General features: G+C 72.7%; 32 protein-coding genes and 1 other RNA gene. 13 read left to right on the forward strand and 20 right to left on the reverse strand.

Going from position 1 to position 41,562, the window contains the following annotated elements; genetic code table 11:
* Positions 1–103 precede the first annotated feature (103 nt).
* Positions 104–5,605, reverse strand: a complete 5,502-nt coding sequence (pulA, locus tag AB0O91_RS37705) for a pullulanase-type alpha-1,6-glucosidase (RefSeq protein WP_363443070.1) — start codon at positions 5,603–5,605, stop codon at positions 104–106.
* A 316-nt stretch (positions 5,606–5,921) separates the two neighbouring features.
* Here pulA and AB0O91_RS37710 point away from each other — a divergent pair, with 316 nt between their 5' ends.
* The gene (locus tag AB0O91_RS37710; protein WP_363443072.1) at positions 5,922–6,887 is read left to right on the forward strand and encodes a phosphatase PAP2 family protein; all 966 of its coding nucleotides are present in this window, start codon (positions 5,922–5,924) and stop codon (positions 6,885–6,887) included.
* 101 nt (positions 6,888–6,988) lie between these two features.
* Here AB0O91_RS37710 and AB0O91_RS37715 read toward each other — a convergent pair whose 3' ends face one another.
* Together AB0O91_RS37715 and glnA are read right to left on the reverse strand one after the other, a co-directional pair.
* Entirely contained in the window at positions 6,989–10,015 is a 3,027-nt protein-coding gene (locus AB0O91_RS37715; RefSeq protein WP_363443074.1) for a bifunctional [glutamine synthetase] adenylyltransferase/[glutamine synthetase]-adenylyl-L-tyrosine phosphorylase, read from the reverse strand.
* Between the two features lie 404 nt (positions 10,016–10,419).
* A complete protein-coding gene (glnA, locus tag AB0O91_RS37720) occupies positions 10,420–11,781 on the reverse strand; it encodes a type I glutamate--ammonia ligase (RefSeq protein ID WP_350511192.1) in 1,362 nt (453 codons plus the stop codon).
* A 175-nt stretch (positions 11,782–11,956) separates the two neighbouring features.
* Between glnA and AB0O91_RS37725 the strand changes: the two genes are divergently transcribed.
* A complete protein-coding gene (locus AB0O91_RS37725) occupies positions 11,957–13,714 on the forward strand; it encodes an NAD+ synthase (protein ID WP_363443076.1) in 1,758 nt (585 codons plus the stop codon).
* Positions 13,715–13,726: 12 nt separating this feature from the next.
* Here the strand turns inward: AB0O91_RS37725 and AB0O91_RS37730 are convergent, their stop codons facing one another.
* The 3 genes from AB0O91_RS37730 to AB0O91_RS37740 form a co-directional block, all read right to left on the reverse strand.
* Positions 13,727–14,767, reverse strand: coding sequence for an endonuclease/exonuclease/phosphatase family protein (locus tag AB0O91_RS37730; RefSeq protein ID WP_363443078.1), 1,041 nt, complete (start codon positions 14,765–14,767; stop codon positions 13,727–13,729).
* Positions 14,768–14,962: 195 nt separating this feature from the next.
* Positions 14,963–15,595, reverse strand: coding sequence for a TetR/AcrR family transcriptional regulator (locus tag AB0O91_RS37735; protein WP_363443080.1), 633 nt, complete (start codon positions 15,593–15,595; stop codon positions 14,963–14,965).
* 144 nt (positions 15,596–15,739) lie between these two features.
* Positions 15,740–17,347 carry a DHA2 family efflux MFS transporter permease subunit gene (locus AB0O91_RS37740; protein ID WP_363443082.1) on the reverse strand — a complete coding sequence of 536 codons (1,608 nt, stop codon included), beginning with the start codon at positions 17,345–17,347 and terminating at the stop codon, positions 15,740–15,742.
* A 276-nt stretch (positions 17,348–17,623) separates the two neighbouring features.
* On the opposite strand from AB0O91_RS37740, the gene panB reads away from it, so the two are divergent.
* A complete protein-coding gene (gene panB, locus AB0O91_RS37745; protein ID WP_363443084.1) occupies positions 17,624–18,490 on the forward strand; it encodes a 3-methyl-2-oxobutanoate hydroxymethyltransferase in 867 nt (288 codons plus the stop codon).
* A gap of 62 nt (positions 18,491–18,552) precedes the next feature.
* Here the strand turns inward: panB and AB0O91_RS37750 are convergent, their stop codons facing one another.
* From AB0O91_RS37750 to AB0O91_RS37765, 4 genes are all read right to left on the reverse strand, one after another.
* Complete coding sequence (locus AB0O91_RS37750) at positions 18,553–19,377, reverse strand: GNAT family N-acetyltransferase (RefSeq protein ID WP_363443086.1); 825 nt, start codon at positions 19,375–19,377, stop codon at positions 18,553–18,555.
* Between the two features lie 105 nt (positions 19,378–19,482).
* Positions 19,483–19,680, reverse strand: a complete 198-nt coding sequence (locus tag AB0O91_RS37755; RefSeq protein WP_363443088.1) for a hypothetical protein — start codon at positions 19,678–19,680, stop codon at positions 19,483–19,485.
* Between the two features lie 2 nt (positions 19,681–19,682).
* Positions 19,683–20,801: a radical SAM protein gene (locus tag AB0O91_RS37760; protein ID WP_363443090.1), complete on the reverse strand. Its 1,119-nt coding sequence runs from the start codon at positions 20,799–20,801 to the stop codon at positions 19,683–19,685.
* A complete protein-coding gene (locus AB0O91_RS37765; RefSeq protein WP_363443092.1) occupies positions 20,743–21,396 on the reverse strand; it encodes an ATP-binding protein in 654 nt (217 codons plus the stop codon). The genes AB0O91_RS37760 and AB0O91_RS37765 overlap by 59 nt, the downstream gene beginning before the upstream one ends.
* A 354-nt stretch (positions 21,397–21,750) precedes the next feature.
* Between AB0O91_RS37765 and AB0O91_RS37770 the strand changes: the two genes are divergently transcribed.
* Positions 21,751–22,881: a hypothetical protein gene (locus tag AB0O91_RS37770; RefSeq protein ID WP_363443128.1), complete on the forward strand. Its 1,131-nt coding sequence runs from the start codon at positions 21,751–21,753 to the stop codon at positions 22,879–22,881.
* On the opposite strand, the gene AB0O91_RS37775 is transcribed toward AB0O91_RS37770, so the two are convergent.
* The gene (locus AB0O91_RS37775; RefSeq protein WP_363443094.1) at positions 22,882–23,415 is read right to left on the reverse strand and encodes an NUDIX hydrolase; all 534 of its coding nucleotides are present in this window, start codon (positions 23,413–23,415) and stop codon (positions 22,882–22,884) included.
* 565 nt (positions 23,416–23,980) lie between these two features.
* Between AB0O91_RS37775 and AB0O91_RS37780 the strand changes: the two genes are divergently transcribed.
* Positions 23,981–25,006, forward strand: coding sequence for an ATP-binding cassette domain-containing protein (locus AB0O91_RS37780; RefSeq protein WP_363443096.1), 1,026 nt, complete (start codon positions 23,981–23,983; stop codon positions 25,004–25,006).
* The gene (locus tag AB0O91_RS37785; RefSeq protein WP_363443098.1) at positions 25,003–25,833 is read left to right on the forward strand and encodes an ABC transporter permease; all 831 of its coding nucleotides are present in this window, start codon (positions 25,003–25,005) and stop codon (positions 25,831–25,833) included. The genes AB0O91_RS37780 and AB0O91_RS37785 overlap by 4 nt, the downstream gene beginning before the upstream one ends.
* Before the next feature lie 100 nt (positions 25,834–25,933).
* On the opposite strand, the gene AB0O91_RS37790 is transcribed toward AB0O91_RS37785, so the two are convergent.
* Complete coding sequence (locus AB0O91_RS37790; protein WP_363443100.1) at positions 25,934–29,362, reverse strand: BTAD domain-containing putative transcriptional regulator; 3,429 nt, start codon at positions 29,360–29,362, stop codon at positions 25,934–25,936.
* Between the two features lie 239 nt (positions 29,363–29,601).
* Between AB0O91_RS37790 and AB0O91_RS37795 the strand changes: the two genes are divergently transcribed.
* Positions 29,602–30,417 carry a site-2 protease family protein gene (locus tag AB0O91_RS37795; protein ID WP_363443102.1) on the forward strand — a complete coding sequence of 272 codons (816 nt, stop codon included), beginning with the start codon at positions 29,602–29,604 and terminating at the stop codon, positions 30,415–30,417.
* 7 nt (positions 30,418–30,424) lie between these two features.
* Here AB0O91_RS37795 and AB0O91_RS37800 read toward each other — a convergent pair whose 3' ends face one another.
* Positions 30,425–30,619 carry a hypothetical protein gene (locus AB0O91_RS37800; protein ID WP_363443104.1) on the reverse strand — a complete coding sequence of 65 codons (195 nt, stop codon included), beginning with the start codon at positions 30,617–30,619 and terminating at the stop codon, positions 30,425–30,427.
* A 111-nt stretch (positions 30,620–30,730) separates the two neighbouring features.
* Positions 30,731–31,423 carry an NADPH-dependent F420 reductase gene (gene npdG, locus AB0O91_RS37805; RefSeq protein WP_363443106.1) on the reverse strand — a complete coding sequence of 231 codons (693 nt, stop codon included), beginning with the start codon at positions 31,421–31,423 and terminating at the stop codon, positions 30,731–30,733.
* Between the two features lie 47 nt (positions 31,424–31,470).
* Between npdG and AB0O91_RS37810 the strand changes: the two genes are divergently transcribed.
* Together AB0O91_RS37810 and AB0O91_RS37815 are read left to right on the forward strand one after the other, a co-directional pair.
* On the forward strand, positions 31,471–32,070 hold the full coding sequence (locus tag AB0O91_RS37810) for a hypothetical protein (protein WP_363443108.1): 600 nt from the start codon (positions 31,471–31,473) through the stop codon (positions 32,068–32,070).
* A gap of 46 nt (positions 32,071–32,116) precedes the next feature.
* Positions 32,117–33,460, forward strand: coding sequence for an MFS transporter (locus AB0O91_RS37815; RefSeq protein WP_363443110.1), 1,344 nt, complete (start codon positions 32,117–32,119; stop codon positions 33,458–33,460).
* A 47-nt stretch (positions 33,461–33,507) separates the two neighbouring features.
* Here the strand turns inward: AB0O91_RS37815 and AB0O91_RS37820 are convergent, their stop codons facing one another.
* On the reverse strand, positions 33,508–33,738 hold the full coding sequence (locus tag AB0O91_RS37820; protein WP_363443112.1) for a hypothetical protein: 231 nt from the start codon (positions 33,736–33,738) through the stop codon (positions 33,508–33,510).
* Between the two features lie 116 nt (positions 33,739–33,854).
* Here AB0O91_RS37820 and map point away from each other — a divergent pair, with 116 nt between their 5' ends.
* Complete coding sequence (gene map, locus AB0O91_RS37825) at positions 33,855–34,700, forward strand: type I methionyl aminopeptidase (protein ID WP_363443114.1); 846 nt, start codon at positions 33,855–33,857, stop codon at positions 34,698–34,700.
* A 164-nt stretch (positions 34,701–34,864) separates the two neighbouring features.
* On the opposite strand, the gene AB0O91_RS37830 is transcribed toward map, so the two are convergent.
* The gene (locus AB0O91_RS37830; RefSeq protein ID WP_363443116.1) at positions 34,865–35,563 is read right to left on the reverse strand and encodes a bifunctional DNA primase/polymerase; all 699 of its coding nucleotides are present in this window, start codon (positions 35,561–35,563) and stop codon (positions 34,865–34,867) included.
* Positions 35,564–36,004: 441 nt separating this feature from the next.
* On the opposite strand from AB0O91_RS37830, the gene AB0O91_RS37835 reads away from it, so the two are divergent.
* Together AB0O91_RS37835 and AB0O91_RS37840 are read left to right on the forward strand one after the other, a co-directional pair.
* Positions 36,005–36,235 carry a hypothetical protein gene (locus tag AB0O91_RS37835; RefSeq protein ID WP_363443118.1) on the forward strand — a complete coding sequence of 77 codons (231 nt, stop codon included), beginning with the start codon at positions 36,005–36,007 and terminating at the stop codon, positions 36,233–36,235.
* Positions 36,236–36,271: 36 nt separating this feature from the next.
* Positions 36,272–36,481 (forward strand): hypothetical protein, encoded by a 210-nt coding sequence (locus tag AB0O91_RS37840; protein ID WP_363443120.1) that lies wholly within the window; start codon positions 36,272–36,274, stop codon positions 36,479–36,481.
* Between the two features lie 54 nt (positions 36,482–36,535).
* On the opposite strand, the gene AB0O91_RS37845 is transcribed toward AB0O91_RS37840, so the two are convergent.
* Complete coding sequence (locus tag AB0O91_RS37845; RefSeq protein ID WP_363443122.1) at positions 36,536–37,135, reverse strand: PadR family transcriptional regulator; 600 nt, start codon at positions 37,133–37,135, stop codon at positions 36,536–36,538.
* 250 nt (positions 37,136–37,385) lie between these two features.
* Between AB0O91_RS37845 and AB0O91_RS37850 the strand changes: the two genes are divergently transcribed.
* A complete protein-coding gene (locus AB0O91_RS37850; RefSeq protein WP_363443124.1) occupies positions 37,386–37,793 on the forward strand; it encodes an ACT domain-containing protein in 408 nt (135 codons plus the stop codon).
* Positions 37,794–37,888: 95 nt separating this feature from the next.
* Here AB0O91_RS37850 and rnpB read toward each other — a convergent pair.
* From rnpB to AB0O91_RS37865, 3 genes are all read right to left on the reverse strand, one after another.
* Positions 37,889–38,286, reverse strand: an RNA gene (rnpB, locus tag AB0O91_RS37855) — RNase P RNA component class A.
* A 13-nt stretch (positions 38,287–38,299) separates the two neighbouring features.
* Positions 38,300–39,745 carry an MFS transporter gene (locus AB0O91_RS37860; protein WP_363443130.1) on the reverse strand — a complete coding sequence of 482 codons (1,446 nt, stop codon included), beginning with the start codon at positions 39,743–39,745 and terminating at the stop codon, positions 38,300–38,302.
* 199 nt (positions 39,746–39,944) lie between these two features.
* Positions 39,945–41,423 (reverse strand): RNB domain-containing ribonuclease, encoded by a 1,479-nt coding sequence (locus AB0O91_RS37865; protein ID WP_363443126.1) that lies wholly within the window; start codon positions 41,421–41,423, stop codon positions 39,945–39,947.
* Positions 41,424–41,562 lie beyond the last annotated feature (139 nt).

Raw genomic sequence — 41,562 nt, forward strand, 5'->3', positions numbered from 1 at the left:
TCCACCGGCCGCCCCAAGGGCGTCTGCGTGCCGGACCGGGCCGTGCTGCGCCTGGTGCTGGACTCCGGCTTCCTCGGGGCCCGGGAGTCGGGACCGACGGGAATCAACCCTGAACGAACACCGCCACGGTACGACCCGGCACGGTGAACGTGCCGGTGGCGCCGTCGAATCCGGACCGCTTCACCACCTGGTCCACCCCGCCCGCCTGGACGGGGTGCAGCGCCTGGCTCGTCCCCTTCAGCGCGGCCACGGTCTGCGACTGGACGCCGGGCGTGGCATTGAGGACCACGGTGACGCCCTTCTCCGCCCCCGCCAGCCCGGTGCCGTCCAGGTGCAGGGTGATCACCCCGGGCGTCTCACCGGGCGTGCCGGAGAGCGGGTAGGACAGCCGCTGCTGGACGGCGGCCAGGGTGGGCAGCGAGAACAGCGGCGAGGACCGCTTGATCCGCAGGAACTCCTGGAACTGCGCCGTGGTCGCCCGGATGTCGGCCGCGCCGACCGTCAGCCCCGGGTCGGCCAGCAGCTTCCGCGCGGCCGGCCAGAGCTCCTGGTTGTCCTTCGCCATCGGCAGGCCGCGGCCCCAGCCGTTGCCCTGGGCCGGATCCCAGTGGATCGCGTTGAACCAGTCCCCCGAGTCGTAGGAGTTGGAGTCGAGCGACTTGGAGCGCAGCAGGTCGCTGCCCGCCTGGGCGAAGCCCGCGCCCTGGGTGAGCGCGGTCAGCGACAGCCCGAGCGCCTGCATCCGGGCCCGGTCGGCGGGCGCGGTGCCGGTCGGCAGCTTGTACGCGAGGGCGTCGAACAGGTCGGTGTTGTCGTGGGCGTCCACGTACTCCACCGCCTCGCCCGGCGCGGCCGCGTACCCGGTCGGGGCGCCGTTGTAGTCGACCTGGGCGCCGGTGACGGCCTTGCCGGAGCTGTCGGTGAAGGAGTAGCCGGCCAGGTTGCCGGTCAGCCCGACCTTCAGTTGGTCCATCTGGTGCAGCAGCCGGGCCTTCTGCTCCTCCGGACTGCCGTTCGCCGCCGAGCCGTTGGGGTCGGTGTACAGGCCGGAGGCGAAGCCCTGCTGCGGCGCGGAGCTCAGCATGAAGTTGCCGCCGCGGGCGGCGTCGCGGATCCGGTCGTCGAAGGTGGCGATGCCGGTGCCGGCCATGTTGGCCTGGGTGGCCTGCTCGAACCGGGCGTTGTCGGCGACGGTGCCGAAGTTCCAGCCCTCGCCGTACAGGAAGATGTTCCTGCCGTCCACGCCGTCGGAGGCCGGGGTCATCTTCCGCAGCGCGGACTGCACGTCCAGCATGGTGGACTTCGGGTCCAGGCCCATCAGGTCGAAGCGGAAGCCGTCGACCTGGTACTCCCGGGCCCACAGGCTCACCGAGTCGACCACCAGCCGGTTCATCATGGCGTGCTCGGGCGCGGTGTCGGCGCAGCAACTGTCCGCGGTCACCTTGCCGTTGGCGTCGAGCCGCTGGTAGTAACCGGGCACCACCCTGTCCAGCACCGAGTGGTCGTCCTGGCCGCTCGCGGCGGTGTGGTTGTAGACCACGTCCAGCACCACCCGCAGCCCGGCCGCGTGCAGCGCCTGGACCATCCGCCGGAACTGCACGGTGCGCGCCGTCCCGGTGGCGTCGGTGGCGTACGTCCCCTCCGGCACGTTGTAGTGCAGCGGGTCGTAGCCCCAGTTGTAGCCGTCGTCGGCGGCGACGGCGGCCACGCACTCCTGCTGCTTCGGGCCGTTCGCCGGCAGGGACTTGAGGTCGCAGGGCGGCAGCTTCCAGCCCGCCTTGTCCTTGGGGATGGAGGCGATGTCGAAGGTGGGCAGCAGGTGGACGGTGGTCACCCCGGCCGCGGCGAGGTCCCGCAGGTGCCGCATCCCGGCCGAGTCCGGCTCGGTGAAGGCCAGGTAGCTGCCGCGCTCGGCGGCCGGGACGGTGGCGTCCTCGGCCGAGAAGTCCCGGACGTGCAGCTCCTGGATCTGCTGCTGCGCGGGCGGGACGGCCGCCGGGCGGGCCTGGTCGTCCCAACCGGCCGGCTTGAGCTCCTTGGCGTCCAGGTCGGCGACCAGGCTGCGCTCGGAGTCGGCGGACAGGGCGACGGAGTACGGGTCGGTGACGGTGTTGACCACCAGCTGCTGGACGGAGGGCGCCCAGACCTTCACCTGGTACAGGTAGTACTTGCCGTCCAACTCCCGCTTGTCCCGGACGACTTCCCACACCCCGGTCTCGTCGTCCAGCTTCAGCGGCAGCGTCCTGGGGGTGCCGCCGGTGGGGCTGTCGAAGACCTGTACGGACACCTGCTGCGCGGTCGGCGCCCAGAGCGAGAGCGCCACCTTGCCGTCGTAGTGGGCCGGGCCGAAGTCCACCTTCCCGGTCCGGCGGGCGTACAGGTCGTCCAGCACGCCCGGGGTCTGCACCCCGGTGCCGGCCGCCACCGCGCCGCTGGGCAGGTGTTCGGTGAACAGCAGTTGGCTGCGCAGCGCGGCGGGGACGCGGGCGGTGTCCCGGGCGTCCACGGTGAAGGCCCGGTAGCCGCTCAGGTGCGGGTACCTGGCCTTCTGGGCGTCGGTCAGCCCGCCCGGGACGGGGGTGAGCCGGATCCAGCGGCCGGGCCCGGTCAGCACGCCCTTGTCGGCGCGGATGCCGCCCTCCGGGTCGTAGACCAGCTGGGCGCTGGTGCCGCCGGCCAGGGCCTGGTCCGTGGCGCCGTAGTTCGCCGGGACCACGACGGTCCTCGCGTCGATCCACTGGGCCTTGGCGCCGGAGAGGTCCAGCTGCGAGGAGGCGGCCGGATCCTGCGGCAGCAGGTAGCCCTCGCGGCCGCCGAGGATCCACACCTCCTTGCCGTTGACGGCGAAGTCCAGCGACTGGTCGGCGGGCAGGTCCTTGTCGTTGCCGTTGTGCAGGATGTAGCTGAGGCTGGTCGCGCCGGGGGCGAGCGGCACCTCGAAGACGGCGCCGAAGGCGTCCCGGCGCGCCGGGAGCAGCGGCTTGCCCCAGTCGGTGGGGGCGGCGGCGCCGGTCCAGTCGTGCAGGCCCCAGCCGTCGTAGGCGCCGTCGGCCCGGTTGTAGTGGATGACGGCGGTGTTCGGGGGCTGGGTGTTGGCCGGGCCGGGGTTCGCGGTGCGGACGGTCGGGTCGCCCTGCTTCAGCCAGACCTCGCCGGTGGCGCCGAGGTCGAGGTGGCGGTCGGCGTCCACGTCCTTGACGCCGTTCCGCTCCACGACGAAGCCCAGGTCCGCGGCGCCGGGCTTCAACTTGACGTAGGCGAAGGCGCCGTACGCGTCCCGCCCGGTGAAGGGGTGTCCGGCGGGCCACTGGGTGCCCTCGCCGTCGGCGAGGTCGCCCCAGGCGTAGAGGTTCCAGCCGTCGTAGTCGCCGTCCGGCCGGTTGTAGTGGACGACGGCGTACGGGCGGGCGCCAGCCGTGGGCACCGGCGCGGGCGCGGGGGTGCCGGTGGTGAAGCTCGCGGTGGCGGAGCGCAGGTGGCCGCTGGAGTCCTGGACGACGGCCTTGTAGCGCACCACCGTGCCGGGGGCGACGCCGGCGAGGTCCTGGGTCACCGCGTACTTCCCGGTGTCGGCGGTGCCCAGGGTCCGCCAGGGCCCGTTGCCGATCTGGGCGGCGAAGCCGACCCGGTTGAAGCCGCCGCCCGTCGTGGCGCCGACGGTCACGAGCCCGGTGGACCCGTCCGCGGGCGGTTGCACCGACAGCTGCGGGGCGGCGGCGACCGGCGCCAGCCGGGCACCGGCCTTGAACACCACCGAGGACAGCGCCGGGACGGTGACGGTCACCCTGCGGTCGGCGCCGCTGGTGAGCCGCTCCCCCGCCGCCGGGTAGATCCGGTCGAAGCCCATGCCCGCGGAGAAGGTGTCCAGGGTGACGGCCTTCGCCTCGGTGGCGTTGTTGACCGCCGCCAGGTACTCGACCTGCTGGCCGGCGTCGATCCGGGAGAAGGCGTACACGCCGGGGCCGTCGGCGGCGTAGCGCTCGATCTGGGCGCCGTCGGCGAGCGCCGGGTTGGCGCGGCGCAGCTCGGCCAGGCCGGCGATGCCCCGGTAGAGCTCGCCGCCCCGCCCGTAGCGGTCGGCCGGGCCGGAGGGGCCGCCGAGCACCCGGTCGCCGTTGTACGAGGCGGTCCTCGACGCGAACATGTCCTGCCGGGCGTCCTTGTCGCCGCCGGCGCCGGTGAAGCCCTGTTCGTCGCCGTAGTAGACGACGGGCTGGCCGCGGGTGAGGAACTGGAGCTCGTTCGCGAGCCGGTCCTTCTTCAGCAGGGTGGCGTCGTCGGCGCCCGGGTTGTCGGCGAGCAGGAAGGAGCCGAAGCGGCCCATGTCGTGGTTGCCGAGGAAGGTGGGCAGCTCGTAGGCGTCGGTGTCGGCGCTGGTGTAGCGGTAGTCCTGCCCGTAGACGTCGGCGAGGTTGCGCGCCGAGCCGCCCTGGGAGACGTAGGAGCGGGCCGCGCCCTGGAACGGGAAGTCCAGGGTGGCCTGCAGCTTGCCCTTGGTGACGTAGGGCGAGGTGACGGCCGGGTCGCCGGAGTAGACCTCGCCGAACATGAAGAACTTCTTGTTGCCCTGCCGGGCGGCGAAGTCCTTGAGGGCGGGCGCCCACTGCTGCCAGAAGGCCGTGTTGACGTGCTTGACGGTGTCGATCCGGAAGCCGTCGACCCCGGTGTCCTTGACCCACCGCTGGTAGACCTGCTCGAAGCCCTTCACCACCCGGGGGTTCTGGGTGTCCAGGTCGTCCAGACCGTTGAAGTCGCCCTCGGTGGCGGATTCGCCGACGAAGGTGGAGTCGCCGCGGTTGTGGTAGAGCGCCGGGTCGTTGAGCCAGGACGGCTTCTTGGCCTCGGCGTCGGCGGGGGTGCGGAAGACCGGGGTGTAGGGGAAGGAGTCCTTGGTGATCTTCGGCCAGGGCGCGCGGGCGTCGGCGATCGCGGTCTCGTCGACCGGTCGGCCGTCGGCGTCCAGGGTCGGGTAGGCGCCGGTCGAGCGGTAGCCGTGCTGCTGCTCGGCGTAGTCGATGACGTCGGCGGTGTGGTTGGTGATGACGTCGAAGAAGACCTTGATGCCGCGCGCGTGCGCCTTGGCTATCAGCTCCTTGAGCTGGGCGTTGGTGCCGAAGTGCGGGTCGACCTGGGTGAAGTCGGTGATCCAGTAGCCGTGGTAGCCGGCCGAGGCCTCGGCCCCGCTGCCCTGCACCGGCTTGTTCCGGAAGATCGGGGCCATCCAGATCGCGGTGGTGCCGAGGTCCTGGATGTAGTCGAGCTTCTGGATCAGGCCGGCCAGGTCGCCGCCGTGGTAGAAGCCCTTGTCGGTCGGGTCGAAGCCGTTGTCCAGCCGCCCGCCGGTGATGCCGCCGGTGTCGTTGGCGGTGTCGCCGTTGGCGAAGCGGTCGGGCAGGACGAAGTAGAACTGCTCGCGGGTGAGGTCGTGCCGCCCGGCGGTGGCCGCCAGCGCGGCGTCCGAGGGCGGGGCCGGCGGGGCGGCGGCGAGGGCCGCGGGGGCGCCGCCGAGGGTGGCGGCGGTCAGTGCGGCGGCCAGCAGGACGGCCGTGCGGCCGGGTCTGCGGCGGGGACGGCTCCGCCGGGGGCGGAGCGCGGCATCGGTCACGGGGGTGCTCCCTTGGGGGAAGGGCGATCGATTTCCCAGGAAGCTAGCGGTCTGCAATATGTTTCAGCAAGATGCAGAAACGGTTTCGTCCCGGGAAAATCCAGGTCGCCGGCCCCCCTGACCACCCCGGTTACGTTCGAACGGCCGAGCGCGTGACAATGGGACGTATGTCCGTCCCACCGGTAGCCCCCAGACCCGATCGCACCCCCTACCCCGGTGGGATCCGCCCCCTACCCCTGGAGGGGGACAACCGGTGAAGAATCCACTTCCAGAGGATGAGCAGACGGCTACGAGTGGTCTGGCAGACTTCTCGTCCATGGGGGAACCGACCGAGATCCAGCGAGGCGACGCACGGCGCGCCGACGCGGCCCACGGTGGCGGTTCCGGGGCAGCCACGGCCACCACGGCCGGGCCGCCCGACGGAGCCACCCGTGCCGCCCAGTCCCGTACCGCCGTCCTGCGGAACCGCATCCGCGACCAGCGCCGCTCACCGGCCCGGCCGCGGATCTGGTTCGAACTGGCGCTGATCGGGATCAGCTACTGGGTGTACTCGATCGTCCGCAACGCCGTCCCCGAGCAGGAGGCGGTGGCGCAGAAGAACGCGAGCTGGATCTGGCAGCTGGAGCACCACCTCGGCATCGCCGTCGAGCGTTCGATCAACCACGCCGTGGACAGCGTCGGGTGGCTCATCACCGGGATGAACTACTACTACGCGACGCTGCACTTCATCGTCACGATCGGCGTGCTGGTCTGGCTCTACCGCAGCCACCCCGGCCGCTACGTCGCGGCCCGCACGGTGCTGTTCGTCACCACCGGGATCGCCCTGGTCGGCTTCTACTTCTACCCGCTGGCCCCGCCGCGGCTGATGACCGGCGGCGGCTTCATCGACACCGTGGCGGTCCACCACACCTGGGGCTCGTTCGCCTCCGGCCCGGCCGCGCACGTCTCCAACCTGTACGCGGCGATGCCCTCGATGCACATCGGCTGGTCGACCTGGTGCGGCCTGACGATCTTCTTCCTGGCCCGCCGGGCGTGGGTCCGGGCGCTCGGCCTGCTCTACCCGCTGGCCACCCTGACGGTGATCATCTCCACCGCCAACCACTTCTGGATGGACGCCGTCGGCGGCCTGATCTGCCTGGCGGTCGGCTTCCTGGCCGCCCGCTGGCTCTACCACGAGTGGGTCTACCGGCTGCCGCAGGTCCCCGCCCGGGAGACCGCCGATGAGCCGGTCACCGTCCCCGAGCAGTGGAGCGAGCCGGCCGTGAGCAGCGCCCGGCGCTGAGGCCGGTACGGACGTGCGGAAGGGGCCCCCGAGCGGGCCCCTTCCGCACGTCCGCGGCTTTTCCGCGTGCGCGCGACGGGCTCAGGCCCCGTGGAACGGACTCAGGCCCCGTAGAACAGCCGGTCCACCACGGCCCGGGCCCGCCGGGTGGTGCGCCGGTAGTCGTCCACCAGCTCCCCGCTGTGCCCGGCCCCGTACCCGAGGTAGCGGGCCACCCCGGCCAGCTCCCGGGCCTCCCCCGGGAAGCTGTCCCCCGGCCGCCCGCGCACCAGCATCACCGCCGACCGCACCCGGGAGGCCAGCACCCAGGCGGCCTCCAGCACCTCCGCGTCGGCGGGCTCCACCAGCCCGGCCCCGACCGCGGCCGTCAGCGCCGCCCTGGTCCGGGTGGTCCGCAGGCCCGGCACCTCGTGCCCGTGCCGGAGCTGGAGCAGCTGCACCGTCCACTCCACGTCCGCCAGCCCGCCCCGGCCGATCTTGGTGTGGGTGGTCGGGTCGGCGCCGCGCGGCAGCCGCTCGGCCTCGATCCGGGCCTTGATCCGGCGGATCTCCACCAGGTCCCGCTCCGGCACCCCGGCGCCCGGGTAGCGCAGCGGGTCGATCAGCTGCCGGAACCGGGTGCCCAGCTCCGCGTCCCCGGCCACCGGCTCGGCCCGCAGCAGCGCCTGGCTCTCCCAGGCGTGCGACCAGCGCCGGTAGTACGCGGCGTACGAGGCCAGGGTGCGCACCAGCGGACCGCTGCGCCCCTCCGGTCGCAGGTCGGCGTCGACCAGCAGCGGCGGCTCGGTGGACGGCGCGCCCAGCAGGGTGCGCAGCTCGTTGCAGACCGCCTGGGCGGCCCTGGCCGCCTCCTGCTCCAGCGAGCCCAGCAGCGGCTCGTGGACGAAGAGCACGTCCGCGTCCGAGCCGTAGCCCAGCTCGTGCCCGCCGAAGCGGCCCATCGCGATCACCGCGATCCGGGTCGGCAGGTCCCCGTGCTCGGCCTCCCAGCCGACGGTGCAGGCCCGCAGGGCGCCCTGGAGGGTGGCGGCGTTGAGCGCGGTCAGCGCCTCCCCGGCGACGTCCAGCGCCTCGGCCGGGTCCTCCCCGAGCCGGCCGAGCACGTCCGCGGCGGCCGTCCGGAACAGCTCCCGGCGGCGCACCGAGCGGGCGGCGGCCACTGCGGCGGCGGTGGACCCGGCCCGGCCGACGGCGGCCAGTATCTCCGCCTGGAGCCCCGCCCGGCCGCGCGGGACCAGGCCCTGCGGGTCGCCCAGCATGGCCACCGCCTCGGGGGCGCGCAGCAGCAGGTCGGGAGCGAGCCGGCCGGCCGACAGCACCCGGGCCAGCTGCTCGGCGGCGGCGCTCTCGTCCCGCAGCAGCCGCAGGTACCAGGGGGTGCGGCCGAGCGCGTCGGAGACCTGGCGGAAGTTGAGCAGCCCGGCGTCCGGGTCGGCCGACTCGGCGAACCAGCCGAGCAGCACCGGCAGCAGGGTGCGCTGGATCGCGGCCTTGCGGCTGACGCCCGAGGCGAGCGCGCTGATGTGCCGCAGCGCTGCCGCCGGGTCGGCGTAGCCGAGCGCCTCCAGCCGGGCCCGGGCCGCCTCCGGGGTCAACCCGGCCGCACCGGGCGGCAGTTCGGCGACGGCGTCGAGCAGCGGACGGTAGAACAGCTTCTCGTGCAGCCGGCGGACCTCCACCGCGTGCCGCTTCCACTCGCGCTGCAGCGCGGCCACCGGGTCGGAGCGGGTGTCGTCGTTGATCAGCGTGGAGAGCGAGCGGGCGAGGCGGCGCAGGTCCTCCTCGGCGGTCGGCATCAGGTGGGTGCGGCGCAGCCGGTACAGCTGGATGCGGTGCTCCAGCGAGCGCAGGAAGCGGTACGCGGTGTCCAGCGAGACGGCGTCCGCCCGGCCGACGTACCCGCCGCGGGAGAGCGCGGCCAGCGCCTCCAGGGTGTTGCCGCTGCGCAGGGCCGGGTCGGTGCGGCCGTGCACCAGTTGGAGCAGCTGGACGGAGAACTCGACGTCGCGCAGCCCGCCCGGGCCGAGTTTGAGCTGGCGGTCCAGTTCGGGGGCCGGGATGGAGTCGATCACCCGGCGGCGCATCTGCTGCACGTCGGCGACGAAGTTGTCCCGGGCGGCGGCCTGCCAGACCAGCGGGGCGAGCGCCTCGACGTAGGCGGCACCGAGCTCGGCGTCCCCGGCGACCGGGCGGGCCTTGAGCAGTGCCTGGAACTCCCAGGTCTTGGCCCAGCGCTGGTAGTAGGCGAGGTGGCTGGCCAGGGTGCGCACCAGCGGGCCGTTGCGGCCCTCGGGGCGCAGGTTGGCGTCCACCGGCCAGATGGTGCCCTCGCCGGTGGTGTCCGAGCAGAGCCGGGTGAGCGCGGCGGCCAGCCGGGTGGCCGCCTGGACCGCGGTGTGCTCCTCGACGCCCTCGCGCGGTTCGGCGACGAAGATCACGTCGACGTCGGAGACGTAGTTGAGCTCGCGGCCGCCGCACTTGCCCATCCCGATGACCGCGAGCCGGCAGGCCGCGGCGGCCTCCGGGTCCTGCTCGGCGGCGAGGCCCAGGGCGGTCTGCAGGGTGGCGCCGGCCAGGTCGGCCAGTTCGGCGGCGGTCTGGGCGAGGTCGGTGGTGCCGGTGAGGTCGCGGGCGGCGATGGCGAGCAGGCAGCGGCGGTAGGCGGCCCGCAGCGCGTTCTCCGGGCCGTGGTCGCGGCCGGCCTCGACGCCCTCGGCGAGCGCGCGGCGGAAGTCCGCCGGGCCGGGGTGCATGTCGCGCAGTTCGAAGGTGACCAGCTCGTGCCAGTCGTGCGGGTGCCGGGCCAGGTGGTCGCCGAGCGCGGTGGAGACCCCGAGCACGCCGAGCAGCCGGTCGCGCAACGGCTTGGAGGTGGTCAGGGTGTCGCGCAGGGTGTGCCGGTCGGCCTCGTCGGCGGCCTCCAGCAGCCGGGCCAGGCCCAGCAGCGCGAGGTCGGGGTCGGCGGTGGCGCCGAGCGCGTCCAGCAGCACCGGGTCGTCCGCCAGGCCCTCCAGCCCGGGGCCGTCCAGCAGCCGCACCGCCTTCGCGGGGTCGGTGAACCCGCGCCGGACCAGCCTGATCTCGGGCCGGCTGACCCGGCTCCCGGCCCGCTGCTCCTCCACCGCCATCGGCCCCTCCGTCCGTCCGCCCGCCGGCCCGACCGCGCCGCCCCGGCGCGGGACGAACGGCAGGAGTTCGCTAGCAGGTTACGCGCCGCCGCCGCGCCACGCCCGGGGTGACCGGCGACCGGACGGGCGGCCGTCGGCGCGGCCCCGGATGGTGCGGCGGTACGACGGCCCGGCGGGCGGTGCGACGGCCCGGCGGGCGATCCGCCGGACGGGCCCGGTACCGCCGGGAAGGGTGGGGAACCCGTGTCCTCCCGGGTCGGACGGGAGGATCGCCTCCCCTCGCCCCACACCCCTCCGTCACCAATTCTTCACGTTCCGTCACCGGAGAATCACCCGCCCCGCTCGCCGGGGACGGGCCCGCTGTCACCCGGTCGGAGGACGGCGGGCCCGGACGGCCCCGCGCCTCAGAGGACCTGGAGGTTCTTCCGCAGCTCGAACGGGGTGACCTCGGAGCGGTACTCCTCCCACTCCTGCCGCTTGTTGCGCAGGAAGAAGTCGAACACGTGCTCGCCCAGGGTCTCGGCGACCAGTTCGCTGCGCTGCATCAGGTCGATCGCCTCGCCCAGGTTCTGCGGCATCGGCTGGATGCCCAGGGCCCGGCGCTCGGAGTCGGTCAGCGCCCACACGTCGTCGTCGGCGCCGGGCGGCAGCTCGTAGCCCTCCTCGATGCCCTTGAGGCCGGCCGCCAGGGTGACGGCGTAGGCGAGGTACGGGTTGCAGCCGGTGTCCAGGGAGCGGACCTCGATCCGGGTGGAGCCCTGCTTGCCCGGCTTGTACATCGGCACCCGGATCAGCGCCGAGCGGTTGTTGTGCCCCCAGCAGATGTACGAGGGGGCCTCGCCGCCGGCGCCCGCGGTGCGCTGGGAGCCGCCCCAGATCCGCTTGTAGGAGTTCACCCACTGGTTGGTGACGGCGGCCGTCTCGGCGGCATGCCGCAGCAGGCCGGCGATGAACGATCTGCCGACCTTGGAGAGCTGGTACTCGGCGCCGGACTCGTGGAAGGCGTTGCGGTCGCCCTCGAACAGCGAGAGGTGGGTGTGCATGCCGCTGCCGGGGTGCTCGGAGAACGGCTTGGGCATGAAGCTCGCGTGCACGCCCTGCTCCAGCGCGACCTCCTTCATGACCAGCCGGAAGGTCATGATGTTGTCGGCGGTGGACAGCGCGTCGGCGTAGCGCAGGTCGATCTCCTGCTGGCCGGGGGCGCCCTCGTGGTGCGAGAACTCGACCGAGATGCCCATCGACTCCAGCATGGTGATCGCCTGTCGGCGGAAGTCGTGGCCCACCCCGCGCGGGGTGTGGTCGAAGTAGCCGGACTGGTCGGCGGGGATCGGTGCGGTGCCGTCGCCGGGCAGGTTCTTCAGCAGGAAGAACTCGATCTCCGGGTGGGTGTAGAAGGTGAAGCCCTGCTCGGAGGCCTTCTCCAGGGTGCGCTTGAGCACGAACCGGGGGTCCGCGTAGGACGGCGAGCCGTCCGGCATCAGGATGTCGCAGAACATCCGCGCGGTGCCCGGGGTCTCCGAGCGCCACGGCAGGATCTGGAAGGTGGTCGGGTCCGGCTTGGCGATCATGTCGGACTCGTACACCCGGGCGAATCCCTCGATCGCCGAGCCGTCGAACCCGATGCCCTCCTCGAAGGCCTGTTCCAACTCCGCCGGCGCCACCGCGACCGACTTGAGGAACCCGAGCACATCGGTGAACCACAGCCGGACGAACCGGATGTCACGCTCTTCGAGCGTCCGAAGCACGAACTGCTGCTGCTTGCCCATGGGGACAGTCTCACCTCTGCTCTTTACGCGCGTGTTACGCCCGGACGGCCCCCGAAAGACCCCGTAAAGCGATTGCCACCATCATGGCCGATCGACACCCGCCACGGCAGGGCCGACCCCCCGGTCCTACCATCCTCACGGGACATTGCGTCAGTTCGACGATTACACTCGGGCCATGCCCAATCTCCGTCTCGCCCTGAGCCAGATCGACCCCTGGGTCGGTGACCTCACCCGCAACAGCGACGAGGTGGTGCGCTGGACCAAGCAGGCCGTGGAGGCCGGCGCCCAGCTGGTCGCGTTCCCCGAGATGGCCCTGACCGGGTACCCGGTCGAGGACCTCGCGCTGCGCCGCTCCTTCGTCGAGGCCTCGCGCGGCGCCCTGGTCGCGCTGGCGGGCCGACTGGCCGACGACGGACTGGGCGAGGTGCCGGTGGTGGTCGGCTACCTCGGCCGCTCCGAGCACGCCTCCCCGCGGTTCGGCCGCCCCGCCGGGTCGCCGCAGAACTGCGCCGCGGTGCTGCACCGGGGCGAGGTGCTGACCCGCTTCGCCAAGCACCACCTGCCCAACTACGGCGTCTTCGACGAGTACCGCTGGTTCGTCCCGGGCGACCAGCTGCCGGTGCTGCGGCTGCACGGGGTGGACGTCGCACTGGCGATCTGCGAGGACATCTGGCAGGACGGCGGCCGGGTCACCGCCGCCCGCGAGGCCGGGGCCGGACTGCTGCTGGTCGTCAACGGCTCGCCGTACGAACGGAACAAGGACGACCAGCGGCTGGAGCTGGTGCAGCGCCGCGCCGCCGAGGCGGGCTGCGCCCTGGCCTACGTCAACATGGTCGGCGGCCAGGACGAGCTGGTCTTCGACGGCGACTCCGTCGTGGTCGATGCGGACGGTCAAGTCCTGGCCCGCGCACCGCAGTTCGAGGAACACCTGATGGTGCTGGACCTCGACCTGCCGGCCGCGAGCAGCGACCACACCGACGGGCTGCTGCTGAGCGACGGACTGCACCTGGTCCGCACCGAGTTGAGTGACCGGCCGACCCCGCGCCCCGCCGGCGGGCCGGTGGCGGCCGGCATCGCGCCGCGGCTGTCCGACGAGGCCGAGATCTGGGCCGCGCTGGTCTCCGGCACCCGGGCGTACGTGACCAAGAACGGCTTCCGCTCGGTGCTGATCGGCCTCTCCGGCGGGATCGACTCGGCCCTGGTGGCCTCGATCGCGGTGGACGCGCTCGGCGCCGACAACGTGCACTGCGTCTCGATGCCCAGCCGCTACTCCTCGCAGCACTCCCGGGACGACGCGGCCGAACTGGCCCGCCGCACCGGGCTGCACTTCCGGACCGTCCCGATCGCCCCGATGTTCGACGCCTACCTGGCCGCCACCGAACTGACCGGCCTGGCCGAGGAGAACCTGCAGTCCCGGCTGCGCGGCACCCTGCTGATGGCGCTCTCCAACCAGGAGGGGCACATCGTGCTCGCCCCCGGCAACAAGAGCGAGCTGGCGGTCGGCTACTCGACCCTGTACGGCGACTCGGTGGGCGCGTACGGACCGATCAAGGACGTCTACAAGTCGCTGGTCTTCCGGCTCGCCCGCTGGCGCAACGAGGAGGCCGGGCGCCGCGGCGAGGTGCCGCCGATCCCGGAGCACACCATCACCAAGCCGCCGTCCGCCGAGCTGCGGCCGGACCAGGTCGACGCCGACTCGCTGCCCGACTACGACCTGCTGGACGGCGTGCTGACCCGCTACATCGAGGGCGACGAGGGCCGGGACGCGATCGTCGCGGCCGGCTTCGACCCGGCCGTGGTGGACCGGGTGGTCCGGCTGGTCGACACCGCCGAGTACAAGCGGCGCCAGTACCCGCCGGGCCCGAAGATCTCGGTCAAGAACTTCGGCCGGGACCGCCGGCTGCCGATCACCAACCGCTGGCGGCGCGGCTGAGCCGGACGGACCCTAGCTGTACGTGTAGGCGGCGGCCACCGCGAGGTGGTCGCTGCCGTCCCGGGGCAGGGTGCGGGAGTCCACCGGCCGGAGCCCGCCCTTGCTCATGATCTGGTCGATCCGCGCCATCGGGAACGCCGACGGCCAGCTGAAGCCGAAGCCGTCCCCGGCCGCGCCCTGGGCCGAGCGCATCTGCGAGGTGACCGGCGCCAGACTGCGGTCGTTCATGGTGCCGTTGAGGTCGCCGAGCAGCAGCACCTTCTGCACCGGCTCGGCCTGGATCGCGTCGCCGAGCGCCTGGGCGCTGACGTCCCGCTGGTGGACGGTGAAGCCGCCCTCGGCCTTGAGCCGGACGGACGGCAGGTGCGCGACGTACACCGCGACCGGGCCCTGCGGGGTGCCGACCTGGGCCCGGAACGCCCTGGTCCAGCCGATCTTCAGGTCCACCGGCGAGACGTCGGTGATCGGGTACTTCGACCAGAGCCCGACCGTCCCCTCCACGGTGTGGTGCGGGTACGTGCCGGCCAGCCCGGTCTCGTACGCCCGCACCTGCGGACCGGCCAGCTCCTGGAGGGCGACGATCTCCGCCCCCGAGTCGACCAGGCCCCGGACGGTTCCCGGCACGTCGGTGTTGCCGGCGGCCACGTTGTGGCTGACCACCGTCCAGTCGCCCTTGCCGCCGCTCTTGTCCGACACCAGCCCGCCGAACAGGTTCACCCACAGCACGGCGGGCAGCAGCAGGGCGACCAGCGCGGTCGCGGAACGGCGCAGCAGCGCGGGCACCAGCAGCACCGGGACGGCCAGGCCCACCCAGGGCAGGAAGGTCTCCAGCAGGCTGCCGAGGTTGCCGACGCTGTTGGGCACCCGGGCGTGGAAGGCCAGCAGCCCGGCGGTGGCCACCGCCAGCAGGGCGGTCAGCAGTCCGCGCCGCCAGGGGCCGCTGCCGCGGGTGTCCCGGCCCCAGTACCGCAGGCCGAGGAAACCGCCGCGGCCCGCGGGCGTGCCGGCACCGCCACGGGCCGTGGTCCGCTCGGTGCTGTCCGCCTGCGCCATGCCGTGGCTCCCGTCGTTCGTGCCGTCGCCGGTCCGACGTCCGGTCCGTGGGGGTACGGGCGCGGGTGCCGGACTGGTGCCGGTTCGATCGGATAGCCGGCTCAGCCTATGCCGGGACAGACGCGCGACCCCTGGACCGGGTTCCGGCGTGGCCCGCTTTGGTGAGCCAGGCCACGTACACGAAGCAGCTGCGCGCTACCGCGGGGCGATGCCGTCCAGCACGGCGTCGACCAGTTGGCGGGAGAGGTCCGGGTCCTCCAGGTCGGAGTCGTCGGACAGGATGCTGCGGTAGAGGATCGGGCCCATCAGCAGGTCGCCGAGCAGTTCCAGGTCGAGGTCGTCGCGGATCAGGCCCTCGGCGACGGCCTGCCGGATCAGGTGGATCCCGATCTCCCGGCGCGGCTTGGCCACCCGCTCCCGGTAGGCGGCGTGCAGCTCGGGCAGGGTCTGCATCTGCCCGAGCGCGGCCTTGAGCACCCAGCGGGTGCGCTTGGCCAGGCCGCGGCGGCGGATGTAGTCGACCATCGCGATCAGGTCCTCGCGGGCGCCGCCGCCGGTGGGGGCCGGGATCGGCTCCTCCAGCCGGCTGACCACCTCGACCAGCAGCGCCTCCTTGTTGGGCCAGCGCCGGTAGATGGTGGCCTTGCCGACGCCGGCCGCGGTGGCGATCCCCTCGATGGTGAGGTCGGACAGCGTGTTGCCGTCGGCCATCAGGTCCTCGACGGCGGTGAAGATGGCCAGCTCGGCGGCCTCGCTGCGGGGCCGGCCGCGCCGCACCGCCGCACAGGGCTGCCCGGTGTCGGCGCTCGGCGTGTCCGTCCTGATCACCGCTGTCTCTCCCTCGCTGCGCCCCGGGCGCGGCCGCCGTGGGGTGTCTCCAGGCCCGGTTCCCGGGCCGGTGGCCCCGCCGGTCACGTCACCGGCCGGCAGGGCCATTGTCGCTCAGCCGGTCACGGACCGGTCGAGCACGGCTCAGGCCGCCGCGGCCTCGCGGGTCTGATCCTGCTGCTCGGGCGCCTTCCCGGGACGGCCCGGGGCACCGGCGGCGCGGCGCGGGAGCAGGAACCAGGCGACCAGCGCGCCGACCAGCGAGATGCCCACCGAGAGCGAGGCCACCACGTGCATGGCGTGGATGAAGGCGTCGTTCGCCGGGGCGATCAGGGCCTGGCCCTTGCCGTCGGGAATCCGGCTCGCGACGGCCAGGGTGGCCTCCAGCGACTCGCCCGCCTTGTCGCGCAGGTTCTCCGGCAGGTGGGTCAGGGTGTCCGACATCCCGTCGCGGTAGACGGTGGACAGCACCGCGCCGAGCACGGCGACCCCGAGCGAGCCGCCGACCTGGCGGAAGGTGTTGTTGACGGCCGAGCCGGCGCCGGCCTTCTCGCGCGGCAGCGAGCCCATGATCGCGACGGTGACCGGCGGCATGACGTGCGCCATGCCGCTGCCCATCACCAGGCCGAGCACGATCAGCACCCAGATCGGGGTGGTGGCGGTCAGCACGGCGTAGCCGACGAAGCCGAGCGCGACCAGCACCATGCCGCCGGCGGCGGTGGCGGCGACGCCGAGGCGCTCCACCACCAGCCGGGCCCGCGGGGCGAACAGCAGCTGGGCGACGGCCAGCGGCAGCATCAGCAGGCCGGCCTGGAGCGCGCTGTAACCGCGCACGCTCTGGATGTAGAAGACGCCGAAGAAGGAGACGCCCATCAGCGCGAAGAAGATCACGCCGACCACGACCACGGAGGCGCTGAACACCTTGTTGCGGAACCAGGTGACGTCCAGCGCGGGGAACGGGATGCGGCGCTCGTACACGACGAAGGCGGCGATCGCGAGCACCCCGAGCAGGGTCGGCCCCCAGGCGGCGAACGCGGTGAAGTCGGCCAGCTCGCCGCCCTTGATGATGCCGTAGATCAGCGCGACCAGGCCGACGATCGACAGCAGCACCCCGATCGGGTCGAGCGCGCCCGGGTTGGGGTCCTTGGACTCGGGGACCAGGACCGCCATCGCGATCACCGCGACGATCACGATCGGGACGTTGATCAGGAAGACCGAGCCCCACCAGAAGTGCTCGATCAGCAGGCCGCCGGTGATCGGGCCGATGGCGATCGCCAGGCCGACCGCGCCGGCCCAGATGCCGATCGCCTTGGGCTGCTCCTCGCGCTCGAAGACGTTCATGATGATCGCCAGCGTGGCGGGCATCGCGAGCGCGGCGCCGACGCCCATCAGGCCGCGGTAGCCGATGAGTTCACCGGGCGTGCCGGACATCGAGGAGAGCAGCGAGGCGATCCCGAAGACCACCATGCCGACCAGCAGGGCCCGCTTGCGGCCGAAGCGGTCGCCGAGCAGGCCGGAGGTGAAGAGCAGCCCGGCGAACACCAGGGTGTAGGAGTTGATCGCCCATTCCAGGTCGCTCTGGGTGGCGCCCAGTCCGACCGGTGCGGGGGTCGCGATGGTCTTCATCGCGACGTTGAGGATCGAGTTGTCGAGCACGACGACGAGCAGGGCGAGCACCAGGGTGCACAGGATCGCCCAGCGTCGGCGGTGGATGGCTTCCGGCACGCGGGGTGGCGCGGCTGCGGTGGTCATTGGTCTTCCCGTCCGTGTTGGCGTGGCACTGGCGGGCATTTGCGAGTCGCGTACGTCTCGTAACCCCCCGGACCAGACTAGCGGCCAATACGATACGAGACGAGTCCGTTTCGTAAAAAGAAGGCAAAGCCCACCCGGCGCACGGGCGGGTGTGGTGGGGATCGCACGCCGCCGACCGCACCCCTCTTTGCGCTCACGCCGGGGCGTGCAAGCATGGAGGGGATCCGGGGACGCCGTACGGCGCCACGAGACGACAACCCTTCAGGAGTCCGTTCGATGAACGCTTCTTCGCCTTCGCCTGCCCAGAACCAGGCGACCACCACCCTCTACGGCGGGGTCACCAACCGCCGGGTGACCGTCCGCGACCTCGCCGCCGCCAAGCAGCGCGGCGAGAAGTGGGCGATGCTCACCGCCTACGACGCCCTCACCGCGGGCGTCTTCGACGAGGCCGGGATCCCCGTCCTGCTGGTCGGCGACTCGGCCGGCAACTGCCACCTCGGCTACGAGACCACCGTGCCGGTGACCATGGATCAGATGGTGATGCTCTCCGCCGCCGCCGTCCGCGGCACCCAGCGCGCCATGATCGTCGCCGACCTGCCGTTCGGCTCCTACCAGGAGTCCCCCGCCCAGGCCATGCACAACGCGGCCCGGCTGATGAAGGAGGCCGGGGTCGGCGCGGTCAAGCTGGAGGGCGGCGAGCGCAGCGCCCGCTCGATCGAGCTGCTGGTCGAGGCCGGCATCCCGGTGATGGCCCACATCGGCCTCACCCCGCAGTCCGTGCACGCCTTCGGCGGCTACCCGGTCCAGGGCCGCGGCGACGAGGCGGCCCACCAGCTGCTCCGCGACGCCAAGGCCGTGCAGCAGGCCGGCGCCTTCTCCGTCGTCCTGGAGGCCGTCCCGGCCGAGCTGGCCGCCCAGGTCACCGAGCAGCTGGCGATCCCGACCGTCGGCATCGGCGGCGGCCCGGAGACCGACGCCCAGGTGCTGGTCTGGACCGACATGGCCGGCATGACGGCGGGCCGGGTGCCCAAATTCGTCAAGAAGTACGCGAACCTGCGCAGCGTCCTCGGCGACGCCGCCCGCGCCTACGCGGAGGACGTCCGCACCGGCACCTTCCCGGCGGCGGAGCACAGCTTCCACTGAGGCTCGCCCGTCGCACCCGTTGCCGCTTCGGTGTGCCGAAGCGGCAACGGGTACCAGTCTGCTCAGGTGTCCGAGGTGCAGACGAAACCGAGGTCGACCAGCCCCTCGCTCCGGCAGAGGCGGTCGGACGCTCCGCCGACCGTGGTCTGCAGCAGTTGGTAGTCGGCGCCGTGCTCCTGCCCCCAGTGCATGGCGGCACGCCACAGTTGCCGCCCGAATCCGAGCCCTCGGTACCCCGGTAGGACTCCGAAGTACTGGGGCAGGAGCCGGACTTGCCCGATCGGATCGGGCATCGTCTCCATCGGGCCGATGGAGCCGACCACCTGCCTGTCCTGTACCGCGACCAGCACGGGTCCAACGGTGTCGAGCTTGGAGTCCAGGAAGGCGAATCCTTCACCGGCCAGTCTCTCGGCGAAGACCCCGAAGCTCGCCGCCACCTGCGAAGGGGCCTCGGACAGGCTCTCGATCCCGCCCACGGCGGGAGCGGGGCGGTCGAAGGTCCTGAGCTGGACCCGATTGCATGCGGCAGCGGCGTCCGGGACGTCCTGGAACCACACGACGCGGGCCTTCTCGGCACCGTGGACAACGGCGAGCTTGACGGCCGCCTCCCGAGCTTCGAGCAGGTGTCCGCGGGCCCCGTAGAGGTGGACCCGGAGGATTCCGCGGCCGGTGATCGTCGGGATCAGAGTCCGCTCCCGATCCTGGACGATGTCGTCCACCACGACCCACTCGTCCTTGCGGTCCGCCCATCGCCGGTCCTTGTCATGGGACAGAAAGCCACCGCTGCCGGCCACGGCGAACACGTCCTCCAACAGTTCCGAGCTCATCGCGTCGGGGTGCAGGGGGCCGAGCGTCGGCAGGTACGGCACGGAGACGTGCGAGCGCATCCAGTCCCAGCGGAATCCCATGCACCCACGCTACTCGGCTGCCACACAGGGCTCAGGCCCTGACGCGAACCGCGTCAGGGCCTGAGCGCCACTGATCGATCGCGATCAGTGCGGGTTGTCGTCACCCGCGGAGCAGGAGCACTTGATCGACTCCATGATGTCGTCCAGATCGCCGACGACGGTGATCTCGGTGACCGGCTGGGCGGGGGCCTGGAGGGGCCGCGTGAGGTACGGCAGGCGCTGGGTCGGGTCGTCGTCCGGCAGCGGGCGCCTCGGGGAGAGTTCGACAGCGACAGCGGTCATGATCATCCTGCTTTCCTGGTTCCGTGCTGGCAGTAGCTTGCGAGTGGTGCCTTCGCCTCCTGGTAGTGCTTGGCCAGCGGCCGGCACACGGTGCACGACCCCGAGAGCCGGCAGCCGGAGCAGCCACCGGTGCGAAGCATGAGACGGTCGGCGACGGCGCCGAGCCTGGCGAGGCCGTTGATCCCCTCGGCAGGAAGGCTGATCTGGTCGTCACGGCCGATCTTGCAGATGGACACCAGTCCGTGCGGGTCGGTGTGGAAGAAGGTGTGGCCCGCGTTGCACCCGGCGAACGGCCTGCGCATCCGCAGGTGCTCCTTGGACTGCGCGGTCAGGGACTCGGCGCCGCCGTAGATCGTCGGGGTCATGTTGGTGAAGACGTTGTACTCCAGCCCCCACGACCGGCACAGGTCGACCATCGCCTGTTCCTCGTGCGCGTTGTCCTCGGTGACGACGATGCTCATCCGCAGGGGGAGCCTGGCGTGGCGTGCGGCGTTCATCCCCTGGACGAACAGGTCCCAGGCGCCCGGACGTTGCGTCAATTCGTCGTAACTTGCCTTCGTGGCGCCGTACATCGACACCGTGACCCGGTAGGGCGGGCAGTCCCGGAAGAGGCCGAGCAGGTTCTCGCGCCACAGCAGTGAGGCGTTGGTCGAGACCGTGATCATCATGCCGAGCTCGAACGCGGCTCGGTACGACGGGATGAAGTCCTTGTCCACCGTCGGCTCGCCGCCGGTGATCTGGAGCCACAGCACCCCGGCCTCGGCCATGATCCGCAGACAGCTGAGCTTGTCCGCCAGCGGCATGCCCGAGTTGACCTTGAGCCCCAGGTAGCAGTGCTTGCACGCGTAGTTGCAGCCGAGGTTGATCTCCCACGACGCCCGGGAGTAGCCCCATCGAGAAGGCTGTCGTACGAGCAGGAACTCGCCCGTCGGGCGTCCGGCAAAGGCCAGGTCGGCCCACTGCGAGCCCACAGCGTCCAAGAGCCAGAAGGGGGCCGCTCGGGCGGGGTCGTGGGTGCGCAACTCCTCGAAGCTGGACGCCGGCAGACGGAGACCGCCTCGACTACCGGGGCGCACCAACAGGTACTCGTCCAGGAACGGGCTGGCGATGAGCCTGTGCACTTTCCCTCCTCTGTCGATCAGTTCGGGGGAGACGAGATGCCGACGTGGAGGAGATGAGCCTCCGCGGCCGACTGGATGTAGAAGCGCCTGATGCGGTCCGACGAACCCGGATCCCTGCCGGCGGTACTGCTGCGTGAACTTGGGCGGCGAAGACGAGTACGGCGAGCCGCGCGTCTCCCGTCACGCTCTCGTCAGGAGCGACCTCACACCACACGACCTTGCCCGCCTCCACCGAGTACCAGCCCCAGGAGTGAGCCAGTGCTTCAATCAGGAGAAGACCGCGGCCGCCGGTGGCCATGTCGTCTGCCGCCCTGCTCACCGGCGGCTGCCGACTGCGGTCTGCGACCTCGACCCGCAGACGGACGCCGGTCCACTGAACCGTGACGCGGCAGGGCTTTCGTGTGTGCTCGATGGCGTTGGCCAGCAACTCGTCAGCGCACAACTCCACATCCCGCACGGCGCAGTCCGTCAACGGGACACGCCAGGAGGCGGCGATCTGCCGGATCAGTTGACGCATCGGCCGGATGGCCGCCGGGTTCGGCTCGACGACCCAGGAGCGCGGCTTCGGGAGCATGACGGTGTCGGCGTGGTTCATTGGCGGGGCCGTCTCGGTCGGGTGGCACCGGGCAATTCTCCGGAGGACCACCAGAATCCCGATGCAGCGGCTTCGAGATAAGGCCAGCGCGCGTACCCACGATGGGTAAACTTACGGCCAGTTATCTCAAGTGACACTGAGCGATGATCCTTCTGCTGCTGGGGGCCGGTCATGAGTGAGCCAATGGGGCCGTCCGGGCTTCCGACCCGTCTGCTCGCAGACCCGGAGATGAGGGCGGCCTGCACTGATCGAGACTTCGCGCGGATCTTCCAACTCGCCAAGCGCAAAGGAGGATTCCACCCTTCGCGCATTGCTCGGGCGTGCGAGCTGACCCCTAGCAGGGTGGGGGAGGTGATGAAGGGACGCCCGAAGATCACCAACATGGTCGTCATCGAGCGCATCGCGGATGGCTTACGGATTCCCGGCCGCATGCTCGGACTCGCGGATCGTAGCTGGGAACGGCCGTCCGCCTCTTATGAGGGGTCGCCGGTGGTGGTTGACCACGCCCGAACGCCGCAGTCGGCCAGGGACGCGCCGACAGGGGGCGACTTGGATGACATCCTGGCCATCGCAGCCGGATCCAAGGTCACACCGAATGTCCTTCGTTCCCTCCAGGTATCAATCGAGGACTACTGGAGGCGAGACGACCAGCACGGCGGCGCGGCGCTCCGGCCTGCGGTGATCGGTCAACTCAGGTACGTCGCAGTCGTGATGAGGGACACTGTCGACCCGAACTACCGGCGCAGTCTCCACGGCATCGCTGCTGAGCTCGCCCGCCTTGCCGGCTGGACGTACTTCGACGCGCGGCAGTACAGCGCAGCACAAGGCTACTTCACCGAATCGCTCCGGTTCGCGCGAGAGATCGATGACCGCACGTTCATCGCCAACGTACTCGCATGTCTCAGTCTCCAGGCGACCTACCAGGCCAAGCCGCAGAACGCGATCACGCTCGCCCGGGCCGCACAGGACAACGCGCTTCTCGCCGGAGGGACGCCGAGGCTCCTGGCGATGCTGTCGATGCGGGAAGCCTTCGGCCACGCGAGCACCCACGATCGGGACGCAGCCCATCGCGCGATCACCGAGGCGCATCACCACTTCGGGCGCGTCGCCGATGGTGACGACGACCCCGCCTGGGTTCGGTACTTCGACCACACCAAGCTCACCGTGGACACCGGCATCGCCCTTGGTCAGCTAGGGGAAACGGGGGCTGCCGAGCCGCTTATCGCCGAAGGATTGAAGGCCGAGCCGATGGCCAACCAGAGAGGCCGCGCATTCCACACCTTCTGGCTCGCGCGGACCCAACTCCAGCGGCGAGAGGTCGAATTGGCATGCGCCACCGCCGGGGAGGCTCTCGCCCTGAGTGCAGTGGTCGAGTCCCCCAGAGTGGTCGCCCATCTCCAGGAGTTCCACCAGCTCCTGAGGCCCTACCGCAGCAGCGCCTCGGCCGCGGAACTGTCCGGCCGGATCGGCGGCATGGCCGGCTGATCAGAGGCCGGCCTCATTGAGCAGCAGGTACAGCACGCCCACGAGCGTGCCACTGCTGACGATCTCGCGGCGGTCGATCATGCCGCGAAGCTCGGACAGGGGAATCCACTCAATCCGGTCGGACTCGTTGCGCTCCGTCGGCGGGCCCACGTACTCGACGGCGTCGGCTCGGAAGACGAAGTGCTCCGAGTCGGTGATGCCATTGGCCGGCTGGGCGTAGATCAGCGGCGTGACCTCACCGACCTTCCAGCCGGTCTCCTCCAGCGTCTCGCGGACTGCCGCCTCCGCCGGGGTCTCGTCCGGCTCGATGAGACCCATCGGGAGTTCCCAGGCCCAGGTGTCGGTGATGAAGCGATGCCGCCACATCATGAGGACCTGCTTCCGGTCGTTCACGACGGCGGCCACGGCAAGGTGCCGCAGCTTCACCACGTGGTGTTCCCAGCGGTGGCCGTCCGGCTGCTCGATGTCGGCCAGCCACAGGTTCACCCATGGGTTCTCGTAGATCGAACGCTCCCCGTGGATCTTCCACTGCATTGCTGAAGCCTCCCTTGATGGACCCTCAGCATCTCAGAGGTTGGCAACCCGGGCAGCCCTCTCCGGCAGATTCGCGTCAGACTGACGAATACTGGTGATTTCAGCTGGCAGTTGCTGCATGCACGTTTCGCAGCGCTGCCCCTCGGGCCTCCGAGGGGCAGCGCTTGAGTTGCTGTTCCATCCCGCTTCATTCATCTCCCTCCACGCGCTCGATGCACATCTTGATTCATCTCTGAGCGGTTTCCCCCTCGGTGCACCGAGGGGGAAAGCGCAACGCTCTTGTCTTGGCTTTTCGATCTCTGGGTGCTGCCCATCGGCATGCCGATGGGCAGCACCTGATTCGGATCTCTCTGATTCACTCCGCCCGGATTTGAAGCCTGGCCCCGTTTGTTCAAATTGATTTTTCTTTCAGTGGCGCCTCCTCGATCGAGGGGGCGCCACTGATTCCAGGCTGAAATGATGTGGGCACGTACCCGTACGGCGGTGACAGGCCGGTGACAGCGGCGTGACAGCGGGGCGGGGCGCGCGACAGGGGGCTGACAGGCGGGGCGGGCAGCCTGGGGGCATGACAGGAATCGCCACCGCCCCGAACACGCGGGGAACAGCCGGGAACGCCGTCGAGGTGCACGGCATCGTGAAGCACTTCGGCGACACCAAGGCCCTCGACGGCGTCGACCTCACCGTCCGCGAGGGCACCGTCCTCGCCCTGCTCGGCCCCAACGGCGCCGGCAAGACGACCCTGGTGCGCGTGCTCTCCACGCTGATCAAGCCCGATGCGGGCACCGCGTTCGTCGGCGGCTACGACGTCCTGCGCCAGCCCAAGCAGCTGCGCCGCACCATCGGCCTGACCGGCCAGTACGCGTCCGTGGACGAGCTGCTCTCCGGCTACGAGAACCTCTACCTGATCGGCCGGCTGCTCGACCTCCCCGCCCGCGAGGCCAAGGCCCGGGCCGCCGAGCTGCTGGAGCGCTTCTCGCTCACCGAGGCCGCCAAGCGGATCGCCAAGACCTACTCCGGGGGCATGCGCCGCCGCCTCGACCTGGCCGCCAGCATGATGGGCCGCCCCCGGGTGCTCTACCTGGACGAGCCCACCACCGGCCTGGACCCCCGCACCCGCAACGAGGTCTGGGACGAGGTGCAGCGGATGGTCGCCGAGGGCAGCACCGTGCTGCTGACCACCCAGTACATGGAGGAGGCGGAGCAGCTTGCCAACGAGCTGACCGTCATCGACCGCGGCCGGGTGATCGCCAACGGCGGTGTCGCCGAGCTCAAGGCCAAGGTCGGCGGCCAGATCCTCCAGGTCCGCCCGGTCCGCCCGGCCGAGCTGCCGGAGATGGCCCGCTGCCTGCACGAGACCGGGATCACCTCCGCCACCTTCTCCCCCGACGACGGCCTGCTCGCGGTGCCGCTGGTCGACGACGAGCAGCTCACCGCCGTGATCGGGGTGCTCGGCGGGCGCGGCTTCGCGATCGCCGGGATCGACACCAAGGTGCCCAGTCTGGACGAGGTCTTCCTCGCCATCACCGGCAAGCCCACCGCCGACGCCGTCACCGCGTCCGCCGCCGACCTCGTCAAGGAGCCCGTCGCATGACCACCGCCACGCTCGCCCCCGGCCCGGTCGGGGGCGTCCCGGCCGACGAGACCCGGATCGGCCCGGCCGCCACCCTGCGCCACATCGGCGCGCTGACCCGCCGCAACCTGATGCGGATCAAGGCCGACCCGGAGTCGATGTTCGACGCCGTGCTGATGCCGATCGTCTTCACCGTGCTGTTCGTCTACGTCTTCGGCGGCGCCATGATGGGCGGCGACCAGGACAAGTACAAACAGTTCATGATCCCCGGTCTGCTCGGACAGACCGGCATGACGCTGGCGCTGGCCGTCGGCACCGGGCTGAACAGCGACTTCCAGACCGGGGTGATGGACCGCTTCCGCACCCTGCCGATCGGCCGGGCCTCCGTCCTGCTCTCCAAGCTGGTCGCGGAGACCCTGCGCGCCCTGCTCTCCTCCGGGATCCTGCTGACCTTCGCCTTCATCCTCGGTTTCGAGCTGAAGACCGGCGTGCCGGAGCTGCTGGCCGCGGTCGGCCTGTCCCTGGTGTTCGGCATGTCGATCACCTGGATCTCGATGCTGCTGGGCATGTCGATGAAGAGCGCCCAGGCCGTCCAGGGCGTCTCCATGCTGGTCCTGATGCCGATGCAGTTCGGCAGCTCGATCTTCGCGCCGACCAGCACCATGCCGGGCTGGCTCCAGGCCTTCACCAAGGTCAACCCGCTGTCCGCGCTGGCCGACGCCTCCCGGGCGCTGCTCAACGGCGAGGGCGCGGTGGCCCACCCGGTGATGATCGTGCTGATCTGGTCGGCCGCGTCGACCGCGATCTTCGCCCCGCTCGCGGTGGCCCGCTTCCGCAAGCGGACCTGAGCGGGCCGGGGTGGAGGACGGCCGGCGTCCGTGGACGGGACGCCCGCCGGTAGGGACGGGCGGTCGGCCGGTGACCAGGGGACGGACACCGGCCGGCCGCTCAGCCGATCAGCTCCGCCAGCAGTTCCTGGGTCTGCTGCTGGGTCATCCCGCCGCCGGTGCGGTACTCGCTGTCGAAGGCGGCGTCGCCCAGCAGTTCGCGCAGGACGGCGATCGACCGGTCCCGCTCGGCGCGGTCCAGGAAACCGCCCTTCGGACCGTTCAGCCCGCCGTGCGCGCCGAGCAACCGGGCCGCCATCCGGCCCCGTTCGAGGTCCCCGTCGCGCTCGGCGAAGGCCCGCAGCACTCCGGCCACGGCCGGCACCATCATGATCGTCATCTGCCCGGCGAACCCGGAGGCCGCGCTCAGCGAGCTCAGCATCCGCCGGCCTTCGCGGAGCAGGTCGAGGCCCCGTTCCGGATCCCCGGCCCGGGCGACGAGCCAGCCCCGGGAGGAGCCGATCAGCCCGGTCACCACGCTCGGTGCGGAGGCGCCGATCCGGGCCTCCTCCAGCAGGTCCAGCTCGGCCAGGGCCCGGTCGTACTCGCCCTTCTCGGAGTGCACCCCGGCCAGCGTCAGCCGACCGAACAGCAGCGCACCGGAGCCGGCCTGGTCGGCGATCCCCGGGTCGAGGGCCTCCACCGTCTCCCGGATGATCCGCTCCCCGCGGTCCAGGTCCTCCTCCAGCAGGGCGCTGCCGAGGTTCACCCGCAGGATCGGCACCTCCTGGAACGCGCCCAGCCGCTCGGCCAGCTCGATCGCCCGCTCGTACGCGGCGACGGCCGCCCCGGCCTCGCCCCGCAGCGCCAGCGACTCCCCGCGCGCCGACAGCGCCTGGGAGACCCCCCAGAGGTTGCCGGCCCGTTCGTACAGCTCCAGGGACCGCTCGCCGTCCCGGACGCCCTGATCCCAGCCGCCCGGCCAGTCGTTCATCATCTTGGCCCGGATCTGCAGGACGAACGCCAGGTCGTTCGGGGCGCCGTGCGCCTCGGCGCCGCGGACGGCGTCGTCCACCAGGTCCTTCATCCGGTCCAGGTGGCCGGTCAGGAAGGCCCCGAAGACCCGCATCATCGCCGGGAAGCGGTAGGACTGCGGCAGCTCCGGGGTGTAGACGTCGAGCAGGTTCTGCGCCACCGCGACCGCCTCCGGACTGCCGAGCACGTCCAGATTGCCCTCGAACAGGCCTATCAGCCGGTACATCGCGAGCAGCCGGCGGGCCTCCTCGGCCACGCCCTCGGGCATCGGCACGCCGTACGCCAGCGGTGGGAGCTCCAGCGGCACCGGCGGCGGGACGTCCGGGCCGAACGGGCCGGGGCCCGCCGCCGCGACCGCGTCGTACCAGCCGCGGGCCTCCAGGCTGTAGCCGCGCAGCGACCAGTACCAGCTCATGCCGAGGGCCAGGACCAGGGCCTGCTGCTCGTCCCCGAGGTCGATCGCCCGGCGCAGCGCGGCCCGGATGTTGTCCTGCTCGCGGTCCAGCACCGCGAGCCAGTGCAGCTGCCGGGGGCCGTGCACGTCGCCGTCGGCGACGGCGACCACGGACCGGAAGTGCGCCAGGTGACGGGCACCGGTGGCGTCGCGCTCGGCGGCGGACTCGGCGAGGCGCTCGGTGGCGTACTCGTGGATGGTCTCCAGCATCCGGTAGCGCGGCTGGCCGCCGTCGTCCGCCAGGTCCGCCACCAGCAGGGACTTGTCGACCAGCGAGAGCAGCAGGTCGGCGACCTCCGGGCCGACCACCTCGGTGCCGTCGGCGCAGACCGCCTCGGCGTCCTCCAACTGCCAGCCGCCCGCGAACACCGAGAGCCTGCGCAGCACCGCCCGCTCCCGCTTGCCCAGCAGGTCCCAGCTCCAGTCCACCACCGCGCGCAGCGTCTGCTGGCGCGGCAGGAGGGTCCGGCTGCCGGCGGTGAGCAGGGCGAACCGGCCGTCCAGCCGGTCCGCGATCTGCCGGGCCGTCATCACCCGCAGCCGGGCGGCGGCCAGTTCGATGGCCAGCGGCAGGCCGTCCAGCCGGCGGCAGATCTCGGCGCAGGCCTCCGGGTCGCTGGCCGGGTCGAAGCCGGGACGGGCGGCGGCGGCCCGCTCGGTGAGCAGCCGCAGCGCCACCGGGTCGGGCAGCGGCTCGACCGGCAGGACGGTCTCGCCGGGCACGCCGAGCGGCTCCCGGCTGGTGGCGAGCACGGTCAGCCCCGGGCACTCGGCGAGCAGGGTGTCGACCAGGTCGGCGGCGGCCTGGATCAGGTGCTCGCAGTTGTCCAGGACCACCAGCATCCGGCGGTGGCCGCAGTGCTCGACCAGTCGGCGCAGCGGGTCCTCGGCGCGCTTCTCCATCACCTCGGCGACCATGCCGCCGCTGTGCAGCACGAGTTCGCGCAGACCGAGCGCGGAGACCACGGCGGCGGGGACGGCCTCCGGGCTCTCCAGCGGGGCGAGTTCGGCCACCCAGACGCCGTCCGGCCAGTGCCCGGCGGACTGCTCGGCGCGGCCGGCCTCGATCGACAACCGGGTCTTGCCGGAGCCGCCCGGGCCGGTCAGGGTGACCAGCCGACACTCCGTCACCAGACCGCGCAGGGCGGCGAGATCGCCCTCCCGGCCGACGAAGCTGGTCAACCGGCCGCGCAGATTGCCTGCGCTGCGCGGGAGTTGGGGGGCGGGAACCGGCGCTGCCCCGGGTACGGCAGCGGGCGCGGACCCGGGCGCGGGCGCGGACCCGGGTACGGGCGCGGGGACGGGCTCGGCCGCGGGCGGCGGCGGGGCGGCCGCCGGGAGCGGTTCCGCCGAGGCGAGCAACTCGGCGTAGCAGGACTGGAGTCCGCGGCCCGGATCGACGCCGAGCTCGTCCGCCAGGACGCGCCTGGTCCGCTCGTAGTGGCGCAGCGCCTCGGCGGTGCGGCCGCTCTCGTGCAGGGCCCGCAGCATCAGCAGTTGCAGGGGCTCGTCCAGCGGCTGCCGTGCGCACAGCTCCGTGAGTTCGGCGACCAGCTCGGCGGCCCGGCCGAGCCCGAGGTCGGCGGTGATCCGGTGGCGGCGGACCTCCTCCCGCTGGGCCTCCAGCCGGGCGGCCGGGCCGGAGCGGTCCGGCAGGTCGGCCAGGGCGGGACCGCGCCACAGCGCCAGCGCGGCACGCAGCCGGTCGGCGGCCAGCGCGTGGTCACCGGCGTCGAGGGCGCGGCGGCCCTCGGCGCTCAGCCGCTGGAAGTCGGCGAGGTCGCCGGCCGGGTCGGTCAGCCAGTACCCGGCCGGGCCGGAGCCGACCCGCTCCCGGCCGATGGTGCGGCGCAGTCGGCCGACCAGGGTCTGCAGGGCCGCCGAGGCGTCCTGCGGCGGTTCCTCCTCCCACACCTCGTCCACCAGCTGGTCGGCCGGGACGGGCCGCCCCTGCCGCAGAGCCAGCGCGGTGAGCAGCGCCCGCAGCCGGGCGCCGCCGAGCGGGACCGGCGTGCCGTCGTCGTGGTGGGCCGTGGTGGTACCGAGGATGCCGTAGTGCACCGGACCATTCTGGTCGATCGACGGCGGCGGGGGCGCACAATTGTGTTGGTCCCCGTCCGACCCCGCCGCCGCAAGGCCCGGCCGTCCACCGCCCCGGCGGAACGTCGGCGGAACCCGGGCGGAACCGGCACCGGCCTCCCGGACGTTCACCCCGGGTGGCTTGTCCGGCCACCGACCAGCCCGGCATGATCGGTCCCTGCCGGTAGTCCCCCGTCCCTCTGTCCACGGAGCACCCACAGATGACCTTCGCCGCCACGCCGCGTTCCCGCAGCGAGGACCGCCGGATCAGCCCGGTGTTCTGGGTGCTCCTCGCCACCCTGGGCACCTCCGCCTGGGCGGTGTACTCGGGCTACGGCAACGCCCGGTTCGGGGTGTTCCTGTTCGTGGTGTCGGGCTGGATGGTCTCGCTCTGCCTCCACGAGTACGCCCACGCGCGCACCGCCCTGCACGGCGGCGACATCACCGTCGGCGCCAAGGGCTACCTCACGCTCAACCCGCTGAAGTACACCAACGTCCTGCTCAGCTTCGTGCTGCCGATCGTCTTCGTGATCCTCGGCGGCATCGGCCTGCCCGGTGGCTCGGTGTGGATCGAGCGCAGCCGGATCCAGGGGCGGCTCAAGCACAGCCTGATCTCGGCGGCCGGCCCGCTGGTGAACCTGCTGTTCGCGGCGGCCCTGCTGATCCCGGTCGGCGCGGGCTGGCTGGACGGCTCCGACCTGCACGCCTCGTACTACGGCTACGAGCTGAACGTCTCCCCGTTCGCCTGCGCGCTCGGCTTCCTCGGCCTGCTGCAGCTCAGCGCGGCACTGCTGAACCTGCTGCCGGTGCCCGGCCTGGACGGCTACGGGATCGTCGAGCCGTGGCTCTCGCCCAAGACCCGGCGCTCGGTCGAGCCCTTCGCCCCGTACGGGATGCTGGCGGTGTTCGCGCTGCTGTGGCAGCCCGAGGTGAACTCGTTCTTCTTCGGGATCGTCCACGACCTGATGGGTCTGTTCGGCGTGGACACCGACTACGCGACGGTCGGCCGGTACCTGTTCAGCTTCTGGAAGAGCTGACCGACCTCTAGCCCTGCTCAGCCGAGGCGGCCGCCGCCTCGGCGAGCTTGGCCCTGCGCCGGTTCATCCACAGCACGTTGCTCGCCACCCCGGCCAGCGGGAGCCAGATCAGCCCGATCCAGAAGCCCTCGACCATCGAGACCACGGCGGCGACCAGCGCCAGGACGACGACGAGCAGGGCGAACAGGGACGTGCGAGGCATGGCGCGGGACTCCTAGGACCGGGTACGGACGGCCGGGTGACGACCGTCCCCCATTGTCGCCGACCTCACCTCCGGAACGGTCCAGGGGTGAGGCCGACACGACGCCGGTCCCTACACGTCGGTGATCCGCAGGCCCGCGTGGGCCTTGTAGCGGCGGTTGACCGAGATCAGGTTGGCCACCAGCGCCTCCACCTGGTGGGCGTTGCGCAGCCGGCCGGAGTAGATGCCGCGCATGCCGGGGATCAGGCCCGCCAGCGCCCGCACCACGTCGGTGGCGGCCCGGTCGTCGCCGAGCACCATGACGTCGGTGTCGATCCGCTCCACCGACTCGTCCTGGAGCAGCACCGCCGAGAGGTGGTGGAAGGCGGCGGTGACCCGGGAGTCCGGCAGCAGGGCGGCGGCCTGCTGGGCGGCGCTGCCCTCCTCCGGCTTCAGCGCGTAGGCGCCCTGCTTGTCGAAGCCGAGCGGGTTGACGCAGTCGACGACGATCTTCCCGGCCAGTTCCGCGCGCAGCGCGGTCAGGGTGGCGGCGTGCCCGTCCCACGGGACGGCGACGATCACCACGTCGCTCTCCCGGGCGACGGCGGCGTTGTCCGCGCCGCGCACGCCGGCGCCCAGCTCGGCGGCCGAGGCCTCGGCCCGGGCGGCGTCCCGGGAGCCGATGATCACCTGCTGGCCGGCCCTGGCCAGCCGCAGGGCCAGGCCGCGCCCCTGGTCACCGGTGCCACCGAGGACGCCGACCACCAGCTGTGAGACGTCCGGCAATTCGTGGGCCGGGTTTGTCGCTGAATCGAGGGAAGTCATGGGCTGATCCTGCCAAACCGCGGGCCGGGCGCGACATCCTGGCCCGCATGGACGCGGTGAGAGTTTCGGCACTCCGGGAACGACTGGCGGGCACCGGCTGGCTGGAGGCGGTCGGCGGCTTCGCCGGCGCCCTGCGGCGCTCGGTGGACCGGCGCGGAGCGGGCGAGTTGCTGCTGGTCGGCACCGAGGCGTACGAGCCCTGGCACCTGGCCGCCCACCTGGAGGACGAGGCCGCCTGGTCGGCCGTCCCGCGGCTGGCGCCCACCCTGCTGCGGCACCGCCCGCCCGCCGCCGCCCCCGCCCACCTGGCGCACGGTCTGCGGCGGCTCACCGACGCCGGGCGCGGCGCCACCGTGCTGGTGGTGGCCCCGGAGGCGGCGGGCGCCCCGCTGCTGGAACGGGTGCAGGACGCCCGCCGGCACGGCGCGACGGTGCTCGCCCTGGACGGCGCCGCCGCGCCGGGCGACCTGGGCGCCCTCGCGCACGAGCGGCTGGCCGTCGGCACCTCCGCCGACGAGCCCTTCGACCTGGCCCAGCACCTGGTCAGCGCGGCGGCCGGGCAGCCGCCCGGCCGCCGCTCCGCGCTGGACCGCCTGGCCGGCCTCGCCGAGCGGCTGACCTCGACACCCACGCTCAGCCGCTGGTGAAAAACCCGTTGCGGGGCGGTAACCGGCGGTCCGAGGATGGTCGTTCGTGAACGACGACGAACCGCCCCATACCGGTCGGGCGCGCGCCCTGCTGCGCTCGCTGGCGCCCGACCTCTCGCCCTGGCGCGCCTCGCGCGACTTCCGCCGCCTGTGGATCAGCGGCTGCATCACCACCTTCGGCAGCTTCCTGACGTACGTCGCGGTGCCGATGCAGATCAAGCAGCTCACCGACTCCTCCCTCGCGGTCGGGCTGATCGGTGCCGTCGAACTCGTCCCGCTGATCGTCTTCGGCCTCTGGGGCGGCGCCCTCGCCGACGCCCTGGACCGCCGCAGGCTGGTGCTGCGCTCCGAGCTCGCGCTCGGCCTGCTCGCCGGGCTGCTGCTGCTCAACGCCCTGCTGCCGCACCCGGTGCTCTGGCCGATCTACGTCGTCGCCGCCCTGGTCGCGGCCTGCGACGGCCTGCAGCGGCCGGCGCTGGACTCGCTGCTGCCGCGGATCGTCGCGCACGAGCACCTGACGGCCGCCTTCGCCCTCAAGTCCCTGTACCACAACGTCGCTTCGGTGGCCGGGCCGGCGCTGGCCGGTGTCGTGGTGGCCTTCTCCGGGGTGCAGACCGCGTACGCGCTGGACGTGCTCACCTTCGCCGCCTCGCTGGCGCTGCTGGTCCGGATCAAGGCGGTGCCGCCGCCCACCGGCGCCGAACGCCCCTCCGTCCGCGCGGTGTTGACCGGCGTGCGGTACGCGTGGAGCCGCAAGGACCTGCTCGGCACCTACGCGATCGACACCTGCGCCATGCTGTTCGCCTTCCCGGTGGCCGTCTTCCCGTTCCTGGCCTCGGAGTTGGGCGCGGACTGGGCGCTCGGCCCGATGTACGCGGCCTCCGCCGTCGGCGCCCTGCTGGTCGGTGCGACCAGCGGCTGGACGTCCCGGATCCACCGCCATGGGCGGCTGCTGGTGGCCGCCGCGGTCGGCTGGGGCGCGGCCATGGCGCTGGCCGGGCTGTCCGGGAGCGTCTGGGTGGTGCTGCTCGGACTGGCGCTGGCCGGCGGGGCGGACGAGATCAGCGGGATCGCCCGCTCGACCATGTGGAACCGCTCCATCCCGGACGCGGTCCGCGGCCGGATGGCCGGCGTCGAACTGCTCAGCTTCTCCGTCGGCCCCCAGCTCGGCCAGGTCCGGGCCGGCACCATGGCCGGTCTGCTCGGGGCCCGCGCCGCGGTCTGGACCGGCGGCCTGGCCTGCGTCGTGGCCGTCCTCGCCGTCGCCGCCGCCCTGCCGCGACTGCTCGCCTACGACGACCGCACCGACCCGCACACGGCGGCCGTCCGTGCCGAACACGAACGCGCCGAACAGGAACGCGCCGAACGGGAGACGGCCGCCCCGGCCTGAGCGGGTCGGGGCGGCCCGGCCTGAGCGGGTCGGGGCGGCCCGGCCGGTCACTCCTGCCCGTCGTCCTTCGGCCGGTCGCTCCAGCGCGGGTCGTCGCGCCACTCCCGGTTGCGCTCGTCCGCGATCGAGAGGGCCTGGGCGGCCTCCTCACGGCTGGCGTACGGGCCGAGGCGGTCCTTGGCCGGGCACTCCGGGCCCTCCTCGACCTTGCCGTGCTTGATGCAGTAGAACCACTCGCCGGGCTTGCCGGTCGGCTTGCGGTTGAATCCGAGGGGCATGGCGCTCTCCCGTTCCAGGCTCAGGTGTCGCTACCGATCATTCCCCGGCCCGGGCCGCCGTGCACACCGCGGGGAACGGCCGGGCCCGGGCGGGGCCGACGACTAGACTCGCGGCCATGGCTCTCGTACCCGGCATCCAGTCCCCCACCCGCAAGGTCCCGGCGCACATCGCGCGCCCCGAGTACGTCGGGCGGCCCGCCCCGACGCCGTACACCGGACCCGAGGTGCAGACCGCCGAGACGATCGAGAAGATGCGGATCGCCGGCGGGATCGCCGCCCGGGCGATGGAGGAGGCGGCCAAGCTGATCGCCCCCGGCGTCACCACCGACGAGCTGGACGCCGTCGCCCACGCGTACATGTGCGACCACGGCGCCTACCCGTCCGACCTCGGCTACCGCGGCTTCCCCAAGTCCGTCTGCACCTCGATCAACGAGGTGATCTGCCACGGCATCCCGGACTCGACCGTGCTGCAGGACGGCGACATCGTCAACATCGACGCCACCGCGTACATCCACGGGGTGCACGGCGACCTCAACGCCACCTACCTGGTCGGCGACGTGGACGAGGAGTCCCGGCTGCTGGTCGAGCGCACCCGGGAGTCGCTCGACCGGGCGATCAAGGCCGTCAAGCCGGGCCGCCGGATCAACGTCATCGGACGGGTCATCGAGTCCTACGCCAAGCGCTTCGACTACGGCGTGGTGCGGGACTTCACCGGACACGGCATCAACACGTCGTTCCACTCCGGCCTGATCATCCCGCACTACGACAGCGAGCGGGCCACCGAGGTCATCAAGCCCGGCATGACCTTCACCATCGAGCCGATGCTCACCCTGGGCACCTACGACTACGAGATCTGGCCGGACGGCTGGACGGTCGTCACCAAGGACCGCAAGCGCACCGCCCAGTTCGAGCACACCCTGGTGGTCACGGCGGACGGCGCGGAGATCCTCACCCTGCCGTGACCGGCCCGGGCCGCCCGCACCGGCCCGCCCCGAGCCGAAGGGGCGCGCCGGTGCCGAAAGGGTGGGCCCCTCCTGCCCGCCGGCGGGCAGGAGGGCGAGCGAGGAAGCGCCGACCGTCGGCACCGGGTCGAAGCGCCCCGGAGGCGAGCGGGCGAGTTGCAGCGTCAGCCGATCAGCCACTGCTCCTCGGCGACGGCGCCCACCTCGGTGCAGGCGTCGGTGAGCACGTCGAGCACCCGCAGCGGGTCCGGCAACGGGAGTTCCGGCCCGCTCAGCCAGCGCACCTCGGAGCCGTCCGGCAGCGCGGCCGGCGGCAACAGGGTGTACGAGCCGCGGCAGTGCCAGCGCAGGCCGGGGTGCTCGGAGACGGTGTCCGGGGTGGAGTCGAGTGCGCTGTCCCACCACTCGTCCTCGTCCTGCGGGGTGCCGCGGGTGGCGGTGAAGAAGAGGTAGCGGTCCTCGCCGACGGCGGCGACCGGGCCCTCGACGCCCAGCGCGGTCAGCCGTGCCAGGGCCAGCCGGCCGGCCTCGGCCGGGACGTCCAGCACGTCGTGCACCCGGCCGGTGGCGGTGACGAAGTTGGCCTGGGGATCGCGGGAGAGCCAGCGGGAGAGCTGCTCGGGGTCGGTGGTCGCCTGGGTCTGCCAGGCGAAGGAGACCGGGTGCCGGGCCGGCGCCGGACAGGCCACCCGGTCGCAGGAACAGCGGTAGCCCGCCGGGTGGGCGGCGGGCGCGAGGGGGAATCCGGCGCGCACCGCGCCGAGCAGTTGGTCCAGTCTGGCGGCCGGATCCGTACCCCCCGGACGGGCCCGCTCTCGGTCACGCTTCTGCCACCAGGTCGTCCACCTGCTGCCGGCTTCCATCGGGCCCCTTCCGCGCAACTGCCGTGCCTGGTGCGACACAGCGTTCGACGTACCACTCCGACGCAACGCACAGCGCCCCCCGCTGCTTCCCCGGGACGGTGCTCGGCCCTGCTGTCGGCGCCCCGCCGACCGCGGCCCGGGGTCACCGGACGGACGGCGCCAGGGTCTCGGTACGCCTGTCGCGGCAGCACGCTGTCCGCGCCGGTGACGGCCGGAGGGCACGCTGACTCGCACCCCGCCCGGCCCGTACGGGGCCCGCTGACCCGGGGTGGACCCCGGGGGCGTACAGGCAAGGATAGGGGTGCGCGGGGCCTCCGGATGACCGGGGGCGGTGCCTCTCCGGTCACACTCCGGGCACTCCGCCCTCACCTCGCCCGCGCCCCGCGGTGCCCTCCCGGTGCCCCCGCCGTGGCCGCCCCGTGGAGGTGAGACCCTGGAGGGGTGAAGAGCGCGGACACCGAATTCGTCGGCGGCCCCCTGGACGGGCGGATCCTCCCGATCCCGCTGGGGCCGATGCTGGGCGTGCCCAAGAAGTACAAGGTCCCGGTCCCCGCGCACGACGACTCCCCCGCGCGCACACTGGTGTACGTCCGGAGCAAGCAGGTGCGGGGACTGAGCTGGTTCTGGCGCTACGAGTACGACGAGGCGGCCTCCGCCCGGGCCTCGGGCTGACCGGCCGCCCGCCTCGAACCTCCCCGGGAGGTCGGCATGGCCAGGACGGTACGGCGCCGGGTGCGGCACGCGCGCGGTCGCGCGCAGGCGGCCGCCCACCACAACCGGCAGGTGGCCGCGGTGACGGGCGCGCTGCTGCTGGTGGTGTGCCTCTACAGCGTGACGATCGGCCCCGACGGCTGGCTCTGGTTCGGTTGGGCGGTGCTGCTGCTCGCCTGCGTGGCCCTGTTCCTGGTCCACCCCTGAGCAACGGCACCGCCCGTGTCACCGGCTGTCGCCGTGACCGGTCCCCCGCACCGGTCAGTCATCCTCGGCGAGGATCAGGTACAGCTTCTTGCGGGCCTCGGTCAGCACCGCCAGGCCCTTGGCGCGCTGCGCCTCGGTGCCCGTCCGCATGACCTGCTGAACCGCCTGGTCGACCGTGGCGAGCGCCTGGCCGACCTCCTGGACGGCCTCCCAGTCGACCTCCCGGCCGGCCTCGGCCCACGGCTCCGCGGGCCCGGCCTCGGCCTCGGCGCGGCCCGCCTCGGTGAGCGAGACCAGCCGCTTGCCGCCGACCTCCTCCGCGACGATCAGGCCCTCCTCCTCCAGCAGTTGGAGGTTCGGGTAGATCGAACCGGGGCTGGGCCGCCAGGCCCCGTTGGTCCGCTGGGTGATCTCGGCGATCATCTCGTAGCCGTGCATCGGCCGCTCCTTGAGCAGCGCCAGCAGCGAGGCCCGGACGTCGCCGCGTCGGGCCCGGCCGCCGCGCCGCCCGTGCGGACCGCCGCGCCGACCGCCGTGGCCGCCGAAGCCGTGCCCGAACGGGCCGCCCATCGGCCGACCGGGGCCGCCGCCGCCGAACGGCGGCGGGCCGAAGCCGCCGAAGGCCGCCCGCTCCTCGAAACCGTCCCCGGGCATCCCGCGGAACTCCGGACCCGGCCCGCGGCGCTGTCCGCCGCCGCGCGGGCCCTCCTGTCGAAATCGCATTCCTGAGCGCATCGCGCCCACCTCCTTGAGGTTCCTTGAGTTTCCGAAACAGTCGAGTCACTGTCTCGATAGCTCGACGATATATCGGCGACTGTCGCTCGTCAACGGCTACCGACACGGATCCCGACATCGGGCACCCACCGCGGGCGCCCACCGCGGGCGAACGGATACGGTGACGGGCATGGCCGGTGAACGAGACCTTGCGACCCTGCTGCGCGGGATGCGACCGCAGCTCAACCCGGGGCGGTACGTCTACTGCACCCTCCCCGCGAAGGTGCCCGCCGGGATGCGGCCGGTGGTGACCGTCGCCGAACCCGAAGGGGTGACGGTGGTGGTCTCCCAGGACGAGGCCGACGCGCTCGGGCTGCGGTACGAGTACGTGGCGGCCTGGATCACCCTGCGGATCCACTCCGCCCTGGAGGCCGTCGGCCTCACCGCGGCGGTCGCCGGGCGGCTCGCCGACGAGGGCATCAGCTGCAACGTGGTGGCCGGCTTCCACCACGACCACCTGTTCGTCGCCGCCGACGACGCCGACCGCGCCGTCCGCGCCCTGGAGGAGCTCTCCGCCCGCTCGGGCGGCTCGGACTGACGGTCCCCGCCGGGCGGCCGCGGCCCCGGAACGACACGAAGGCCCTCCGGCCCGCGCTCATCGCGCGGCCCGAAGGGCCTTCGGACGTCCAGGGACGGAAGAGTCGGCCTGTACGCCGGGTTCTGTCACCCGGGCTGCTTGCGCGGCCCGGGGAGACGGCCATCCATCTAGGGCTGCCGTTGCCGACAGCCTCGTGCGGTCTACCCGCGAATTCGGGCGAGCAGCCCTCGAACATCCGCGCACGGCGCCCGGAGGCGCCGATCTTGACCTTGCTCCAGGTGGGGTTTACCTAGCCGACCGGGTCACCCCGGCCGCTGGTGGTCTCTTACACCACCGTTTCACCCTTACCCACGCGCCGTAGCGGTGGGCGGTCTGTTTTCTGTGGCACTGTCCCGCGGGTCACCCCGGGTGGGCGTTACCCACCACCCTGCTCTGTGGAGCCCGGACGTTCCTCGGCGGGTCAGGGACCCGTCGCGACCGCCCGGCCGGCTCTTCCGCCGTAGTGGTCATGGTAGCCGCTCGGGCGGAGCCTCCCGTACACCGGACCCCCGGGGCACCGGAGCCTCGGCGCCGAGCCGGGCGGCCACCCGGGCGGCGGTGCCGGTGGCCCAGGAGCCGGTGGTGAGCAGCCCGAGGGCGAGGACCGCGCCGCCCAGGCCGACCAGGATCCACCAGCCGGCGTGGCTGGCCGGGGCGAAGCCGGTCGCCGTCGGGCCGACCACGGCCGAGGTGACGACCGTGCCGATCACCGCGACGCCCAGCGACTGGCCGACCTGGCGGCTGGTCGAGGCCACCGCGGCCGCCACCCCCGCCTGGGAGCGCGGCATGCCGGAGACCGCCGCGTTGGTGATCGGCGCGTTCACCATGCCGAAGCCGAAACCGAACAGCGCGTACGCGACCAGCAGCAGCGCGGCCGGGGAGTCGGCGGTCAGCCGGGTGAGCAGCAGGCCGCTCGCGGCCAGGCCGAACCCGGCCGCCACCAGCGGCAACCGCGGGCCCCGGCTGCCGACGATCCGGCCGGACAGCGGCGCGCAGACCAGCATCAGCCCGGCCATCGGCAGCGTCCACAGGCCCGCCACGACCGGGCTGTAGTGCCGGACGTCCTGGAGGTAGAGGGTGTTGAGGAAGAGGAAGCCGCCGAGCGCGGCGAAGGCGCAGACCGCGGTGACGGTCGCCCCGGTGAACGGCGCGCTGGCGAAGAACCGCGGGTCCACCAGCGGCTCGGCGACCCGGCGCTCCCAGAGCGGGAAGGCGATCAAGGCGGCCACCGCGGCCGCGGCGAGGGCCAGGATCAGCGGGGAGGTCCAGCCGTTGGCCGGGCCCTCGATGATCGCGGCGGTGCCGCAGCCGAGCAGGACGACCATCAGCAGCTGCCCCACCGGGTCCAGCCGGCGCGGGCGCGGCGCGCGGGACTCCGGGACGTAACGGATGGTCAGCAGTATCGCCAGCAGGGCCACCGGAACGTTGATCAGGAAGATCGACGGCCAGCCGGCGCCGTCCACCAGGAAGCCGCCGAGCAGCGGGCCGAGCGCCATCGAGATGCCGACCACCCCGCCCCAGACGCCGATCGCCCGGGCCCGCTCCTTCGGGTCGGTGAAGGTGTTGGTGATGATCGACATCGCCACCGGGTTGAGCATCGAACCGCCCACCGCCTGGAGCGCCCGGAACGCCACCAGCCACTCCAGGCTGGGCGCCAGACTGCACAGCAGCGAGCCGAGGGCGAAGCAGGCCAACCCGATCCGGAACACCCGGCGGCGGCCGAAGCGGTCGGCCACCGAGCCGAACAGCATCAACAGCGAGGCCAGCACCAGGGTGTAGGCGTCGATGATCCACTGCAGGCCGGAGGCCGGGGCGTCCAGGTCCTTCTGGATCGCCGGCAGCGCGATGTTCACCACGGTGTTGTCCAGACCGACGATGAACAGGCTCAGACAGCAGATCGCGAGGACCAGCAGCCGACGGCGGCGCCCGGCGTCGGACGCCGTCGCGTCGGACGCGGTCGCACCGGGCGCGGCGGCGGGAACGGGGGGTCGGGGATCGGGCACGGACCGATCCTCCCACTCCGGGTTGCGGGGCGGGCGCGGAGCGGTCTGTCCGGGTGGCCGCCCGGAGCGCGGCCGGGCGGTGGAGCGGCGCGCGGCGGGCCGTCGGGCGTCAGACGGTCGTGAAGCGGACCGTCCGGGTGGCCGGGTCGGCCCGGACCAGCCGGACGTCGATCACCCGGCCGAGCGGCAGCCGGGCCCCGCCCCCGTCCGGCGCGCCGTTCACCGCGGCGGCGTCGCAGCGGGCCCGGACGGCCGGCTCGCGCAGTTGGACGGTGCCCGAGCCGGGCCGCTTCCCGTCCACCTCGATCACCACCGCGGAGAAGTCCTCGCCCTCCCGGCCGACCAGCAGCTCCGCCTCCACCAGGTCCACGCAGGCCCGTTCGACCTCGGCCGCCCGGCGGTCCCCGCCCGCCATCAGCGCCGGCACGCCCGGCAGCGCCTCGCGCGCCCAATCCGGCACGTCCTCCCCCGCCGCCACCGCCGCGCACACCTCCTGGGCGAAACGGTCGCCGAGCCGGCGCAGCGGCGCGGTGCAGTGCGCGTACGGGGCGGCCAGCGCGGCGTGGCCCGGCTCGGCGGGGGCGGGCAGGCCGCGGGACTCGTCGAAGGCGTGGTAGCCGGCGCCGCGCAGCAGGCCGGTGCAGGCGTTCAGGAAGGCGGCGTTCAGCGGCGCCTCCGGGTCCAGCGAGCGGATCAGCTCCGGGTACGGGACGGCCTGCGGCCAGTCCACGTCCAGCGCCGCGGCGATCCGGCGCAGCCGCTCGTACGCGACGGCGGGCGCGGCGGGCAGGGTGCGCAGCAGGCCGACGCCCGCGTCCAGCATCAGTTCGGCCGCGGCCATGCCGGTGAGCAGCGAGATCTGGGCGTTCCAACCGTCGGCGGGGCCGGGCGCGCGGTAGTCGAGGACGTAGCCGTGCAGGGTCTCCGACACCTCCTGCTCGGGCACCGGCAGGCTGATCCCGCCGCGGGCCCGCTCCTGTTCCTCGCGCAGCCGGCCGACGACGGCGAGCAGGGCGAGCTGCTCGTCGGCGCCGCCGAGGTCCACGGCGCGCTGGACGGCGGCGTAGTCCAGGCGGCGGTGCGAGCGGACCAGGGCGCGGCGCAGGTCCGCCAGCACGACGGCGCCGTCGGCGTCCAGGTCCAGCTGCCAGAGCAGGGCCGGGCGGGGCTCGCCGGGGAGCAGGCTGGCGGCGTCCTCGGAGATCCGGGTGGGGTGCAGGGGGACGCGGTGGTCGGGGAAGTAGAGGGTCTCGACCCGGCGGCGGGCCTCGGCGTCGACGGCGCCGCCGGGGCGGACGAAGGCGGCGACGTCGGCGATCGCGTAGTGCACCCGGTAGCCGCCGCCCGGGCGGTGGCTGAGGTGCATGGCCTGGTCGAGGTCGCGGGAGCCGGGCGGGTCCACGGTGAACAGCGGCAGGTCGGTGGCGTCGTACTCGGGCAGCCGGGGGTGCTCGGCCGCCTCCTCCGCCTCGGCGAGCACCGCCTCGGGCCACTCGGTGTGGATCTCCAGACGGGTGCGGAGTTCGGCCAGCTCGGTGTTGATCCGGGCGGAGTCGACGGCCTTGACGCACAGCTTTCGGCGGGGCATGGACGTCAGGGTAGGGCGAATCGGGTGATTTCGGGGGTAGGCCTGCGGGGTGGGGGCCGCTGCGCGGGGCTTCTTGGGGGGTGGGGGCTCTCGGGAGGGTGGGTGACGCCGGGGGCGGTTCCGGGGGTGGGCGCTCCGG

It is taken from the genome of Kitasatospora sp. NPDC089797, assembly GCF_040684795.1.
Classification (GTDB): domain Bacteria; phylum Actinomycetota; class Actinomycetes; order Streptomycetales; family Streptomycetaceae; genus Kitasatospora.

Excerpts from the sequence above, each read along its gene's own strand:
- AB0O91_RS37730 (WP_363443078.1), bottom strand. The coding sequence starts at position 14,767 with ATGGCGCAGGCGGACAGCACCGAGCGGACCACGGCCCGTGGCGGTGCC.
- map (WP_363443114.1), top strand. The coding sequence starts at position 33,855 with ATGGCTCTCGTACCCGGCATCCAGTCCCCCACCCGCAAGGTCCCGGCG.
- AB0O91_RS37770 (WP_363443128.1), top strand. The coding sequence starts at position 21,751 with ATGAAGGGACGCCCGAAGATCACCAACATGGTCGTCATCGAGCGCATC.
- AB0O91_RS37840 (WP_363443120.1), top strand. The coding sequence starts at position 36,272 with ATGGCCAGGACGGTACGGCGCCGGGTGCGGCACGCGCGCGGTCGCGCG.
- AB0O91_RS37780 (WP_363443096.1), top strand. The coding sequence starts at position 23,981 with ATGACAGGAATCGCCACCGCCCCGAACACGCGGGGAACAGCCGGGAAC.
- AB0O91_RS37750 (WP_363443086.1), bottom strand. The coding sequence starts at position 19,377 with ATGCGCTCGCACGTCTCCGTGCCGTACCTGCCGACGCTCGGCCCCCTG.
- AB0O91_RS37715 (WP_363443074.1), bottom strand. The coding sequence starts at position 10,015 with ATGGCGGTGGAGGAGCAGCGGGCCGGGAGCCGGGTCAGCCGGCCCGAG.
- AB0O91_RS37765 (WP_363443092.1), bottom strand. The coding sequence starts at position 21,396 with ATGAACCACGCCGACACCGTCATGCTCCCGAAGCCGCGCTCCTGGGTC.
- AB0O91_RS37800 (WP_363443104.1), bottom strand. The coding sequence starts at position 30,619 with ATGCCTCGCACGTCCCTGTTCGCCCTGCTCGTCGTCGTCCTGGCGCTG.
- glnA (WP_350511192.1), bottom strand. The coding sequence starts at position 11,781 with ATGGGCAAGCAGCAGCAGTTCGTGCTTCGGACGCTCGAAGAGCGTGAC.
- AB0O91_RS37740 (WP_363443082.1), bottom strand. The coding sequence starts at position 17,347 with ATGACCACCGCAGCCGCGCCACCCCGCGTGCCGGAAGCCATCCACCGC.
- AB0O91_RS37725 (WP_363443076.1), top strand. The coding sequence starts at position 11,957 with ATGCCCAATCTCCGTCTCGCCCTGAGCCAGATCGACCCCTGGGTCGGT.
- AB0O91_RS37795 (WP_363443102.1), top strand. The coding sequence starts at position 29,602 with ATGACCTTCGCCGCCACGCCGCGTTCCCGCAGCGAGGACCGCCGGATC.
- AB0O91_RS37845 (WP_363443122.1), bottom strand. The coding sequence starts at position 37,135 with ATGCCCGGGGACGGTTTCGAGGAGCGGGCGGCCTTCGGCGGCTTCGGC.
- AB0O91_RS37830 (WP_363443116.1), bottom strand. The coding sequence starts at position 35,563 with ATGGAAGCCGGCAGCAGGTGGACGACCTGGTGGCAGAAGCGTGACCGA.
- panB (WP_363443084.1), top strand. The coding sequence starts at position 17,624 with ATGAACGCTTCTTCGCCTTCGCCTGCCCAGAACCAGGCGACCACCACC.
- npdG (WP_363443106.1), bottom strand. The coding sequence starts at position 31,423 with ATGACTTCCCTCGATTCAGCGACAAACCCGGCCCACGAATTGCCGGAC.
- AB0O91_RS37775 (WP_363443094.1), bottom strand. The coding sequence starts at position 23,415 with ATGCAGTGGAAGATCCACGGGGAGCGTTCGATCTACGAGAACCCATGG.
- AB0O91_RS37810 (WP_363443108.1), top strand. The coding sequence starts at position 31,471 with ATGGACGCGGTGAGAGTTTCGGCACTCCGGGAACGACTGGCGGGCACC.
- AB0O91_RS37785 (WP_363443098.1), top strand. The coding sequence starts at position 25,003 with ATGACCACCGCCACGCTCGCCCCCGGCCCGGTCGGGGGCGTCCCGGCC.
- AB0O91_RS37755 (WP_363443088.1), bottom strand. The coding sequence starts at position 19,680 with ATGACCGCTGTCGCTGTCGAACTCTCCCCGAGGCGCCCGCTGCCGGAC.
- AB0O91_RS37820 (WP_363443112.1), bottom strand. The coding sequence starts at position 33,738 with ATGCCCCTCGGATTCAACCGCAAGCCGACCGGCAAGCCCGGCGAGTGG.
- AB0O91_RS37850 (WP_363443124.1), top strand. The coding sequence starts at position 37,386 with ATGGCCGGTGAACGAGACCTTGCGACCCTGCTGCGCGGGATGCGACCG.
- AB0O91_RS37710 (WP_363443072.1), top strand. The coding sequence starts at position 5,922 with ATGGGGGAACCGACCGAGATCCAGCGAGGCGACGCACGGCGCGCCGAC.
- AB0O91_RS37865 (WP_363443126.1), bottom strand. The coding sequence starts at position 41,423 with ATGCCCCGCCGAAAGCTGTGCGTCAAGGCCGTCGACTCCGCCCGGATC.